The 56,276-nt window shown below is 64.9% G+C and carries 57 protein-coding genes (2 of these 57 cut by a window edge); 21 read left to right on the forward strand and 36 right to left on the reverse strand.

Annotated elements, in window-relative coordinates:
* The 3 genes in view from ACUYV6_RS04760 to ACUYV6_RS04770 are tightly spaced (each overlapping or abutting the next) and all read left to right on the forward strand, a layout consistent with a single transcriptional unit that may run on beyond the window.
* Positions 1-357 carry the end of a branched-chain amino acid ABC transporter permease gene (locus tag ACUYV6_RS04760; protein WP_449277494.1) on the forward strand. Its footprint begins 630 nt before the window's first position, so only the last 357 of its 987 coding nucleotides appear in the window; the start codon falls outside the window, past its left edge; the stop codon is at positions 355-357.
* Positions 350-1,378, forward strand: a complete 1,029-nt coding sequence (locus tag ACUYV6_RS04765) for an ABC transporter ATP-binding protein (protein WP_449277495.1) — start codon at positions 350-352, stop codon at positions 1,376-1,378. Before ACUYV6_RS04760 ends, ACUYV6_RS04765 begins: the two co-directional genes overlap by 8 nt.
* Positions 1,375-2,130, forward strand: coding sequence for an ABC transporter ATP-binding protein (locus tag ACUYV6_RS04770; protein WP_449277496.1), 756 nt, complete (start codon positions 1,375-1,377; stop codon positions 2,128-2,130). The genes ACUYV6_RS04765 and ACUYV6_RS04770 overlap by 4 nt, the downstream gene beginning before the upstream one ends.
* 66 nt (positions 2,131-2,196) lie before the next feature.
* On the opposite strand, the gene ACUYV6_RS04775 is transcribed toward ACUYV6_RS04770, so the two are convergent.
* The 4 genes from ACUYV6_RS04775 to ACUYV6_RS04790 form a co-directional block, all read right to left on the reverse strand.
* Positions 2,197-3,615, reverse strand: a complete 1,419-nt coding sequence (locus tag ACUYV6_RS04775; RefSeq protein WP_449277497.1) for a DUF222 domain-containing protein — start codon at positions 3,613-3,615, stop codon at positions 2,197-2,199.
* 272 nt (positions 3,616-3,887) lie between these two features.
* Positions 3,888-5,105: an aminotransferase-like domain-containing protein gene (locus ACUYV6_RS04780; RefSeq protein ID WP_449277498.1), complete on the reverse strand. Its 1,218-nt coding sequence runs from the start codon at positions 5,103-5,105 to the stop codon at positions 3,888-3,890.
* 91 nt (positions 5,106-5,196) lie between these two features.
* Positions 5,197-6,159, reverse strand: coding sequence for a LysR family transcriptional regulator (locus ACUYV6_RS04785; RefSeq protein WP_449277499.1), 963 nt, complete (start codon positions 6,157-6,159; stop codon positions 5,197-5,199).
* A gap of 46 nt (positions 6,160-6,205) precedes the next feature.
* The gene (locus ACUYV6_RS04790) at positions 6,206-7,924 is read right to left on the reverse strand and encodes a thiamine pyrophosphate-binding protein (protein ID WP_449277500.1); all 1,719 of its coding nucleotides are present in this window, start codon (positions 7,922-7,924) and stop codon (positions 6,206-6,208) included.
* Between the two features lie 255 nt (positions 7,925-8,179).
* On the opposite strand from ACUYV6_RS04790, the gene ACUYV6_RS04795 reads away from it, so the two are divergent.
* The 6 genes from ACUYV6_RS04795 (at position 8,180) to ACUYV6_RS04820 (ending at position 13,957) form a co-directional block, all read left to right on the forward strand.
* Positions 8,180-8,593 carry a (2Fe-2S)-binding protein gene (locus ACUYV6_RS04795; RefSeq protein ID WP_449277501.1) on the forward strand — a complete coding sequence of 138 codons (414 nt, stop codon included), beginning with the start codon at positions 8,180-8,182 and terminating at the stop codon, positions 8,591-8,593.
* Positions 8,590-8,961, forward strand: coding sequence for a (2Fe-2S)-binding protein (locus ACUYV6_RS04800; protein WP_449277502.1), 372 nt, complete (start codon positions 8,590-8,592; stop codon positions 8,959-8,961). Before ACUYV6_RS04795 ends, ACUYV6_RS04800 begins: the two co-directional genes overlap by 4 nt.
* A complete protein-coding gene (locus ACUYV6_RS04805; RefSeq protein WP_449277503.1) occupies positions 8,961-10,172 on the forward strand; it encodes an NAD(P)/FAD-dependent oxidoreductase in 1,212 nt (403 codons plus the stop codon). Before ACUYV6_RS04800 ends, ACUYV6_RS04805 begins: the two co-directional genes overlap by 1 nt.
* A 2-nt stretch (positions 10,173-10,174) precedes the next feature.
* On the forward strand, positions 10,175-11,353 hold the full coding sequence (locus ACUYV6_RS04810) for an NAD(P)/FAD-dependent oxidoreductase (RefSeq protein WP_449277504.1): 1,179 nt from the start codon (positions 10,175-10,177) through the stop codon (positions 11,351-11,353).
* An 89-nt stretch (positions 11,354-11,442) separates the two neighbouring features.
* Positions 11,443-12,588 carry an enolase C-terminal domain-like protein gene (locus ACUYV6_RS04815; RefSeq protein ID WP_449277505.1) on the forward strand — a complete coding sequence of 382 codons (1,146 nt, stop codon included), beginning with the start codon at positions 11,443-11,445 and terminating at the stop codon, positions 12,586-12,588.
* 52 nt (positions 12,589-12,640) lie between these two features.
* A complete protein-coding gene (locus ACUYV6_RS04820) occupies positions 12,641-13,957 on the forward strand; it encodes an MFS transporter (RefSeq protein ID WP_449277506.1) in 1,317 nt (438 codons plus the stop codon).
* Positions 13,958-14,021: 64 nt separating this feature from the next.
* Here the strand turns inward: ACUYV6_RS04820 and ACUYV6_RS04825 are convergent, their stop codons facing one another.
* Positions 14,022-15,284, reverse strand: coding sequence for an ABC transporter substrate-binding protein (locus tag ACUYV6_RS04825; protein ID WP_449277507.1), 1,263 nt, complete (start codon positions 15,282-15,284; stop codon positions 14,022-14,024).
* 108 nt (positions 15,285-15,392) lie between these two features.
* On the reverse strand, positions 15,393-19,052 hold the full coding sequence (smc, locus tag ACUYV6_RS04830; protein ID WP_449277508.1) for a chromosome segregation protein SMC: 3,660 nt from the start codon (positions 19,050-19,052) through the stop codon (positions 15,393-15,395).
* Between the two features lie 172 nt (positions 19,053-19,224).
* On the opposite strand from smc, the gene ACUYV6_RS04835 reads away from it, so the two are divergent.
* Entirely contained in the window at positions 19,225-19,635 is a 411-nt protein-coding gene (locus ACUYV6_RS04835; protein WP_449277509.1) for a DUF6157 family protein, read from the forward strand.
* 78 nt (positions 19,636-19,713) lie between these two features.
* Here the strand turns inward: ACUYV6_RS04835 and ACUYV6_RS04840 are convergent, their stop codons facing one another.
* The 16 genes from ACUYV6_RS04840 to ACUYV6_RS04915 all read right to left on the reverse strand — a co-directional run bounded on the left by ACUYV6_RS04840 (position 19,714) and on the right by ACUYV6_RS04915 (position 33,099).
* Positions 19,714-20,544: a PhzF family phenazine biosynthesis protein gene (locus ACUYV6_RS04840; RefSeq protein WP_449277510.1), complete on the reverse strand. Its 831-nt coding sequence runs from the start codon at positions 20,542-20,544 to the stop codon at positions 19,714-19,716.
* 75 nt (positions 20,545-20,619) lie between these two features.
* A complete protein-coding gene (locus ACUYV6_RS04845) occupies positions 20,620-21,213 on the reverse strand; it encodes a dihydrofolate reductase family protein (RefSeq protein WP_449277511.1) in 594 nt (197 codons plus the stop codon).
* Between the two features lie 56 nt (positions 21,214-21,269).
* Positions 21,270-21,752, reverse strand: a complete 483-nt coding sequence (locus ACUYV6_RS04850) for a hypothetical protein (protein ID WP_449277512.1) — start codon at positions 21,750-21,752, stop codon at positions 21,270-21,272.
* Positions 21,753-21,899: 147 nt separating this feature from the next.
* On the reverse strand, positions 21,900-22,403 hold the full coding sequence (locus tag ACUYV6_RS04855) for a hypothetical protein (protein WP_449277513.1): 504 nt from the start codon (positions 22,401-22,403) through the stop codon (positions 21,900-21,902).
* Positions 22,404-22,520: 117 nt separating this feature from the next.
* A complete protein-coding gene (locus tag ACUYV6_RS04860) occupies positions 22,521-23,090 on the reverse strand; it encodes a hypothetical protein (protein ID WP_449277514.1) in 570 nt (189 codons plus the stop codon).
* A 76-nt stretch (positions 23,091-23,166) separates the two neighbouring features.
* Positions 23,167-23,469 (reverse strand): hypothetical protein, encoded by a 303-nt coding sequence (locus tag ACUYV6_RS04865; protein ID WP_449277515.1) that lies wholly within the window; start codon positions 23,467-23,469, stop codon positions 23,167-23,169.
* Positions 23,470-23,578: 109 nt separating this feature from the next.
* Positions 23,579-24,646 carry a bifunctional DNA-formamidopyrimidine glycosylase/DNA-(apurinic or apyrimidinic site) lyase gene (gene mutM, locus ACUYV6_RS04870; RefSeq protein WP_449277516.1) on the reverse strand — a complete coding sequence of 356 codons (1,068 nt, stop codon included), beginning with the start codon at positions 24,644-24,646 and terminating at the stop codon, positions 23,579-23,581.
* Between the two features lie 9 nt (positions 24,647-24,655).
* Complete coding sequence (gene rnc / locus ACUYV6_RS04875) at positions 24,656-25,294, reverse strand: ribonuclease III (RefSeq protein WP_449277564.1); 639 nt, start codon at positions 25,292-25,294, stop codon at positions 24,656-24,658.
* 128 nt (positions 25,295-25,422) lie between these two features.
* Positions 25,423-25,626 carry a 50S ribosomal protein L32 gene (rpmF, locus tag ACUYV6_RS04880; protein WP_449277517.1) on the reverse strand — a complete coding sequence of 68 codons (204 nt, stop codon included), beginning with the start codon at positions 25,624-25,626 and terminating at the stop codon, positions 25,423-25,425.
* A gap of 16 nt (positions 25,627-25,642) precedes the next feature.
* The gene (locus ACUYV6_RS04885; protein WP_449277518.1) at positions 25,643-26,191 is read right to left on the reverse strand and encodes a YceD family protein; all 549 of its coding nucleotides are present in this window, start codon (positions 26,189-26,191) and stop codon (positions 25,643-25,645) included.
* Positions 26,192-26,236: 45 nt separating this feature from the next.
* Positions 26,237-26,719: a pantetheine-phosphate adenylyltransferase gene (coaD, locus tag ACUYV6_RS04890; protein WP_449277519.1), complete on the reverse strand. Its 483-nt coding sequence runs from the start codon at positions 26,717-26,719 to the stop codon at positions 26,237-26,239.
* Between the two features lie 10 nt (positions 26,720-26,729).
* Positions 26,730-27,440 (reverse strand): response regulator transcription factor, encoded by a 711-nt coding sequence (locus ACUYV6_RS04895; protein ID WP_449277565.1) that lies wholly within the window; start codon positions 27,438-27,440, stop codon positions 26,730-26,732.
* Positions 27,441-27,492: 52 nt separating this feature from the next.
* Entirely contained in the window at positions 27,493-28,869 is a 1,377-nt protein-coding gene (locus ACUYV6_RS04900; protein WP_449277520.1) for a sensor histidine kinase, read from the reverse strand.
* 20 nt (positions 28,870-28,889) lie between these two features.
* Positions 28,890-29,777 carry an ABC transporter permease subunit gene (locus tag ACUYV6_RS04905; RefSeq protein WP_449277521.1) on the reverse strand — a complete coding sequence of 296 codons (888 nt, stop codon included), beginning with the start codon at positions 29,775-29,777 and terminating at the stop codon, positions 28,890-28,892.
* Between the two features lie 65 nt (positions 29,778-29,842).
* A complete protein-coding gene (locus tag ACUYV6_RS04910) occupies positions 29,843-30,784 on the reverse strand; it encodes an ATP-binding cassette domain-containing protein (RefSeq protein ID WP_449277522.1) in 942 nt (313 codons plus the stop codon).
* A gap of 119 nt (positions 30,785-30,903) precedes the next feature.
* Positions 30,904-33,099 (reverse strand): ATP-dependent DNA helicase RecG, encoded by a 2,196-nt coding sequence (locus tag ACUYV6_RS04915; protein ID WP_449277523.1) that lies wholly within the window; start codon positions 33,097-33,099, stop codon positions 30,904-30,906.
* Positions 33,100-33,158: 59 nt separating this feature from the next.
* Between ACUYV6_RS04915 and ACUYV6_RS04920 the strand changes: the two genes are divergently transcribed.
* Positions 33,159-33,857, forward strand: a complete 699-nt coding sequence (locus tag ACUYV6_RS04920; RefSeq protein ID WP_449277524.1) for an RsmD family RNA methyltransferase — start codon at positions 33,159-33,161, stop codon at positions 33,855-33,857.
* A gap of 29 nt (positions 33,858-33,886) precedes the next feature.
* On the opposite strand, the gene ACUYV6_RS04925 is transcribed toward ACUYV6_RS04920, so the two are convergent.
* Both ACUYV6_RS04925 and gabT read right to left on the reverse strand, forming a co-directional pair.
* Positions 33,887-35,356 carry an NAD-dependent succinate-semialdehyde dehydrogenase gene (locus ACUYV6_RS04925; protein WP_449277525.1) on the reverse strand — a complete coding sequence of 490 codons (1,470 nt, stop codon included), beginning with the start codon at positions 35,354-35,356 and terminating at the stop codon, positions 33,887-33,889.
* A 20-nt stretch (positions 35,357-35,376) separates the two neighbouring features.
* On the reverse strand, positions 35,377-36,714 hold the full coding sequence (gabT, locus tag ACUYV6_RS04930; RefSeq protein ID WP_449277526.1) for a 4-aminobutyrate--2-oxoglutarate transaminase: 1,338 nt from the start codon (positions 36,712-36,714) through the stop codon (positions 35,377-35,379).
* Positions 36,715-36,874: 160 nt separating this feature from the next.
* Here gabT and ACUYV6_RS04935 point away from each other — a divergent pair, with 160 nt between their 5' ends.
* Positions 36,875-38,596, forward strand: coding sequence for a PucR family transcriptional regulator (locus ACUYV6_RS04935; protein ID WP_449277527.1), 1,722 nt, complete (start codon positions 36,875-36,877; stop codon positions 38,594-38,596).
* Positions 38,597-38,610: 14 nt separating this feature from the next.
* Here the strand turns inward: ACUYV6_RS04935 and thiL are convergent, their stop codons facing one another.
* Positions 38,611-39,645, reverse strand: coding sequence for a thiamine-phosphate kinase (gene thiL, locus ACUYV6_RS04940; RefSeq protein ID WP_449277566.1), 1,035 nt, complete (start codon positions 39,643-39,645; stop codon positions 38,611-38,613).
* A 119-nt stretch (positions 39,646-39,764) separates the two neighbouring features.
* Between thiL and ACUYV6_RS04945 the strand changes: the two genes are divergently transcribed.
* Positions 39,765-40,280: a DUF3515 family protein gene (locus ACUYV6_RS04945; protein WP_449277528.1), complete on the forward strand. Its 516-nt coding sequence runs from the start codon at positions 39,765-39,767 to the stop codon at positions 40,278-40,280.
* A 13-nt stretch (positions 40,281-40,293) separates the two neighbouring features.
* Here ACUYV6_RS04945 and ACUYV6_RS04950 read toward each other — a convergent pair whose 3' ends face one another.
* The 7 genes from ACUYV6_RS04950 to ACUYV6_RS04980 form a co-directional block, all read right to left on the reverse strand.
* Complete coding sequence (locus ACUYV6_RS04950) at positions 40,294-41,442, reverse strand: D-alanine--D-alanine ligase family protein (RefSeq protein ID WP_449277567.1); 1,149 nt, start codon at positions 41,440-41,442, stop codon at positions 40,294-40,296.
* A 32-nt stretch (positions 41,443-41,474) separates the two neighbouring features.
* The gene (locus ACUYV6_RS04955) at positions 41,475-42,596 is read right to left on the reverse strand and encodes an NAD(P)H-dependent glycerol-3-phosphate dehydrogenase (protein ID WP_449277529.1); all 1,122 of its coding nucleotides are present in this window, start codon (positions 42,594-42,596) and stop codon (positions 41,475-41,477) included.
* Positions 42,596-43,369, reverse strand: coding sequence for a lysophospholipid acyltransferase family protein (locus ACUYV6_RS04960; protein ID WP_449277530.1), 774 nt, complete (start codon positions 43,367-43,369; stop codon positions 42,596-42,598). Before ACUYV6_RS04960 ends, ACUYV6_RS04955 begins: the two co-directional genes overlap by 1 nt.
* An 81-nt stretch (positions 43,370-43,450) precedes the next feature.
* The gene (gene murA / locus ACUYV6_RS04965) at positions 43,451-44,812 is read right to left on the reverse strand and encodes a UDP-N-acetylglucosamine 1-carboxyvinyltransferase (RefSeq protein WP_449277568.1); all 1,362 of its coding nucleotides are present in this window, start codon (positions 44,810-44,812) and stop codon (positions 43,451-43,453) included.
* A 65-nt stretch (positions 44,813-44,877) separates the two neighbouring features.
* On the reverse strand, positions 44,878-45,480 hold the full coding sequence (leuD, locus tag ACUYV6_RS04970; protein ID WP_449277531.1) for a 3-isopropylmalate dehydratase small subunit: 603 nt from the start codon (positions 45,478-45,480) through the stop codon (positions 44,878-44,880).
* 2 nt (positions 45,481-45,482) lie between these two features.
* Positions 45,483-47,078, reverse strand: coding sequence for a 3-isopropylmalate dehydratase large subunit (gene leuC / locus ACUYV6_RS04975; protein WP_449277532.1), 1,596 nt, complete (start codon positions 47,076-47,078; stop codon positions 45,483-45,485).
* Between the two features lie 42 nt (positions 47,079-47,120).
* Entirely contained in the window at positions 47,121-47,900 is a 780-nt protein-coding gene (locus ACUYV6_RS04980; RefSeq protein WP_449277533.1) for an L-threonylcarbamoyladenylate synthase, read from the reverse strand.
* A gap of 227 nt (positions 47,901-48,127) precedes the next feature.
* Between ACUYV6_RS04980 and ACUYV6_RS04985 the strand changes: the two genes are divergently transcribed.
* The 4 genes from ACUYV6_RS04985 (at position 48,128) to ACUYV6_RS05000 (ending at position 49,624) form a co-directional block, all read left to right on the forward strand.
* The gene (locus tag ACUYV6_RS04985) at positions 48,128-48,322 is read left to right on the forward strand and encodes a hypothetical protein (RefSeq protein ID WP_449277534.1); all 195 of its coding nucleotides are present in this window, start codon (positions 48,128-48,130) and stop codon (positions 48,320-48,322) included.
* Between the two features lie 28 nt (positions 48,323-48,350).
* Positions 48,351-48,623: a GlsB/YeaQ/YmgE family stress response membrane protein gene (locus ACUYV6_RS04990; protein WP_449277535.1), complete on the forward strand. Its 273-nt coding sequence runs from the start codon at positions 48,351-48,353 to the stop codon at positions 48,621-48,623.
* 3 nt (positions 48,624-48,626) lie between these two features.
* Positions 48,627-48,995 (forward strand): hypothetical protein, encoded by a 369-nt coding sequence (locus ACUYV6_RS04995; RefSeq protein WP_449277536.1) that lies wholly within the window; start codon positions 48,627-48,629, stop codon positions 48,993-48,995.
* Positions 48,996-49,432: 437 nt separating this feature from the next.
* Positions 49,433-49,624 carry a DUF2795 domain-containing protein gene (locus ACUYV6_RS05000; protein WP_449277537.1) on the forward strand — a complete coding sequence of 64 codons (192 nt, stop codon included), beginning with the start codon at positions 49,433-49,435 and terminating at the stop codon, positions 49,622-49,624.
* Positions 49,625-49,740: 116 nt separating this feature from the next.
* Here the strand turns inward: ACUYV6_RS05000 and ku are convergent, their stop codons facing one another.
* Positions 49,741-50,586, reverse strand: coding sequence for a non-homologous end joining protein Ku (gene ku / locus ACUYV6_RS05005; RefSeq protein ID WP_449277538.1), 846 nt, complete (start codon positions 50,584-50,586; stop codon positions 49,741-49,743).
* Positions 50,587-50,655: 69 nt separating this feature from the next.
* Here ku and ligD (ACUYV6_RS05010) point away from each other — a divergent pair, with 69 nt between their 5' ends.
* The 3 genes from ligD (ACUYV6_RS05010) to ACUYV6_RS05020 all read left to right on the forward strand — a co-directional run bounded on the left by ligD (ACUYV6_RS05010) (position 50,656) and on the right by ACUYV6_RS05020 (position 53,606).
* A complete protein-coding gene (gene ligD / locus ACUYV6_RS05010; protein ID WP_449277539.1) occupies positions 50,656-51,663 on the forward strand; it encodes a non-homologous end-joining DNA ligase in 1,008 nt (335 codons plus the stop codon).
* 10 nt (positions 51,664-51,673) lie between these two features.
* The gene (ligD, locus tag ACUYV6_RS05015; RefSeq protein WP_449277540.1) at positions 51,674-53,137 is read left to right on the forward strand and encodes a non-homologous end-joining DNA ligase; all 1,464 of its coding nucleotides are present in this window, start codon (positions 51,674-51,676) and stop codon (positions 53,135-53,137) included.
* A 310-nt stretch (positions 53,138-53,447) separates the two neighbouring features.
* Positions 53,448-53,606, forward strand: coding sequence for a hypothetical protein (locus ACUYV6_RS05020; protein WP_449277541.1), 159 nt, complete (start codon positions 53,448-53,450; stop codon positions 53,604-53,606).
* Between the two features lie 176 nt (positions 53,607-53,782).
* Here ACUYV6_RS05020 and ACUYV6_RS05025 read toward each other — a convergent pair whose 3' ends face one another.
* The 3 genes from ACUYV6_RS05025 to arsM are packed head-to-tail and all read right to left on the reverse strand — an operon-like array spanning position 53,783 to position 56,159.
* Positions 53,783-54,187, reverse strand: a complete 405-nt coding sequence (locus ACUYV6_RS05025; protein WP_449277542.1) for an arsenate reductase ArsC — start codon at positions 54,185-54,187, stop codon at positions 53,783-53,785.
* A complete protein-coding gene (gene arsB / locus ACUYV6_RS05030; RefSeq protein ID WP_449277543.1) occupies positions 54,184-55,299 on the reverse strand; it encodes an ACR3 family arsenite efflux transporter in 1,116 nt (371 codons plus the stop codon). The genes ACUYV6_RS05025 and arsB overlap by 4 nt, the downstream gene beginning before the upstream one ends.
* A 41-nt stretch (positions 55,300-55,340) precedes the next feature.
* Positions 55,341-56,159, reverse strand: a complete 819-nt coding sequence (gene arsM / locus ACUYV6_RS05035; protein ID WP_449277544.1) for an arsenite methyltransferase — start codon at positions 56,157-56,159, stop codon at positions 55,341-55,343.
* A gap of 94 nt (positions 56,160-56,253) precedes the next feature.
* Between arsM and ACUYV6_RS05040 the strand changes: the two genes are divergently transcribed.
* On the forward strand, positions 56,254-56,276 hold the beginning of the coding sequence (locus tag ACUYV6_RS05040) for an ArsR/SmtB family transcription factor (protein ID WP_449277545.1). The gene runs 361 nt beyond the window's last position; only the first 23 of its 384 coding nucleotides appear in the window; it begins with the start codon at positions 56,254-56,256; the stop codon falls past the right edge of the window.

The raw sequence follows: 56,276 nt of genomic DNA on the forward strand, positions 1-56,276 counted from the left end.
CTGCAGGCGCTCATGATCGGTGGAGTCATGGGAGGCTTCGGAGGCATCATCATGTCTCTGCCTGCCGCGATCAACCCCGACGGCATGGGGCGCGCCACCACCTTCAACCTCTGGATGATCATGCTGCTCGGCGGCGCCGCGACGATTCTCGGCCCGCTGCTCGGCTCGATCCTGTTCTTTGTCGTCCGCCTCATCATCACGAGCTTCATGACCGAGTTCGTTCCCTCCAGCATCCTGTCGGCACAGCAGACCGAGATCATCGCCTGGGTGTTGATCGGTCTGATGCTCATGCTGCTCGTCATATTCAGACCCCAGGGCATCCTCGGTAATAAGAAGGAGCTGTCGTTCAATGTCTGACGCACCCGACTACCCGACTGATCGGGAAGCGCTCCGCACTCAGTTGCGCACGCTCGAGCAGACTCCGGGTTCCGCGAAGCCGGACCCGATCCTCACCGTCGACCGCGTCGTCCGCAACTTCGGAGGCATGACCGCCGTCGATGTGGACCACCTTGAGGTGCAGCGCGGCGCAATTACCGCACTCATCGGCCCGAACGGCGCGGGCAAGACGACGTTCTTCAACCTGCTGACCGGGTTCGATCGTCCTTCGAACGGGTCGCGCAGCCCCGGTGGCGCCCCTTCGTGGACCTTCGAGGGGCGCGCGCTCGGTCGCACGAGCGCCACCAAGGTCGCCCAGGCCGGTATGGTCCGCACGTTCCAGCTGACCAAGGCTCTCAGCCGCATGACCGTACTCGAGAACATGCTCATCGGCGCGAACAACCAGCCCGGTGAGAACTTGTTCGTGGGGCTCGTCAAGCCACTCTGGGCGAAGCGCGAGCGCGAGAACATTGATCGCGCGGAAGCTCTTCTCAAGCGGTTCAAGCTCGATGCGAAGCGCGATGACATGGCGGGCGGGCTCTCCGGCGGCCAGAAGAAACTGCTCGAGATGGCGCGCGCCCTCATGGCCGAGCCGTCCATGATCATGCTCGATGAGCCCATGGCGGGAGTGAATCCGGCACTGACTCAGAGCCTGCTCGAGCACATCCAGCGCCTGCGCGACGAGGGCACGACAGTGCTATTCGTCGAGCACGACATGCACATGGTCAGGCACATTTCCGATTGGGTCGTCGTTATGGCGCAGGGGCAGATCATCGCCGAAGGTCTACCCGAAGAAGTCATGACCAGCGAAGCCGTCGTCGATGCCTATCTTGGAGCGCATCACGACCGTGATCTGGGAGACGATGACGTCATCGAAGACATCGAGGCAAAGGTCGAGGCCGAGGTTGAAGCCGAAGTCGAGGCCGAAACTGATACAGAGGCCGCGAGCGAGGCAGAGCCCGCGAGCGATGCCGCAGAGGCATCTCAGGAGGACGCACGATGAGCAGCACCGAACCGATCCTGCGAGCGGACAACCTCGATGCCGGGTATCTGCCAGGAATCAACATCTTGAACGAGTGCTCCCTCGTCGCGCATGAGGGCGAGCTCGTGGGCATCATCGGCCCGAATGGTGCCGGCAAATCTACGCTGCTGAAGTCCTTGTTCGGCCTCGTGAATATTCGCAAGGGCACCGTCATGTTGAACGGGAAGGACGTGACCTCGCACCGTACGAATCAGCTCGTGCGCGAGGGTGTGGGCTTCGTTCCACAGACCAACAACGTCTTCCCGTCGCTCAGCATCGAGGAGAACCTGCAGATGGGCCTCTTCCTGCGGCCCCAGGAGTTCAGCGAGCGTATCGAGGAGATGTGGGAGCTGTTTCCGATGCTGGCAGAACGGCGCAAACAACTCGCCGGATCGCTTTCCGGCGGCGAACGGCAATCAGTCGCGATGGCGCGCGCGCTCATGATGAACCCATCGGTGCTCTTGCTTGACGAGCCGAGCGCCGGCCTCTCCCCCGTGCGTCAAGATGAGACCTTCATCCGCACTCGCCAGATCAACAAGACTGGCGTCACCATCATCATGGTTGAGCAGAATGCGCGACGTTGCCTACAGATCTGCGACCGCGCCTACGTGCTCGACCAAGGAACGAATGCTTACGAGGGCCCTGGGCGCGAGCTTGCGAATGACCCCCGGGTCATTGAGCTGTACCTCGGAACGCTCGCGGCTGACGTGGAATCAAAGTCGAAAGGGCAGTAAGACAGGCTGCTGCGGCCCCTGATCCCTACGAGGTCTCGTCCCACTACGAGGTCTTGGCCCTGGTCACTACTCAGGTTCGAAGCGCACTCGACCGCGGCGTTTCAACGGAGGTGCGAGCATGCCTGGCGGTCGGTCCACATGCTTTCGGCCTGCCGGGCTCGTCCATCGCAACACTCCGGCGTTCTCCTGACGCACCTTCCACTCAGACTGGTGCTTGAGTACGTGGTGTCCTCGACACAAGCTCGCCAGGTTGTCGGTGGACGTCGAACCTCCCAGTGCTGCATCGATGGTGTGGTCGATGTCGCATCGGTGAACAGGAACTCTGCATCCCGGGAAGCGGCACCTACGGTCTCTTGCGCCGATCAGCCGTCGCATCTCTGCGCTGGGCCGATACCGGTCTACCGAGAGCACCTCGCCGTTGACCTTGTCGGTCGTGACCTTCTCATGGTGTGACGCGACCGCCGCATGCTCGCACAGCTCGGCCATGCTTACGGCCCCATACCCCACGAGTTCGCCCAGTAGGTCTTCGAGAACCTCATCATCTGACGCAAAGCTCTTCGCCTTCCCCTGCTTCTCACTCATCTCAACTGGAGCGATCAGCTGCACGCGCGCATCGATCGCCTCAGCAGGGCATCCTGACGCGAGTTCGTACAGGTCTGCGCCCAGCAGCAAATCGACAACCACATCCGTGCGAGTCTGCTCCTGAGTTCGGTCTCGCAGCTTGTCCTCTGCATCGGCGGCCGCCTTGCCCACCTGGTCTGTCTCGCCTACTTGGCCGGTCTTGTCCACTAGAAGGAAGCGCTCCCCCTGCCTGACGCTTCGAGCAATACGTGTCACACGGTCTCTGATCGCATACGCCTGGATCGCAGACATACGTACGATCAAATCCGCCATTCCGTCTTCGGCATCGACCACGGAAACCCCACGCCCAGACCTCGCCTGCTCATGACGCACTTCTATGCGCGTCTCGGCCCACCGTTCTGCGAGCATCTTCGCAATCGGTCGAAGCCGACCGGGTGTTTCGACGACGGCGACCTCGAGGATCTCCTGCTCATACCCTTTGCGGCGCTCAACTACCGAAAGACCATGAGCACCGACCCCGATGATCACTCCCTCATGTGCGATCACGCGAGCGTGCTCCAGAGAAATATCTCCATGCTCGAGCGACTCCATAACGTTCGAGTACTCATTCGTCATCCTGCACGCGAGATCCATCTGGCGCTCAACGACATATTCGCTCTGCCCCAAGGTCGTTGCAAGTTCCGCACGTAAGGACCGATACGCCAACTCGTTCGGCGCCTCCGTAACGGGCGGACCGGACGAACGTCGGCCGAACGTTCCTGGGACAGGTACGGTTACCTGGTTCACCGCAGTGCCAATGAGACGAAGAGTTCGCGCATCGACTGCCCGTCGAGCCAGCTCAAGTTCTTCAAGCTCGGTAACCAACGCCGCGAAAGACGGTATTGCAGCTGCTGGCGATTCCATGCTTGCAGTAGATCATGGACCTACGACATTTGATCCCCCATACATCCGCATGATTCCGGGCCTGCAGCGGAATTCTCGGAACCATACAAGCGCCGCGCGGTTCGCACTGTCGAAGTGCTTCACAGCGGACTCAAGTGCCCCCTGTGAGGCGTCAACGTGATCACCGGGCTCAGCACATTCACCAGGCCACCGGGCCCGCATTCACCAGGCCCACATTCACCAGGCCCGCATTCACCGAGCTCGGCATTCACCAGGCTCGGCGATCGACAGCTTCAGTGCGCTCCAGAACCGCCGAGAAGCCGATCCACCGCCTTCTTGAGTCGTGCGACGCCTTCGCGGATACGCTCCGGCGTCGAGGTCGCGAACGAGAGTCGCAGTGCATTACCGAAATTGCCCTCGACCGAGAAGGATCGTCCGGGAATGAAGGCCACGCCTTCTTCAAGCGCAATGGGAAAGAGCGCGTCGGTATCGACTGCCGCATATGCACCGCCGAAGGTCACCCAGAGAAAGAATCCTCCTTCGGGATTCGTACTCACGATGTCCTCGCCGAATGTCTCTGCGAGTGTCGCTCGCATCACATCTCTGCGTTCGCGGTACACCGGCCGGAGCCCTGTAACATGCGATGCGAATCCGCCGTTCTCGATGAATCTGGCGACTGCGTGCTGAACGGGCACGCTCGTACAGGTATCCATGGTCTGCCGGGCCTTGATCACCAGCTCACGCACTCGAGGAGCCGCGTCGATCCACCCGACTCGCAAACCAGGTGCCAGCGTCTTCGAGAACGTACGCACGCTGAACACCCGCGAGTTTCCCGGGGAAAGCTCGGCGAATGACGGCACGCGTGCATCCGAGAAGTGGAGCAACGCATACGGATCATCGTCGATGATCGCGCAGTCCCACTTCTCCGCGAGCTCGAGGAGTAGCTCGCGACGCTGACGGTTCAGCGTCGTGCCGGTCGGATTCTGGAAATTCGGGATCACATAGATCGCGGCAGGCGCACGTCCTGCCTGCGCTACCAGCTCCGGGAGCGCCTCGACGACGAGTCCTTCCGCGTCTGTAGGGGCCTCAAGCAGGTCGACTCCGTAACTCAGCGCCAGCCCGGCGATATTCGTGTACGTCGGCCCTTCCACCACGAGCAAGTCGCCCGGTTCTGTGAGCACTTTGAATGCGAGGTCCAGACCTTGGCCCCCACCTGCTGTGACCGCGATGCGGTCGCGCGTAGTTGCTTCCCCCGCAAGTTCGGCGACTTCCAGGATCCGTGAGACCAGGCGAGGCTCGCCCTCCGTGGCGCCGTAGTCGTATCGTCCACGCATCGTGTCTGCGAAGCACGCATCGAACTCGTCCTGCGGGATCAGCTCCTCATTGGGTGCTCCCATAGCGAACCGTACGATGTCATGGGTCTGCCGCGCGAGCAGCGCAGTAGAGGCATCGATGATGGATCCGACGAGACGTTCTTCTTTCCTCGTGAGACGTGCGTCCAGAGCGCCCATATCTTCCCTACCTTCTTCTATACAGTCTTGTCTTGGTCGCTGACGCCTAAGCTCCAGCGGCCTACGTCAGGCCCTGAGCGCTCATGCTTGCTCAGATCCTCGCAGCAAGCGGCACGCGTAACTCATCAGTATCGAATCCCTCGTGTGTCCACGCGATGAAGTGGTCCGCGGAAGCGAGAATCATACGCTCAGCCTCGGGGAGGAGCGGGTTCTTGTCAGTGTCACGGTAGATCAGATGCACTTGCCGTCGCGGGTTGACATCAGTCAGTCGATGCATCGTGATGCCTCGATCAACTCCGAGTGCAAGCGCCGGAGCCAGTGCGAGCGCAACGCCTTCACGCACCAGCCCTCTGATCGCGTCGTTGCTCTCCGTTTCGAACATGACCTTGGGCCGAAAGCCCGCGACACCGCCCCAATACTCAAGATTCACCCTTCCTGCGGCAGCCGCGTGATGAGACACCCACACTTCATTCGCTAAGGATTCGAGCGCAAGAGTAGCTGCGAGTTTCGCACTGCGTCCGGCGCCGGCGAGTACCACCACCTCCTCGTCGAGCACTGGCACCGAGACGAGTCGATCAGGCAAGCTGACTGGCTGATACGGGTGCGTGAATATCAAGCCGAGGTCTGCGCGCATCGAAGAGACTGCTTCGATGATCTCCTCGACCTGCTCGTACTCGCTCATCGGGAAATCAGCGGCGGGGAATCTCCGTATGAGTTCAGCCAGCGCTCGTGGTACCAGTCGAGCCCCGGTACTCGAGAACGATGCAATGCTTAGCCGACCACGCTCACTCCGCGCCGCGGCACGCACAACGTCCTCGAACTCAGCGATTCGCGAAAGCAGCGTCTCCGAGGCCTCGTCTACCTGCCGAGCCGCCGCAGTCGGCCATAGGTTCCTCGGACCCCGTTCAAACAGCTGCACACCGAGGCTTCGTTCGAGAGCGGCAATCTGTTGCGAGACGGCCGAAGTCGTGTAGCCCAGTTTCTTACCGGCACCGCTCAGCGACCCGGTCTCGAGCACGGCTCGGAGCGATTCGAGGTGCATAAAGTTCAACATAGTCGGCGCCTTTCCCTCCTCACGATATAGGGAAATGACGGGTGGCTCAGTACACCGGGCGACCCGCCCCAGGTGACGCAAGCGCCCTCTGCCAAGGGGCGACCGGCGGCAGTGCATCCTGGTGCAGCGGCACGCGTACGTGAATCACTCGTGGCGCATCGGCGGGGGCGTGATCTCGAAGCGCCTCCTCGAGTTCCCGCACGCTCCCTGCATGCACGCCGGTCAGGCCCATTCCCTCCGCCAAGCGCACGGGATCGATGGGCCCCGGATCCACCTGGAAGTACCGCTTCTCCATGAAGAGATGCTGCAGCATCCTGATCCAGGCATAGGAGCTGTTGTCGAGCACCACGAAGGTGATCGGCAGATGCAACCTGACCGCGGTCTCCCAATCGGCGATTCCCATCGCGAGACTGCCCTCGGTCGTGAGGCAGAGCACCTGCTCCCCCGGGTGGGCAATCGAGATGCCGATCGCCGCAGAGATCGCATAGCCCATGGGGCCGTGACCACGCGGGATCACCACGCGCCACCCCTGGCCGTCCGTCTCCCAGTACGAGGACAGGTTCGGCGTCGGCGTGCCCGGGTCAGCGGCCACCCAGGAGTGAGACCCGAAGACTTCATGACAGGCACTGACGATGTCGCGAGGGTGCAACAGGCCCTCGTCGACCGACGTGTCCTCTTCGACACTTCGCTCCGACCAGGCCGTGCGCAGGTCGGCAAGCTCCCGCTCCCGCTCCCGCCGCACCGAGACGGACTCTTCGGGCAGTTTGCGCTGCAGCTCGCGGAGCGTGGTCCGAGCGTCGCCGATCAATCCGATGCTCATCGGAAAATTGCGTCCCGCTCGAGCCTCGTCGATATCGATCTGAACGACGGTAGCGCCGTCGCGCGCGGGTGCGGTGAAGCCGTTGGTGTCGGTCGAATTGCTGCGGCTGCCGACGATCATCACGAAATCGGCGTCCGTGACGGTCGATAGGACATAGTCTCGTGCACCGTTTCCTCCCGTGACGCCGAGTGCAAGCGCATGGTTCTCGGGAAAGGAGGATTTGCCATGGATCGTAGTTGCGACGGGGATGCCACGATGCTCTGCGAAGTGGCGCACCGCTTCCCAAGCACCCGACATGTGCACACCGCCGCCCGCCAATAGCACCGGACGCTGCGCAGCCAGCAAAGCCTCTGCGGCCCGTCCAAGCTGCTCTTCGCTCGGGACGACATGCCCCGCGTCTACCATGTGAGAACCGGTCGTAGGAGGAGTGTCCGCCCGCTCATCGAGTACGTCCTCGGGGCAGATCAGTACAACGGGAGCCGGTCGGCCGCTCAGCGCTGTCGATACTGCCTCCGCAACGAGCCCCGGGATATCTTCCGCTCGTTCGGCAACACGCTGCCACTTCGTCACTGCACTGAACAGCTTGACCTGATCGATTTCAGTGATCGCGCCGCTTCCACGGCTGGAACGGTGAATATCGGTGGTGATCACGAGCATTGGAATACTCGAAGCAAAGGATTCGGCGAGCCCGCTGGACAAGTACACGGCGCCGGCGCCGCTCGAAGCCTCGCAAACTGCCAACCTACGACTCGTACGCGTGTACGCATCGGCCATATATCCTGCGTGGCGTTCATCGCGGCAAAGCACGTGACGCAGGACGTCGCCGTGCTTCGCAAGGACATCGTAGAGGTTGACACCCGTGTCCCCGGGAACGCCGAACATGGTGTCGATCCCGTGTCCGATCAAGGACTCAACAAGCAGATCCGCGCCAGTCGTCTCTTTCACACCGTTGTGACTCAATGGAGAACTCCCTCGGTTTCGTAAGAATGGCATCGAACGTCCACGACGCCCCCGCGAGCCTCAGCCTGAAGCCTCACGTCGTCAGTGGAGTGCGAGCACTTCCACCAAGATCTCGAATCCCCTCATCGAAATCAACGACCCGAGAACGAGGGAATCTTCATCTCATTCGAATGACGCTTAACCTTTTCAGCACAGAATTCGGGTCTCCCCAGCCAGGCGAGAATTGCACGAGGTCACTGCATGAACTGTGCCGCTCGAAAGCTTCAGCAAGAGTCTCATGTGCTCCAATATCCGTTAATCAAATCGTCTTGTGCAGGATCCTGCACTCCGGTTGAGTTGGCTTCCAACGCAAGCAAGGAGGCTGCATCGGTGTTCGACGAATTCATTGTTTGTCGCTGCGAGGATGTGACGCTCGCAGACATCGCAGCGATCGTCGCCGAGTGCGATAGCAGCGCTGATTCCTCGGAGATCAAACGTCGCTGCCGCATCGGGATGGGCTGGTGCCAAGGCCGTGTGTGCGGTCCAGCACTCGCGCAGATCCTCGAATCACCACGACCACTTGCCCGAAACGGGACAGTGCGCCCGGTTCTTATCCGCGATGTCGCAAGTGCAGACGACGATGCCACAGACGACGAAGTCAGGAATGAGTCATGAATCTCAGAATCGAAGAGCACCCGGTGCTCGGTCCGGCCCCAGACGAACGCCTGACGATCATCGTCGATGGTGAAGAGATCGAAGCTCGTGTCGGTGACACAGTCTCCGGGGCGCTCTGGGCGAATGGGCTCAGGGTTCTTCGGAGCAGTCGCACGGGGCAGCCACGAGGCATGTACTGCGGTATCGGGCACTGTTTCGAATGTCGTGCTGAGATCGATTCCGAAACGAATCAACAAACCTGCCTGAGAACAGTCGCTCCCGGGATGTGCGTTACGACCGATGCCGGCGGCGACGAAAGCAGTACGTCGCTTCATGAAGACCCTCCCCTCAGCGAGGGCGACGATCACCTCAGTAAGCATGGCGCCTGATGGATGCCGATGTCATTGTTGTCGGCGGAGGGCCGGCAGGACTGGCTGCAGCAACTGAAGTCGCTGTCGATGCCGGCGCGAAGGTCATAGTCGTGGATGAGGCGGATCGAATCGGAGGTCGACTCCCGGGCCAGCTGTACCGTCACGGGAAGGAGTGGAGGATCGGCGCAGAGATCGCCGCTCGCTTGGCATCGGAGGCCGAATCCGCAGGAGTTGAAGTAAGAACCCGAACACAGGTCTGGTCATGCGAGCCTCACTGGAAGGTGAGACTCGCTCACGCGTCTTCGCTCGCTGCTCCCCGCCTCGTACTCGCGACCGGTGCGACGGAGCTCCCCCTCCCCATGCCGGGCTGGCAGCTGCCAGGATGTCTCGCCATCGGCGCCGTCCAGCAATTGGTGCAGGTGCAGCGCATCCTCCCGGGTCATCGTGTAGCAGTCATCGGAACAGACCCGCTTGCACTGGCCGCAGCTGAGGAGATCTCGTTGGGCGGTGGTGAAGTCATCGGAATATTCTTGCCGAGCGGTCACCCGGGGCAGTATGCGGAGGGCTCGCCAGCGAACGTTCTCCGCGCATTGAGTCGCTTTGCACAGGTAGCCCCGGTCGCCTGGCAACGCATCGGCGCTCGATTGGTCCGTTCGCGCGTGGCCAGGAGTATCGCGACGCGCGTGCTTCCACGTTCTGGGGTACCACTCGGCCCCACAAAGTTGAAGCTGCACTACCGTGCTGAAGCAGTTCTTGGCACTGAGCGAGTCGAAGCACTGCAGGTGCGGAGGCTCAACGCGTCCGGAGAACCCTTAGGAGCTGCAGAGCAACTCCCAGTTGACGCCGTATGTCTGTCTGGCGGGCTTCATCCGCTGCAGGAACTCGCCGTGGGCAACTGTGAGTTGCTCGACGTGCCAGACCTCGGTGGAACGGTGCCTCTCCACTCGTATGAGATGCGCACCCAGCATCGCGGCTTATACGTGGCTGGAAATATCACTGGGATCGAAGGGGCCGGCGTGGCTGAGCAACAAGGTCGATTGGCAGGTAGAGCTATCGCGGCTGATATGGGTGCCTATCGAGATAGCGACACTCGACTCCGGGAAGCCATGGCAAAGGTTCGACAGGCTCGCGCTGAGGCGGCGATCGCCTTTCTGCCCAGAATCGACAGGGGCCGACGAATCGTTGCAGAGGCGTGGAAGCAGCATCGCCAACCCGAAGGTCGGGAATGAACATGGCGAGCAGCGATATCGTGGTCATCGGGGCAGGCGTGATCGGCGCCTCAATCGCATACCGCCTCAGCGAGGCCGGCTACTCGGTAACCGTGCTCGACAAGGATGCACCTGGATCCGGCGCTTCCGGCGCCTGCGACCAGGCCATCTTTCTCCAGTCGAAGCAAGCGGGACTACCGATGCGCTTGGCGCTGGAGAGCCGCCGAATGTTTGGCTTCCTCGAGGACGAGCTCGATTCTCCGCTGGAATTCTCGGCGGACGGTGGAATGGTGGCGATCGAGAATGAACAGCAGTTGCAGTTCATGACCTCTTTCAGTGAACAGCAGCGTCGTTCAGGGTTTCACATCGAACTGCTCGACTACCGGACCACGCACGAAGCTCAGCCTCACCTTGCTGAAGAAGTGCTCGGCGTGACCTATTCCCCGCTTGATGCCGAAGTGAACCCGCTCTTGCTGAACGCGGGTTTCCTCAAGGCTGCTGGTCGTCACGGAGCTCGTGTCGTTCGCCGAGCCGAGGTACGCTCAGTGATCGAGTCCGGTGAGCGCGTGACGGGTGTCAATACCGACCAAGGCGCCTTTCACGCTGATCTCGTCATCAATGCCGCTGGCCCGCACGCCGGCCTCGTATCAGAACTCGCCGGAGTCTCGACGCCGATCACGCCTCGTCGCGGCACTATCCTCATCACTGAACCCGTCCCCCGCCAGATCAACGGGGTATTGCTCTCCGCGCAGTATGTCGCAGCCAAGCATTTCCGCACTGAACCCGGTGACAGTATCCCTTTCGGGGTTGGTCTATCGCTCGGCCAGAGTGCATCTGGCAATCTACTTGTCGGTGGGAGTCGCGAGTTCGTTGGTTTCTCCCGCGACGTATCAGCCGCGGTCATTCGGACCATCGCTCGTCACGCCGTCGGTATCGTGCCTGCGCTCAAGAACTATCGTGTCATCCGTACGATGAAAGGCTTTCGTCCCTACACCGGCGACGGCTTGCCGATCATCGGAGTCAGCAAGCCCGGGTGGATCACGGCTGCCGGACACGAAGGCGACGGCATCGCACTCGCACCGATCACCGGAGTACTGGTACGAGATCTCGTAACGGGTTCCAACGCGACTGAGGACTACCTCCCTCACCTCGCCTCGACGAGATCTTCACTTGATGGAGTGAGAGCGAGCGCCGGCGTGTGAACTGAGGATCCTACGAGCACAACATGCCCTGCCGCAGTGCGGCGTCACCCCACCCCCGTCACTACCCCCCCCTCAGTAAGGAGAAACCCATGTCCGCACAGCGAAGTGACGAGACAATTTCCCAGATCGACAGTTGGACCGTTCCAGTCGAGCTTCGTCGACCGCACGTGATGTCCTTCGGCGCAATTCCTCACGCGTCTCTGATCCTCGTCAGGGTCACGAGTTCCTCGGGTGCAATCGGCTGGGGCGAGACCACGATTCTCGGCGGACCTTACTGGAACGAGGAAAGCGCGGAATCGGTTCAGGCCGTGATCACCCGCTACCTGGGGCCACGACTCATCGGCATGGATCTGCAGGACACTCGTCAGGTCTCAGAGGTCCTCAGTTCAATTCGTCGGAACCATTTTGCACGCTCGGCAATTGATATCGCGTTGCACGATCTGCGTGCGAGGCTCGCAGGCATCCCGGTATCGGTGCTATTGGGAGGCAGCCCGGAACTTTCTCTGCCGGTGAGCTGGAGCCTCGCTGGAAAGGATCTGCACGTCGAACTCGACGAATTGCAGGAGAAGCTCGAGGTCGGGCACTCCATCATCAAGGTCAAGATGGGCTCACTTCCCGTCAAAGATGACGTTCGCCGCGTGGAGACCATCCGCGAGCACCTCGACTCGGGGATTTCTCTCCGTGTCGATGCGAATCAGGGCTGGTCGCGCAGCGAGGCAGGTTACGCGGTCAGCGCGCTCGAACCTCTTCAACTCGACTTCATCGAGCAACCGCTCATCGCCTCAGACCTCGAAGGCATGCGTCAGCTCCAGAGCAGCGTTGCGGTTCCTCTTGCGGCGGACGAATCGCTCGAAGGGCTCGACCAGGCAAATCGAATCATCGCGATGGACGCGGCGCGCGTGTTCATCTTGAAGCTCGCGAAACATGCCGGATATCAAACTTCACTCTCCGTCGCGGATGTAGGCCACAACAATGGCATTGGCACCTATCTCGGGTGCATGATCGAGAGCAGCATCGGAACTGCCGCATCTCTGGCATTCGCCGCTGCAGCGCGGCCTCTCACCCACGGGTGCGAACTCTTCGGGCCGGCCCTGTTGATGGACGATCTCGTTGAGGAGCCTATTGCGCTCACGCACGGAGAGATCTCAGTGCCAAACAAGCCCGGTCTCGGGGTCGACGTTGATGTCGACAAGGTAGAACGACTCGCGACGACCCGAATGTCGGCAATCTGCTGACTTCACCCATCAGATCCATTCCCAAAAACACACCACTGCGGAGGGCAGCGCAATGACGCGAAACGACTCTCAAGTTTCAGAGAGCACTCGAAAGACGGCCACGCCGGCGAGCAAGAGAGCCGCAATTGGCTCATACGTCGGCACGAGTCTCGAATGGTACGACTTCTTCATCTACGGAACGGCAGCCGGGATCATTTTCCCGCACCTGTTCTTCAGTCCACTGGGCGAAACCGGATCCGTTCTCGTCTCACTGGGCAGCTTCGGCATCGCCTGGATCGCGCGCCCGATTGGTGGGGTGCTCTTCGGCCACTTCGGAGACCGAGTGGGGCGGAAAACTATTCTGATCATCACGCTGATCATGATGGGACTAGTCACCGTGCTCATCGGGTTGCTGCCGACATACGACCAGATCGGTATGGCGGCCCCGGTGCTCCTTATCGTCCTCAGACTCGTGCAGGGTCTTGCCCTGGGCGGCGAATGGGGCGGAGCAGCGATCATGGTGGTGGAGCATGCTCCCCGCGGGCGACGAGGTCTCTTCGGTTCATTCGTGCAGATGGGCGTGCCAACAGGGTTGCTCCTTGCTACCGGAGCCTTCTCACTCGTGGGCATGCTCCCGGAGGAGCAGTTCATGTCCTGGGGATGGCGAATTCCTTTCATTAGCACCGTTGCGCTGATCCTGGTTGGTCACTACATCCGCCGAAATGTGACTGAGCCCGAGGCTTTCGCTGCAATCGAGGAATCGGACAACCACGAGAAACTCCCCATAGCGACGGTCCTCGCGACTGCGAAGAAGCGAGTTGCACTGCTCGCAGCGATTCAGTTCGTGACGAACGCAGCATACTTCGTGGCTGCCACCTATTCGCTGGTCTATGTCACCGATCATCTCGGCCTGCCGGAATCCTACGTGTTCAATGGGCTCATGATCGGCGCGGTCGCGGCGCTCATCGCTCAGCCGCTCTTTGCAGCACTCAGTGACAAGATCGGTCGCCGCCCGGTATATATCTTCGGTGCCTGTTTCGTCGGTGTCTGGGCGTTCCCGTTCTTCGCCTTGATCAATACCGGAGAACCGGTTCTCATATCGACTGCTCTCGTCGTGATGCTCGGTGTCGGCTATGCCGCAACTGGCGGAATCAATGCCTCTATTTACACGGAGCAGTTCCCCACGCGCATCCGTTATACCGGATCTTCCCTGGCATACAACCTCTCAGGGATCCTGACAAGCAGCCCTGTTCCGATCATCGCGGCGCTCATCGTCTCGGTTACCGGAGAGGCCAGTCTGGTTTCTCTCTACCTCGTTATCACCGCTGCCCTGACCATCTTCGCGGTTCTCGGGCTTCGGGAAACCTTCAAGGACGACATCGACAGCTGAAACACACTGAGGGCCGGGTTCCAATCGGAACCCGGCCCTCAGCGTGTATCGGAGTATCTTGTGATCAGCCCTCGATCTCGCCCACAGCTTCAGGCGTGTTCTCACCATCGAACTTGTACAGTCCGATGAGTGCCGTGGAGGGCTCGTTGTCGTCGTTCAGCGGTCCACCGCCGGCGCGACCCTCGTAGTGGATCTCCTCACCATCTTCGAGCAGCGCGAGGCAGTCAGCGTAGGTGCTGCAGGTCTCGCCACCGTCAGAGCCGGATACCGCGTGCAGGTTCTCACGGATGGTCTCGGAGTCGGCGGAGCCACCGCGCTGTGCCGCGAGGGCGACCAGCACGACCGCGTCGTACGACTCGGGTGCGAAGTTCAGGCTCTTGCTCGCGTCGGGCGACGCCTCGACGAGCTGCTCCTCGAACTCGTCATCGACGGTGCGACCGGGCGTGGTGCCCTGCGCGCCCTCGAGCAGACCGGCGTCGAACTCGGGGTACGGCACGGTGTTGCCGTCGACCAGGTAGAGGTTCGAGAGGTCGAAGCCCTGCGAAGCGAGCTCAGGGATGGCCTGCTTCGCCTCCACGTAGCTGATGAGTGCGACCGCGTCCGGGTTCGTGTCGAGCGCTGCCGTCACCTCCGAGGTGAAGGTGGTCTGCGCCTCGGGGAACTCCTCGCCCGAGCCGTTCGCACCGAAGGTGACCTCGGCGCCGGCATCCTCGAGCGTCTCCTGCAGGTTGTCGCGCAGCCCGTTGCCGTAGTCGTTGTTCTGTGCCAGCACTGCGACCGAGGTGTGACCGTCTTCGAGGATCAGGTTGCCGAGCGCACGCCCCTGGATGATGTCCGACGCAATGGTGCGGAAGTACAGGTCGTTGACGCCGGCGAGCTCGATTCCGGTGTTCGAAGGCGAGCCCATGAGGATCCCGGCCTCGGTCAGCTTCGGCATCGCCGCATTCGTGTTACCGGTACCCATGGCACCGAGCACGAAGGCGGGCTCTGCCGCGATGATGTCGTCGACGCTCTTCGAGATGATCGTCGGATCGGTCGGGTCGTGCTCGTTGCCCTCAACGACGACATCGACGTCATTGCCCAGCACACCGCCGGCCTCGTTGATGTCGTTGACCGCGAGAGCCAGTGCGGCCTGCGGGCCGTAGATCAGGTGCTCGAGCGAGCCGGTCTGCGGCAGCAGCGACCCGATCTTCAGCGTGTCAACCTGCTCGCCACCGTCGGAAGACCCTTCGGATCCCCCGCCGTCGCTCGAGCAACCGCTGAGCACGAGCGCGGCACTGGCGACGAGAGCGAAAGCACCCGTTGTCCGCTTCGAAAACTTCTTCATTGAATGACCTTTCTGCGCATTCGTCACCGCAGCATTGCGGCACTGTCCACGATCCTAGCCAACTTCGCAACCGTCTCGTGACACCACGAAGCAGGCGTGATCGACTTGTTAGTCTTCGTCGTTCGCAGCGTCTTCCGAGTCACTCCGGCCGATCCTCTGCCCGACGACAGCTGAGATTCCGTCCTGCCGCATCGAGACCCCGTAGAGCGCATCGGCGATCTCCATGGTGCGCTTCTGGTGGGTGATCATGATGAGCTGCGAGTTCTCGCGCAGCCGTTCGAAGACTTGCAGCAATCGTCCCAGGTTCGCGTCGTCGAGCGCCGCCTCGACCTCGTCGACGATGTAGAACGGGCTCGGTCGTGCTTGGAAGATGGCGATCAACCAAGCGACGGCCGCAAGCGAGCGCTCACCACCCGAAAGCAGTGACAGACGTTCCACCTTCTTGCCGGCCGGCTTCACTGCCATATCGATGCCGGTGTTCAGCAGGTCTTCGGGGTCGCTCAGCGACACTTCTCCCGACCCGCCGGGGAACAGGACCGGGAAGATCTCGGCGAACGCGTGCTGCGTATCAGCGAACGCGTCGGCGAAGATGCCCTGCATCTTCCCGTCGAGCTCGTCGATGATGCTCTGCAGGTCGGCACGGGTCTTCGTCAGGTCCCGCAGCTGCTCGGACAAGAAGGTGTGGCGCTGCTCGAGTGCTGAGAACTCCTCGAGTGCGAGCGGGTTGATGCGCCCCAATTCGGCGAGTCGGCGCTCAGCTTTGGCAAGGCGCTTCTCCTGCTGCTCGCGAGTGAAGTTCGCGGGGTCTGTTTCATCGGTACGGCGCTCAGCGCTGGCCTCGGCATCAGATTCTTCGGTGTCAGGCGTGCGGTCATGCGACACCGATGCATGTTGGTCCGGATCCTCGCTCTGTGCACGCGGTCCGTATTCAGAGACGAGCACCTCTTCAACGAGGCCGAGTTCGCTGCCCGCTCGCTCCAGCAACGATGAAAGCTGCAATTTCCGCTCGTAGCTCTTGAGCTCCGAGCCGTGCACTCGTTCCGTGATCGCCTGCAGGCGTTTCCGCAGTTCCGCCTCCTCCGAGCGCAACAGGGTGAGCTCCTGGCTGAACCGGGCCCGCTCCTGCTCAGCCGCCTGTTGTGCGACACGCGCTTCTGAGAGCGACCGGTCGCACGAGTCGATAATCATCGGCAGCGCGCTCGCCACTCGGTCTGCACGTTCCACCTGGCGGGCGCGGAGCACGGCGCGCCGTGCAGCTTCGTCGGCGGCCCGTTGCTCGGTCTCCAGCTGCTCGCGCAGAGCAACGGTTCTGGCGGCCGCGGCTCTGGCACGCTCGCGCGCGGTCTCCAGCGCGAGTCGCCGTTCGATCTCGATGGCGCGCGCCTCTTCGACTTCCGCGTAGAGTCCATCGCGTTCGCTCGCATCGAGGATCGGCCGGGGCTCGGCCTCCGCCTCTTCGAGAGCCCGGGCCGCGCGGTCCGCTTCAAGCGCCGCTTCTTCCTCGCTCTCGGCGACCGCCGCGAGTGCCTGCCGTGCGCGCTCTGCTTCGGCACGACTCGCTTCAGCACGGACCTGAAGTCGGTTGTGCTCCTTTGCCGCTGCGGCCTGCTTGGCATCGGACTCCCGCAGCTCGGCATAGGCCGCGTGAGTCTCTCGCTTACTCTGGTCGACCGCATCCCGCAGCCGCGCGAGCGCTTCCTTTCCCTGCTCGATCTGCTGCTCGATCTCTTCGCAATGCGACCTCGCGTGCTCGAGTTCAGCCGTGAGCTCGATACGGGAGGGCGCCAGGCCTGACCCCCCGGTCATGGTGTACCGGGTCAGCACGTCACCGTCAGTCGTGACGACCGTGAACGCCTCGCCGCCCAGCAGTTCGCGCAGACGTGCCGCCCCCTTCACCGCCTCCGCGCTGTCGGATGCGAGGTAACTCCGGGCGAGCAGTCCACGGACTCCCGCCGGCGCATCGAGGAGCACGTCGACCGCCCGCGTGAGGCCTTCGATCTCCGGCGCCTCTGCAGATGCTGCTGATTGCGCCTCGATGATCACCGCGCGCAACCGTCCGAGATCCTGTTCCCGCGCGCGGCGCACCGCGGCTCGCGCGGCGTCGTGCGTGTCGACCAGCAACGCGTCGGAGAAGACACCGAGAGCGGCGCCGACCGCGGCTTCGTACCCGTCTGCGACCCGCATATGCTCGGCGACTCGGCCTCTGATGTCTGAACGATCACCCGAGAGGAGCTCACCCGTTGCGTCTCGGTCATCGAGCGAACGCGACAGCGCCCCGATTCGCGCAACGAGCCCGGCTCGCTCCTGCTCGAGTCCGTGCAGCTGATCCCTCACCGCATCGCGCTGCAGTTCCGCTTCGGCCTGTCGCTCCTGTGCCTCTCGGTACGAGGCATCAAGGGCCGAGCCGTCGGCAACGTCACCACTCGCGCCCGCACTCCCGCTGGTTTCCAGACCCGCCTCGGCAAGTTCGGCCTCGAAGGCTGCAAGTTGCGCCGACGCTTCAGCGGTCCGGGCCTCGGTCTGCTCGAGGGCCTGCCCGCGTCTCGCCGCCTCCGCCGCGACGGTATCGCGCTTCTGCGCCGCCGCCTCACTGCGTCCACGGAGCTGTGAAAGACGAAGGTCGTGCTTCGAGACGAGCGCGCTCTGCTCTGATAGCTGATCATCCAGCGCGTCAAGTGCTTCCTGAGCACGCCGCGTCGCGGATCCTGCCCGCTGCCAGGCCTGCTCGGCTTCGGGGATCTTCGCCTGCAGCTGAGCCTCCTCCTCGTTCGCCTCGTCGACTGTGGCTCGTGAGACTCGGTGCACCTGCTCGGGCGACTCGGCCTGAGTCGCCAAGAAGGCGAGCCGCTGCTGGGTCTGCGAATAGAGTCCGCGCAACTTCGAGAGAGCCGATTCGAGGGCGATCGTCGTGCGCCGTGCAGCATCGAGCTCTTCGCCTTGCTGCTCCTGCTCGATCCTCTCGATCCTGATCTGCTTCTGTTCGACCTGTTCTTGCAGCACGATGCGCTCGGCCTGCCGTTCAGACTCGTCCTGTGAGAGTTCGATGAGCTCTCGCCTGAGCCTGACCACGTCGTCGGCCAAGAGCCTGGCCTTCGCATCGCGCACCTCGGCGGCGATGGTCTGTGCCTGCTTGGCGACTTCGGCCTGTCGCCCCAACGGTTTGAGCTGGCGGCGCAGCTCCCCTGCCAGATCGTTGAGCCTCGTCAGATTGGTCTCCATAGCCGCGAGCTTGCGAAGCGTGCGCTCCTTGCGTCGGCGATGCTTCAGGATCCCCGCCGCCTCCTCGATGAACCCACGGCGGTCTTCGGGTGTTGCACGCAGCACGGCATCGAGCTGCCCCTGCCCGACGATGACGTGCATCTCGCGCCCGAGCCCGGAGTCGCTGAGCAGCTCCTGCACATCGAGCAGTCGGCAGTTCTCGCCGTTGATCGCGTATTCGCTCGATCCGTTGCGGAAGAGGATTCGACTGATCGTCACCTCGCTGTACTCGATCGGAAGCGCTCCGTCCGAGTTATCGATGGTGAGCCTCACCTCGGCACGGCCGAGCGGCCCCCGTGTGGAGGTGCCGGCGAAGATGACGTCCTCCATCTTGCCGCCGCGCAGAGTCTTGGCTCCTTGCTCCCCCATCACCCACGCGAGTGCGTCGACGACGTTCGACTTGCCCGAACCGTTGGGGCCCACGATCGCGGTGACGCCTGGTTCGAACTGAAACGTGGTCGGCTGCGCGAACGACTTGAAGCCCCTGAGGGTCAGGCTCTTCAAGTGCACGCTGTCGTCCCTTCGACGGTCGGCGGCCTCACTCGACGGGCGCCGATTCCCTTACTGTAGCGGGATGAGGCCGATTCGACGGCGTGCAGCGCGGAGATGCGGGAGACCCGGCTCCCCTCCGCGGGATCGGTGTCACCACCCACAGATCCCCATGCGCGACTACATTGGCCCCATGGGAACCACCGATTACTCGAACACCTTCATCCGGATCGCCGAGGACTGCCCGGTCTCGGCCGCCGAGGTACCGGTGGCCGGCGCAAAGGGGCCGACCATCGCGTCGCTGCAGTACGAGATCGTTGCACCTCACCCCTATGAATTCACGAGCGACGACGTACTGTTCCGAGTGCACGCGATCAGGCAGCGCATCTCCGCGGAGGAACAGGAGCGGGCTCGTGAGGCGTTCTTCGCGAAGCCACAGGCCTGTCTTCGCGCCTCCCCGCTCGGCAAGCGGTACGGATGGGGCATCCATCACGACGAAGCGGGCAGGATCGCCCTCGTCGCCGTCGAATCCGAACGGTACGGAGAGCTCACCGCCGATCCATCGATCTCGCAGACCCGTGCGATGCGCTCGAAGCGGGCATGACCCGGGTCAGCTACAGCTCGAACGGCAAGCCTTTCGGCCCGTTACCCGGTGCGCCCCACCGTCTCGCCGAGCACTCGGTCACACCGAGATGGGCTGCGTCGTTCCGCTGACTCTTACGCCACCCTCGCCGGAAGCGTCCACTTCGAGGAGGCACGGTTGTTCCATGTCCTCTCCCTGAAGCACCGTGAATCGACCGTCCGCGGGTAGCAGCGCATGCGCGCGCAGAAAGCCGCCGAGCGCAGCAGCCGCGGCGCCGGTCGCCGGATCCTCGACCACCCCGCCGATAGGAAACGCATTGCGCGAATGGACGAGCGCGGGCGACTCCCGAAAGAGCAGGCTCACCGTGCCCCACCCCTTGCGCAACATGAGCTCCTTCAGACCGTCGAAATCGTAGTCGAGCACTGAAAGGCGCTCCCGCGAGGCCGCCCAAAGCACTGGGTGCCAGAGGCCGCCGTAGGCGAGGCCAGAAGGCAATGCATGGTCAAGGTCGCTCTCGTCCCATCGCAGCAACGAGAGCAGTTCTGATCGCGCGTCCAGCGATCCGGTATCGGGAACGACCGCCGTGAGCGTCGCCTGCAGCCCACGCTCACCGGTCACGATCTCGACCGGGATCTCACCGACATTCGAATGCAGCAGCAGGCTGCCAGCTCCGTAACGGTCCTCGGCGAGCGCGACGGAGGCCGCTACCGTCGCGTGGCCGCAGAAGTCGACCTCGGCTTGCGGACTGAAGTAGCGGATCGCATATTCCCGCTCACCGATCCGAGAGAGGAACGCGGTCTCGGAGTACCCCAGCTCGGCCGCAAGGGCCAGCATGTGGATTTCCTCCGCCCCGGCCGCATCGAGTACGACCCCGGCCGGGTTGCCCCCGCCGCTTGGAGTCGTGAAGGCGCTGTACCGCAGATAGTCCATCGCGCCAGCTTATCGACAGCCGCGAACCCGCTCGTAGCACGGCGACATCGAGACGCGCGAACGTCATGGCCGACGTCATGGCAACGTCGGCGACGTATCGACAGCGCGATAGTGGAGGAAGACGATGCCGTTCTCAAACAGCCGCTGCTCGACGAGCTCGAGCGCAAAGTCCGCGTCGTCGGGCAGAGCGCGCAGTCCGCCTCCCACGACCCGTGGCACGATGAAGAATCTGAAATCCTGCACCATGCCGGCGCGAAGAGCTTCACTCGCCACGGTCGGTCCGAAGATCTCAACCTCTCCGGTCGCATCCGCGACGATATTCTCGAGCTCCGCGAGGCTCAGATGACGCACCAGACGGGGGTCGCCTGTGCCCAGTTGGTCCGGCTGTAGCGTGGAGGAGGCCACGATGAGATCGAGTTCCCGCCAGCGTCGGGCGAACTCGCGTTCGATGTCGCCCCACTCGTCGTACTCCTGGCTTCCAGGCTCGGCCTCCCAATAGGTCATCAGCTCGTAGGTGTTCCGCCCGAGCACCTCTGTGGAGACCGCGCCCATGCGCTCGACATGGAAATCGAAGACCTCCTCGCCAGGCGCCGTCCACTGGAAGCCCCCATTCCCGTCGGCGGCGTAGCCGTCGAGCGATACGGTCGCGGTGTAGCTCAGAGTTCCCATGCCTCATGGTATGGCGGGTCGCACGGATACAGAAGCCCGGCAGTCATAGCCCGACCTCAGCGGCCGTCGACGATCGACATGATTCCCGCAAAGGCGAAGAGGCCCGGTACGACGTAGAGAAATGCGAGGGTCGCGATCCAGCCGATCGCACCGACCACCCACCACCCGCCGGTGCGACGATCGCTCAGGTGGAGGCGGTTCCCGGAAGGGCCGATAGGCGGCGTCGGTTCAATGTAACTGCCGCCAGACTCTGCCAGTGCGGCACGAACCGATGCGATGGTTCGGGATCCGGTCTGCTCAGGGACCCGCTCGTCGCGATACCGGCTTCCACGAGTGACCAGCCTCGGTACGGCGTGTTCCAGAAGCGCGGCGATCGACGTCCACGCATCCGCTGAAGCGAAGTCCGCGACACCGGGAGCAAAGAACACGACGGTGTCATCGACGACTTCGACGCTGTACGCATCTGCGTGATCCGCCAGCGCAGCCATCACATCCGAAGTGAACACGAAGAGTGCGTCACGTTCGTACCCCGCGGGCACGTACAGACTGAACCACCGATCGAAGTCGCCCTCGAGCGAGAGCCTCTGGTGACATCGCACATGCACCGGAAGCCGCTTCGCGACCGCATCCGCACTTCTCGAATCGAGAATGAAGTGCGGCAAGGGAGCGCGCAGCCGCACCACCGCTTAGTGCCAATTGCCAGAGCTGCGCTTTCCGTGCACCAGGTTGCCGAACTCGACTCCCGGGGCTGAGAACCCGGGATAGAAGTAGCCCCGATCACCAACGGTGATGAGCGATGCGAATCGTGCACGGTGCGTCGGTCTCGGTTCGTAGCCGTTCGCCAGTGCGGTGAGGGTCTGCCGCCACTGCGAGAACTGTGAGCGGCGTGACGGCGGCCGCGCCGCGCACCGGTACAGCCACAGCGTGCCGCACACCCAGGCCACGAATATCACCGTGACCACGATGATGTCTCGGATGTCTACGGCCTCGATCTGATTGTGCTGGACGGTGTCGATGCGCACGCCGAGTGTCATCCATACGATGCAGAGATACCAGAGCATGAGGCAGTGGTTCACATGCACGAGTACTTGCCGCCGCGTCGGCACCCAGCTGGGCCGTGAATCTTTGCGCAGCCGTGCCATCGCTTCGGCCACTTCGCCCTCGGGTGCGCTCAGCCAACGCAGATCCACTCGTGCCGTCCCTTCCGATGCAGCGTCATCTCGACCACGCTCGGCCTGCACGGCTGCCAGCGCAGACAGATACTATCGCCGAAGACTCACCCAGCCCCGACGATTCGGCAGCCGCCTTCACGGGCCTCTGGTCAGGAGACCCACCGTGAACACCACAAGCGTCAGGCCCCACACTGGCCAGAAGATCATCTTCCCGCGTCGCGTCAGGGACCATATCGAAAGCCCGAACCCGATGCTGGCGCAGAGGAAAGCGGGAATCCCGAACAGGATCACGATCCAGAACATGCCATCAAGCGGACCACCGCACAGCGTATCCGCGGAACATGGGGCTCGAGCAGCAAAGTCCCAAACCGAGACGATCGCTGACACTACAGCTACGGCGACCACCGAGATGCTGCCAAATAGGAGCGACTGCGAGAACGGGAAGTAGCGAGTGAGTCGGGGTCCCAGCACAGACGCGAGGATCGAACACAGGGCTGGGAACGCGACAGCGAAAACAATGGGCAAGAACGAGTGCATCACTCGATGTCTGCCGTCCCCCGCATCAATCATGGCGATAAGCAGCAAGGCGATCATCCCCGTGAGAGAAACGCCGATCAGTACCCGCCAAGCCATGTGCCAGCGTGACGCGGTCTTCCACGGATGCCCGTCTGGAAGACCGGGTTGCACCTGATGCACATCGACCATTCTGCAACACTAGCGCTGCGGAACCCGGTCACCGCTTCCGCTGGCAGCGCGCACAGAACATGGCTCAAGCCGCTTTTCAATCTCCGCGTGACGGGCGACCACGCGTGAAGTCGACCGCCACCACGACCAGGCCCGTGATCACACCCGCTCCGAGTGACACGAGGGTCGGCAACAACATGATCCACACGGGCAAGGGCAGTTCCATGGGGCCGTCGAGTCTTTTGAACCACATGAACGTGAGAAGGTAAAAGCCGACCGCCACGGCGAAGAACGCGCCGAAGACTCGCAGGCCGCGCTTGCAAGCGGCATTGAGCCGCGAGGCCGCGCCGTGATCCGGCGGACGCTCGCCACTTTTCGGCACGCCCGCTCGCCTCACCATGCCTTCAGCCTAGCCGGGCCGTAGCGGTGTTGGATCGGTGCCTGCGCTCAGCCCGACCCAGATCTCCCCTCCGTGGCGTAAGCGCGCAAGCACGAGAACATCTACCTGGCTACGAAGACCGCTTCCGCTGGCAGCGTGCGCAGAAGTGGGAGGATCGCCCACCGATCATCATTCGGCGCAGCGGTTCCGCGCAACGATCACAGGGATCCCCGGTGCGCCCGTACGCGTGCAGTGAGTGCGCGAAGTACCCGGCTTCGCCGTTGACGTTCACGTATTGCTCGTCAAAACTCGTGCCGCCCTCTGCCAGCGCTTGCCCGAACACCTCGCGCACGCGCAGCAGCAGTTCCCGCGCCTTGCGCGGCCCGACGCCCAGGCCCGGGAGCTCGGGATGCAGGCGCGCCCGCCACAGCGCCTCATCGGCGTAGATGTTCCCCACCCCGCTGACCTGCCGTTGATCGAGCAGCACCGTCTTCACGGAGACGGTGCGCGAGCGCAGAGCAGCGGCGAATCGGGCATCATCGAATGCCGGATCCAGCGCATCTCGCGCGATGTGCCGGGCTTGCGCCGGGATCAGACTCGCAACGGATTCGCGTGACGAGAATGACGGCATAGCGCCGCGGGCGGTCTCTGCGGTCAGCATCTCGAGTCCGCCCCAGCCGCCGGGAGCGCCGTCGTCAGTCGGAATCAGCTCATCGATCGCGAGCGAGCCGAACAGGCGTTGATCGGCGAAGTCAATACGCAGCTCACGATGGATCGGGTGCTCGATCCACAGGCGAACTCGTACGTGCCGGTCATCCGGCGCCTCGTGGCTGCGCAACAGCATCTGGCCGCTCATGCCCAGGTGCGCGAGCAGCGCCGACGGAGCCCCAAACTGCGTTCCAATCGCGATTCCAGATTCCGGCGCTGCCTGGTCTATCGGCACCCACATGAATTTTCCGCGCCGCACGGGGGTACCGAGTACCGCGCCGGTGAGGCGGCGCTCGAAGTCGCCGGCACGTTCGCGACCGGCCTCCGGGCTCAGCGTGACTCCGTGCCCTCCCGCGAACGCACTGCCGTCGCGCGGCTCATGCCGTTTCAGGGCGCGCGGGTCACGCACCTCGACGGCGACGACACGCGCACCGGTCAGCGCTGGGGCGAGCCCGGCGCGAACCACCTCGACTTCCGGAAGTTCAGGCATATCCGGGGCTCAGGCCCGTAGCTGCTGTACGGCATCGCGCGCGGCGGAGGCCTCGGCAAGCTTCTTGCTCCGTGCGGTGCCGCGCCCCGTCACCCCGGCGAGCGTGACGACTGCGGTGTAGCTGCGGTCGTGGTCTGGCCCGGATCCGGTGACGTCGTACGGCGGATACTCGAGGCCGCGCGCGACGGCTTCTTCCTGAAGCGAGGTCTTCGGGTCGAGCGCGAGCGCGAAGCTCTCGAGATCGCCCCAGAGCGGTTCGATGAGCGCGAGCACGAAATCGTTCGCGATGGCTGGCCCGGATGACAGGTAGACAGCGCCGATCAACGCCTCGACGGCGTCTGCGAGTATCGACTCCTTGTCGCGGCCGCCGGACTTCTCCTCGCCCTTACCGAGACGCACTTCGGGGCCGACCCCGATACGACGTGCGACTGACGCCAGTGCGACTGACGAGACGAGCGATGCCCGACGACGCGAGAGTTCGCCTTCGCTGAGGTCGGGGTACTCGCGGTAGAGCTTGTCCGTGACCGCGAGCCCGAGAATCGAGTCGCCGAGAAACTCGAGTCGCTCGTTATAGGGGGCGTTGCCGTGCTCGAACGCCCACGACCTATGGGTGAGGGCGAGTTCGAGCAGTTCAGGATCGATCTGCACCCCGAATGGTGCGAGAAAGCCGCCGGGCTCGCTCTGCGCGACGCCCGACGGCTGTACATCGTGCTCAGTCAATGATGATGACTTTCAGCTGGTGTGCGACCACGCCTTTCGGCTGTCGCGCGATCAACTCAGATGTCTGCGACCTTGCGGCCCTTGTACTCGAGGAAGAGCGGGGTGCCGGTCGAGTCCTCGACCACGCGAGCGCGGTGCGGAAGGCTGTAGACGGTACGGCCGTTCTCGACGGTCTTCACCAGCTTGGGAGCCTCGGCCTTCCAGGCCGAACGGCGGTGACGGGTGTTCGAGCGCGACATCTTCCGCTTGGGAACAGCCATGGTTCTCTCCTAGTTGCTACTTCGACTCGGGCGAATTGCCTGAGCCACGTTCTGGGTCAGCCTGAAACTCGGCGAGCGCCGCCCACCGGGCATCGATGGGCGCATCGGTCTTCGCCTCAACCTCAGCATCGCGCAGCTCACCGGACTCGGGGTCGAGCCCCGGGCAGTCCGGGCGACACACAGGCTGAAACGGCAGTGCAAGCACTGCCGCGTCTCGGAGCGGGGGTTCAAGATCCACGTGATCACCGTGAACCCCGTACTCGTCGGCCTCCGAAGGAGTATACGCGAAAAGTTCTTGGAACTCGACTTCGAACGGCGTGGCGAACGAAGTGAGGCAGCGACCGCACTCGGCGTGCATCGTGGTGGACGCCTGTACGGAGGCCAGGATGCCCTCGTGCACGGACTCCAGTCGTACGTCGAGGTCGAGCGACTCTCCCTCGGGTACGGATGCCAAGGACTCACCCAGGCGTTCCGGCACAACGATCGTGCGCCGGCGCTCCCGCATCTCCCCGGGGCGGTTGAGAATGTCGCGGATGTTCTCGCGGTAAGGGCTCTGACTCGTCACCCGTTCAGGGTACCGGATGGCGAAGCGGTGCGGCCGTGGGGGGACTCAGCCGCCCATGAACCGCGCCACGGCGACGGGAACATAAGGGGCAATGTCTCCGCCGAGCGATGCGACCTGTCGCACGAGCGTCGATGAGACATGTGCGTGGGCAGGATCGGGCAGCATGAACACCGTCTCGACGCCGGCGAGGTTGCGGTTCACGATTGCCATGGGCGTCTCGTAGGCGACATCGACCTGCGACCGGATCCCCTTCACCAGCGCGGAGGCGCCGACGTTCGTGCAGTAGTCGACGAGCAACCCATCGGCCCACGATGCCACCGTGATGTTGCTGGGCACGTCGGGCAGGGCGTCAATGGCCTCCCGAATCAACGCAGCGCGATCCTCAATTGAAAGCAGCGCCGTCTTGCCTGGGTTGTGGACGACGAGCACGTGCAGCTCATCGAAGATTCCCGCAGCGCGGCGGATCACATCGATGTGTCCGAGTGTGACGGGGTCGAAGGACCCGGGAACGACGGCGATCCTGCTCATGCCCTTCACTTTACAGTCCGTGCTGCTTCGCGAAGATCACCGCATGCACCCGGTCTCGCAGTTGCAGCTTCGCAAGCACCCGCCCGACATGGGTCTTCACGGTCGATTCAGACAGAAACAGCTCCTCGCTGATCTCCGCATTATTCCGCCCTGCGGCAATGAGGCGCAGCACATCGAGCTCGCGCTCGGTCAGTGCGTCAAAAGCCGCGGCATCGGGGGCCGGCGCCGGGGACCTCTGCTCGGTCGCGGCCGCGGCACCCGGTGAAGACGCGGGTGCCGGATCGCCGGAGGTTTCGGCGAGGCGTGCGATGAGGCGCCGGGTCACGCTCGGGGCCATCACCGCGTCACCCGCCGCGACGCTCTCGAGGGCCTCGACGAGCTCGGAAGGACGCGCGTCTTTGAGGAGGAAACCACTCGCCCCGGCACGAATGGCCTCCGTCGCGTATTCGTCGAGATCGAATGTGGTGAGTACGAGCACCCGCACCTCCGGAAACCTGCGCACGATCTCGGCGGTCGCCTCGATCCCGTTCATACCGGGCATGCGCACATCCATCAGCACGATGTCACAGGCGGCACCCTCGCTCCCGAGACGTTCGAGCTCGGAAAGTGCACTCGCGCCGTCGGCGGCCTCGGCCACCACCTCGATGCCCGACTCGGCGAGAAGCACGAGTCGGAACCCCGTGCGGATCAGCTCTTGATCATCGACGAGCATCACCCGCATCACTGTTCCCTGATCCTCTGCAGTATCGCTCACCGCGTACCTCCTCGTCCCATCATGCGCCACTCCCGCTCGCGCTCCCACTCGCATCACCACTCACCGGTAGGGCGGCCCGGAGAATCCACCCCTGGCCTCCCGCATCAGACCCGGCCTGGAGTTCTCCGTCGAACATGCGGACCCGCTCACGAAGGCCGGCGATCCCCTGCCCCGAACCCAAACCGGAACGCGGCGCATCAGAACCTGCTGGTGGCCCGGAATCTCTCACTTCGACCTCAGTGCGATCGGGGTGACGGCCGATCGTGACGACGGCCTGTGATCCCTGCCCTGCATACCGCAGCGCGTTCGTCAGTGCCTCCTGCACGATTCGGTACACGGCAAGATCCTGCCCCCGGTCCCCGGAAGCCTCACCGTGCACCTCGAGTTCGACCGTCAGGCCCGCCTCACGAAAACCTGCGACGAGCTTCGGCAGATCCTCGACTCCCGGCTGCGGAGCCAGCTCCACTGCCTCACCGGACTGATCGTTCAGCGCCCCGAGCATGCGACGCATCTCGGCGAGCGCCGTCCGTCCGGTCTCAGCGCTGCGCGACATGGCGTCGGCGGCCGCCTCCGGAGCGACGGATGCGGTGCGGGCCGCCCCTTCGGAGAGCGCGATCATCACCGAGACGGAGTGCGAAACGATGTCATGCATCTCACGCGCAATGCGGGAGCGTTCTTCAGCGACCGCGAGGCGCGCCAGCTGGTCACGTTCACGCGCCAGCTGATTCGCACGGTCGATCACCGCCTCAAGATATCTGCGCCGATTCCCGAGGTTGATGCCCAGGAGCAGGATCGCGAGATACCAGACCGCCGTCATCGCGGAGAGGAGGATCGTCTCGGCGAGGTCGAAGGTCGGATCAGTACCTGCCGCCAAGACGGCTGCCGGAGGCAGCTCGCCGGCCCTTCCCTCCGTCAGCGCACTCGCCAGAGTCGCCGCGATACTGCCGACGACCGCGATGCCGTACCCGATCCAGCCCGCGGCCACACTGCGGAACACCGGCACGGCGTAGATCATGAAGAACAGCACCACACTCGTGGCGAGGCCCTGGATGCCGTGGTCCACGAACTGTGCGAGCGTCACGACGACCAGACCCGCGAGTGGGTATCGGCGCCGCAAGAAGAGGGCGGTCGCGACCACCGCGACACGCACGACCGCGATCGGCCACCATGGCCAAGCGAGATAGGACGGAACGCCGAACCAGCTCGTCGGATCCATGTTCCCGATCGGCGCTGCGACGCTGATGGCGTCCAGCGAACTTCCGATGACGCAGCCGATCACGTACCAGACGACGATCCACACATCGACTGCGGTGGGGTGGGCGGCCATGGCCCGACGCAGAACGCCAGGCGGGCGGGGCAGTCTGGCTTCGGCCGCACCGCCCCGCTCGTCTGTCATGGCACCCACCCTAGAGGGTGTTACTTCGCGTCGCGGCGTTTGAATATGATGGCCGCTGGAATCACTGCGATCGTGGCCCATGCGGTCATTGCTCCGAGTGCACCCCAGTAGCCGGGAGCGCCGTGCATCGGGGCAACCGCATCATCAGCGGGCAACCCCGAGCCGAGGGTGCTGCCGAGGTCGGCGGGCAGGTACGAGGCGACAACCGGCACCCACTCCCAGTTCGACATCATGAGCATCTGGAAGGCGATCGGCAGCACGAAAGTGATGCCCGCGATCACCGCGATGCCCCCTGCTGTCGAGCGAAGCATCGCGGCGACCCCGAAAGCGAGCATCGTGATGAGCACGAGGTAGGCAACCGCGCCGAGCGCACCGGAGACGACACTCGGGCTTGCGATCTCCTCGAGGGACTCCGGCATGAAGCCCACGGCGATCGCGAGACCGCCCGCCACAATGACAATCGCAGTGATTGCGGCGATGGCTGCCGTGACGAGCGCCTTCGCGACATACACGGGAGTGCGCGCCGGCACCGCAGCGAGCGTCGAGAGGATCATTCCGCTCGAGTACTCACTCGCGACAGCGAAGACACCGAGCACACCGAAGATCAGGGCGAGGAACGGAGCCGCGAAGGCCGAGACCGTGACGAGGTAGGACTGGTAGCCGAGAGCGGCCTCGGCCCCGCCGGTGCCACCGCTCACCTGGTCGACGAGTACGAGGGCCATGAGCGCGCTGAGCCCGAGCCCCGCGAGGATGGTGATGATCAGGGTGATTCGGATGCTCCTCAGCGAGCTGAGCTTGATGCGCTCGGAGCGTAGCACTCCCCCGAAGCTGAGGTGAGCAGGGCTCCGCGGGGCGGAGCGTTTGACGGCTGAAGCGGGTTCGGCTATGGACGGTGCAATGGTGGTCATGAGATTCTCCTGGGTAACAGAAATCGGATGGTGGCCGTGACGCGTGCGACACGCATCACTCGGGATTAGACCGACGCGTACTCGAGCTGGTCGCGAGTAAGCGCAAGGTAGGCGTCTTCCAGCGACCCGGACACCGGGGTGAGCTCATGGAGCTCGATGCCGTGCTGAGCGGCGGCGCGGCCGATGTCCGCAGCTCCGAGTCCGTGCGCGGTGAAGCCGTGCTCCCCCAGCGGTTCGAGCGTCGCGGCGGGACGAGCTGCGCCTCCACTCGCTTCGCCCTGGAGTGCAGTGTCATCCATGAGGATCGCCGCGAGTCTGGCAGCCTCGGGAGCACGCACAGTTACCCTGGCCCCGCCACCTGCGAGCAGCTCGCCGATGGGCGCATCGGCGACGACACGCCCACGGCCGAGCACGATCACGTGGTCAGCAGTCTGCGACATCTCGCTCATGAGGTGACTCGAAAGCAGCACCGTGCGTCCCTCGCCCGCGAGCTGACGCAGAAGGTTCCTCACCCACAGCACACCGTCAGGATCGAGCCCGTTGACCGGCTCATCGAGAATCAGTGTCTGCGGGTCTCCGAGCAACGCGGCCGCGATGCCCAGACGCTGCCCCATGCCGAGGGAGAAACCCCCGACCCGCTTGTGAGCAACAGCCGAGAGCCCTGTGGTCTCCAGGACCTCGTGCACTCGACGATCCGAGATGCCGTGGGTCGCGGCCAATGCCTGCAGGTGACTGCGCGCGCTGCGCCCTGGATGCACCCCCTTCGCGTCGAGGAGCGCGCCGACCTCGGCGAGCGGAGCGGGTGAATCGGCGTACCGGCGCCCGTTCACGGTCACGTCCCCCGCGGTCGGGCGATCCAGCCCCACCATCAGACGCATGCTGGTCGACTTCCCCGCTCCATTCGGGCCGAGAAATCCGGTGACCTGGCCCGGCTTGATGTGGAAGCTGATGTCGTCGACGGCGGTCTTGGCGCCGTACTGCTTGGTCAGGCCCCGTGCCTCGATCATGATGTCTCCTTCGCGTAGTGGTTCGATGCGTCTGGTGCATCGTCGGTACCACGCTACGGAGGCGCTTCGCTCGTGGGATCACCCGCCGGTACCGGGCACGTAGTACCTCGGTACCGTCATTAAGACTTCGCGAGATTGTCGAGCACGCCGATCGCCTGCTCCATCACCAGCAGGGCTGCGAGGCCCGGGGCGCTCACGAGTTCGGGATCGCGATCGAGCAGGTCGCCCGCAACCGTGCGGGCATGCTCGATGAGTTCTCCGTGCTCGGCGACGCGCAGCAATCGCAGTGTCGATCTCCCTCCGGACTGCGCGGTGCCGAGGATGTCTCCCTCACGACGGAGCTCGAGGTCGGTTTCGGCGAGCACAAAGCCATCGCCCGTCGCCGCGACCGCCTCGATGCGCTCCCGGGCGAGGCTGCCGGACTCGGCGGCAGTCATGAGCAGGCACAGGCCCGCGTGCTCGCCGCGACCGACACGACCGCGCAGCTGATGCAACTGGGAGATTCCGAAGCGATCAGCATCGCGGACGATCATGATGGAGGCGTTCGGCACGTTCACGCCGACCTCGATGACGGTGGTCGCGACCAGCATGTCGATGTCTCCGTCCGCGAACGCGGTCATCACCCGGTCCTTCTCCGCGGGCGGCATGGCACCGTGCAGCGCTTCGATCGTTACGCCAGCGAACTCGGGCCGGGCACGCAACTCGGCAACAGTGTCTACGACGTTCGCGAGCGGGCGCTGATCGCCGGCCTCCGCCCGACCCACCGTTTCGGCTTCCTCCGGCTCCGGTTCACCCGCCTCCCGGCGCGTCGCGTCGATCGCGGGACACACCACGTACACCTGGCGACCGGCCGCGATGTCTTCACCCGCCCGCGCCCACACGCGTTCAGCCCGCTTCGGCATCTCGACTTCGGGCACCGAAAACGTCTCGATGCCCTGCCGACCGGCAGGGAGCTCGCGGATCGTGGTGACCTCGAGGTCGCCGAAGGCGGTCAGCGCAACAGTGCGAGGGATCGGTGTGGCCGTCATCGCCAGCACGTGCGGCTCATCGCCCTTCCGCCGGAGTGCTTCGCGCTGATCGACACCGAATCGGTGCTGTTCGTCGATGATCACGAACCCGAGGTCGTAGAACGAGACGTCGTCGCTGAACAGCGCATGCGTGCCCAGCGCGATGCGCGACGACCCCGAGGCGAGTGACAGCAACGCTCGCTTGCGCTCGGAGACCGGCATCTTCCCGGTGAGCAGCACCGGATTCAGGTCGGCCGTGAGCTGCGGGCCGAGTGCCTCCACGACCGAGCGGAAGTGCTGAGCCGCGAGCACCTCGGTAGGGGCGAGCAGCGCGCTCTGCCCCCCGGAGTCTGCCACCTGCAGCATCGCCCGTAGCGCGACCAGGGTCTTGCCGGAACCGACCTCACCCTGCAGCAGACGGTGCATGGGGTGGCCGGCAGAGAGCTCCGCTTCGATGGTGGCCCCCGCGCGGCGCTGATCACCCGTGAGGTCGAACGGCAGCGCCTCGTCGAAGCGGGCAACGAGCGAGCCACCGGCGGGGCGCGGAGTCGTTGCGGCAAGCCCCGCCCGACGGCGGCGGTCGAGCAGCGCGAGCTGCAATTCGAATGCCTCGCGAAAGCGCAGGCTGCGCCGTGCCTCGCGATAGTCGGCCTCACGTTTGGGTCGGTGCACGAGGTCGAAGGCAAGGCCCAATGGCACGATGCCCTCGGCACGCCGGAGCTCTTCGGGGAGCGGATCGTCGACCTGCCCGAGCTGGTCGAGCACGACTCCCATCGTCTTCTGGATCGTCCAGCTCGGCAACTGCGCGGTCGCAGGGTAAATCGGCACGGGCGTTTCCGCCCAAGCCATGGCCGCGGCAGCGTCGAGCCGATCGCCGCCGGGCGGCCCGTCGCTGTCCGAGAACAGCTCGTATTCTGGATGCTGCAGCTGGAAGGCCCCGCGGTACTCGCTCACCTTCCCGGCGAATATCCCTCGACGGCCGGACTGCAGCTCGTTCGCCCGCCAAGGCTGGTTGAAGAACGTGAGCGTCAGCGTGCCGTCGCCGTCGGTGATGCGCACTTCGAGGATGCTGCCCCGGCGGCGCTGCATCTGCCGCTGCCGCACGTCGAGCACCTGCGCTATGACCGTGATCTGCTCGCCGAGCGGCAAGCCCATGAGCGGAGTCAGGTCACCGCGCCGGGAGTAGCGGCGGGGCAGGTGCATGAGCAACTGGCCGACCGTGTGCACCTCGAACGCACGGGCGAACGGCTTCGCAGTGCGCGCGCCGACGACGCCGTCGAGGCGGGCGTCGAGCGTGACTGCGGTCATGCGATCCAGGGTATCGGTGAGCACTGACACCGACCGCGTAGACGCGCTACCCTCGTCGGGTGACGAGAATCATCGCAGGCGCCGCCGGGTCCCTACGCCTCGAGGTACCGAAGTCCGGCACCCGCCCCACGAGCGACCGCGTGCGGGAGGCGATCTTCTCCGCACTCGAGTCCTGGGGCCTGCTCGACGGGTCTCGGGTACTCGACCTCTATGCCGGGTCCGGCGCGCTCGGCCTGGAGGCCGCGAGTCGCGGCGCCGCAGAGGTTGTGCTCATCGAACGGCACGCGCAAGCCGCACAGGTCGCGCAGCGCAACACGCGCACCGTGCTCGGCGCGTTCACACGCGGCTCAAGTGGAAGCAGCGGCCCCGCCCCGCGCATCGAAGTCGTGCGGCAGTCCGTGCAGGGGTATCTGGACGGAAATGCCTCAGTCGATCGCTCTCGCGGACAGGTGCAACGCGACCCCGGCGTCGCACACTGGGATGTCGTATTGCTCGACCCGCCCTACGATCTCGGCGAGGTCGAACTCACTGCAAACCTCGCGGCCATCGTGCCGTTGCTCGGCGAAGGTGCGGTCGTACTCGTCGAACGCAGCAGCCGCTCCCCCGAACCCGCACTGCCAGCGGGCCTCGTTCCGCTCCGCTCGAAACGCTACGGAGAGACGGCGCTCTGGTGGTACGAGCCCAGTCCGAACACGGGCGAGCCCAACCCGAACACGGGCGAGCCCACCCCGAACACGGACGAGGCCGGCCCCGAGTAGGGAACCGGCCTCGCCGAAGATCTGCGGCTCTAGTTGCGCGGCAGCAGAGTGTACTTCTTCGAGAGGAACTCCTGGATGCCTTCGGCTCCGCCCTCACGGCCGAGACCCGACTGCTTCACGCCTCCGAACGGTGCCGCCGCATTCGAGACGAGGCCGGTGTTGAGCCCCATCATGCCGCTTTCGAGCTTCTCGATCATCCGCTGGCCACGGTGGATGTTCTCGGTGAACACGTAGCTGATGAGACCGTACTCGGTGTTGTTCGCGATCTCGACGGCTTCTTCTTCCGTGGAGAATCGGATGATGCCGAGCACCGGCCCGAAGATCTCCTCGCGCATGATCGCCGACTGCGGGCTGAGCTTGTCGACGACGGTGGGCTGGAAGAAATGGCCTGGTCCGTCGATCGCCTGACCACCGGTCACGACCTCCGCGCCGTTCTCGACGGCGTCGGCGACGAGCCGTGCGGAGTTCTCGACGGCGTTCGCATCGACGAGCGCTCCGATGTCGTAGCCTTCCTCAGCGCCGCGGCCAATCGTGAACTCGGCAACCTTCTCACCGACACGTCGTGCGAACTCATCGGCAACCGACTCGTGCACGATGATGCGGTTCGCCGCGGTGCAGGCCTGACCGATGTTCCGGTACTTCGCGAGCAGTGCCCCCTCGACGGCGCGGTCGAGATCCGCATCCTCGAAGACGATGAACGGCGCATTGCCGCCGAGCTCCATCGAGGTGCGCAGCACGTTCTGCGCCGCCGCCTCCAGCAGCTTGACGCCGACCGGGGTCGACCCGGTGAACGAGAGCTTGCGCAGGCGGGTGTCCGAGAGCAGCGCGCTCGACTGAGCGCTCGACTTCGAGGTCGGCACCACATTGACGACGCCCTTCGGCAGCCCGGCCTCCTCGAGCAGCTGCACGAAGAAGATCGTGGTGAGCGGCGTCAGCGCGGCAGGCTTGATGACGACGGTGCAGCCGGCGGCGAGAGCCGGAGCAATCTTACGAGTCGCCATCGCAAGGGGGAAGTTCCACGGCGTGATGAAGTAGCACGGCCCGACAGGCAGGTGCGACACGACGATGTTGCCGGTACCCTCCGGATTCTGACGGTAGTCGCCGTGCACGCGGACGGCCTCTTCCGAGAACCAGCGCAAGAACTCGCCGCCGTAACCGACCTCACCGCGCGCCTCGGCGATGGGCTTGCCCATCTCCATGCTCATGAGCAGCGCGAACTCTTCCTTGCGCTCCATGAGCAGGTCGAACGCACGGCGCAGGATGTTGGAGCGCTCGCGCGACGAGGTCGCCGCCCAGGAGTCCTGTGCCTCGACTGCTGCATCGAGTGCGCGCACCGCGTCCTCGACGGTCGCATCCGCGATCGACTTGATGACCTCACCTGTCGCGGGATCCTGCACATCGAAGGTGGCGCCAGTCGCCGAAGCCTGCCACTCCCCTCCGATGCCGAGGCCGCTCTGCACGCGGTCGAGCAGATCCTGCTCATTCTGCTTCAGTGCCATGATCAATGTTCCTTTCGGGATCAGTTCGACGAGATCGCCTCGACGACGACCCGCAGTCCGTCGCGCAGCAGCTCATCAGAGATGGTGAGCGCGGGCAGGAAGCGGATCACATTGCCGTAGGTGCCGCAGGTGAGCACGAGTACGCCCTGCTCGGCACAGGCCTTTGCCACAGCCGAAGTCAGCGCGGCGTTCGGCTGCTTCGAACCCGACTCGACGAGCTCGATCGCCATCATAGCGCCGCGGCCTCGGATGTCGCCGATGCGATCGTCCGTCTTCTGCAGCTCGGTGAATACCTCTGTGATGGTCGACTGGATGTCACGAGCGCGCTCGAGCAGGTTGTCGGCCTGGTAGGTCTCGATGGTCGCGAGTGCTGCGGCGCATGCAATCGGGCTGCCCGTGTAGGTGCCACCCAGTCCGCCGGAGTGCGCGGAGTCCATGATCTCGGCGCGACCCGTGACCGCCGACAGCGGGAGACCGCCCGCGATGCCCTTGGCAGTCGTCACGAGGTCGGGAACGACGCCCTCGTTCTCGGCAGCGAACATCTGGCCGGTGCGCGCGAAGCCCGTCTGCACCTCATCGAGGATGAAGACGACATCGTTGGCCGCCGCCCACTCCTGCAGCGCGGGGAGGAAACCTTCTGCCGGCGCGATGAATCCGCCCTCGCCCTGGATCGGCTCGATGATGATCGCCGCGAGATTCGCTGCCCCCACCTGCTTCTCAATCTGCGACAGCGCGACCTCGGCGGCTTCTGCACCGCTCAAGCCATCGCGGAACGGGTACGAGGTGGGAACCCGGTAGACCTCGGGTGCGAACGGGCCGAAGCCATCCTTGTACGGCATGTTCTTCGCGGTCATGCCCATCGTAAGGTTGGTGCGGCCGTGGTACGCGTGATCGAACACCGCGATGCCGTTCTTCTTCGTGAAGTGGCGTGCGATCTTGATCGCGTTCTCGACAGCCTCGGCGCCCGAGTTGAACAGCGCAGAACGCTTCTCGAAATCGCCGGGGGTGAGTTCGTTGAGCTTCTCGGCGACCGCGATGTACCCCTCGTACGGGGTCACTGTGAAGCAGGTGTGCGTGAACTGCGCGACCTGCTGCTGCACGGCCTCGACGACGCGCGGAGCCGAGTTACCCACGCCGGTGACTGCGATGCCCGAACCGAGGTCGATGAGCGAGTTGCCATCGGCGTCGATCAGTACGCCATTGCCGCCTGCCACCACCGAGATCGGGAGTGCGGCACCGACGCCCGCTGCGACCGCAGCGTTCTTGCGCGCGATGATCTCCTGGGACTTCGGGCCCGGGATGCTGGTGACGAGCTTGCGCTCCTGAGGCAGCGAAGGGCCGCCGATGATCTCGGTCATGCGTCTCTCCTTGACGTGGGTTGCACCGCGGAATCGCGGTTTCGGATACGTGTTCACCCTAACTCTGTCCACCTCAAGCACACTGTGCCAGACTGGTGAAAGGCAGGATAAACATTCGCCAGACTGGCACAGCGCGTTGGTCGAAGAAGGGTACACATGCATGGCACAGGATCAGATCGTTCCATTCCCAGTCCACGGCGCCAGCACTGAACACGACCCCGCCGCCGAGATCGGCTCCGAACTCGCCACTGCGCCCGGCCCAGGGCCCGCACCGACACGGCCGGAGCCGACAGTGCCGGGACAACATCCCACTATCGAGCTGGGTTCGTTGCTCCGCGAGTACCACCTGGGGCTCGTACTCGTGGCCGGCCTGGCCGACGACGTCGCCGAACGCCCGGTGCGCTGGGTCCACGTCAGCGAGCTCGAAGATCCGACTCCGTTTCTCACGCCACGTACTGTGCTGTTGACGAGCGGCGTACGCCTTGCTTGGGAGGACACGCAGGAGACCTTCGACACCTACGTGCAACGACTCGTCGACGCGGGCACAACAGCGCTGGGCATCGCCATCGGACTGCAGTGGGAGCGCGTGCCGCAGCAGCTGATCTCGGCCTGCGACCGACTCGGTCTCCCCCTCTTCCGCGTCTCGTACGACACGTCGTTCATCTCGATCGTTCAGACGGCGGCGAGACTGATCGATGCCCTGGTCCACGCCCGCGACGCCTGGTCGCTTGCGTCGCAACGCGCAGTGACCAACGCGTCGCTGCAGCACGGCGGTCTGGCGGCCGCCCTCCGTGAAGCAGCGCACCGGCTCGGCCGATGGGTGGCGGTGACCGACCGATCCGGCAGGATCATCGAGATCGAGCCGAACTCAGCCCGTGGCACGGTCGGCGCAGATCGAGTTCGCCGGGAAGCCAGGCGACTGATCGAGCGCGGCGCGCGTTCGGGGCGGATTGGTGCGCGAACGACGGCCAGCAGGACGCCCAGCGACACACCTACGAGCAGCACTGCAGAGGATGCCTCGGGTCTGCAGATGCATGTCCTTGGTCGGCACGGACAGATCCTCGGCGTACTCGTCGTCGAGGATGCCGGCACACCTGACAACGCCGAACGCCTCCTGCTCGGCCTGCTGACCGCACTCGCGACAGTACAGCTCGAGCACCGCACCGGCATCGCTGATTCCGAGGCCGCGCTGCGCTCGGCAGTGCTTCGATTGCTGCTCGCCGGCGAGACCGATCTCGCTCATGACGTGTCGATCGGTGTACTCGAGCGCCTCCCCACGAATCCGCTCGTCGCGGCCCGGTACGATCCGACATCCGATCCGCTCTTCGGAGAGGACCTCCATTCTTTCGAGGCCGGAAGCACGGGGCTCATCGTTGCGACACTCGACGACCGACCCGTCATTGTCGGCGAAGCCAGAAACATACCAACGATCCAACGCATCATGCAGAACCATGGAGTGCCGATGGGCATCTCCGAGCGTGGCGGGATGGGCAGGCTCGCAGAGCTGCTCGAACAGGCGGATCGAGCGCTGGATCACGCCCGGAAGTCAGAGCATGCAACGACCGTGCACTATGCACCTGCATTGCACGACGGAGTCCTTCGTCTCCTTGACGACCTTCCCCAGGCCCGACGCCGCGCAGAGGGGCTGCTGGCCCCCTTGACCCAGCATGATCTACGGCACGACGATCGCATCGAAGAGAGCGTACGTGCGTGGCTCGCGCATCATGGCCAGCTTTCACCGGCAGCAACCGAGATCGGCGTACACCGACACACCCTGAAGTCCCGGATCCGCACCGCCGGCGCACTGCTGCAGCGCGACCTCGACTCCCCCGATGCGCGCGCCGAGTTGTGGGCGGCGCTCCGACTCACGGATCGCGTCTGAGACCGCCGTCCAACTTACGAGTGCAGGCCCGGCAGCCGCACCGTGTACGGATCCCAGCCTCGCGGTACCAGTGGAGCGCCATCGAGGAGCAGTGCCCCGGCGGCAGCCCGAGCATCGGACGCGCGCACGGTACCGATCCGCATGAAGCCCTCCGGCAGGTCGACATCGGGCGGGAACGTGGCGAGCATCCCGTGATCCTCACCGCCGGAGAGCATCGCCGGAAGCGGTACAGTCGCACCTCGCTGTTCGCCGAAGCCCTCCAGCAACCGCGAAGAGTCGCAGTCGAGCACGACACCGCTTGCCCGGGCGAGGCGCGCGGCGTCCACGGAGAGTCCGTCCGAAACGTCGAGCATAGCCGTCGCCCCGGCCTCGGCCGCGGCGACGCCCGCGAGTATCGGCGGTGCCGGCGCGAGTTGCGCAGCGAGCTCCACCGGGTGGTCTCGCCGCAGCTCGTCAAGACAACGGCCATGGGCGGCACCGCCATCCTCGATACCGTGCTCGAAGAGCAACGACAGACCGATTCCCGCGAGACCCAGGTCCCCCGCATAGGCGAGGACGTCGCCAGGCCTCGCACCTGAGCGAGTCACTGCGGGTCTCCCCTCCAGGTCACCGAGCACGGTCACCGCGGCGATCAGCTGCGGAGCTCGTCCGAGATCCCCTCCGACCACTCCGCAGCCGGGCGCCAGCTCGCCGCAGGCGGCATCCAGCCCGCGCGCGATCTCCTCGAACAGCGCGATCGGGGTCTCTGTGGGTGCGGCGAGTGACACCGTCAGAGCAATCGGCCTGGCTCCCATGGCTGCGGCGTCCGACAGATTCGTCGCGGCGAGCTTCCAACCGAGTTCGAAACCGGAATGCCAGGCGAGACGGAAATCAGGACCCTCGATCATCGTGTCGCTGCTCACCACCGTGTCACCCCGCGTACGCAGCACAGCGCAGTCATCGCCGGGACCCAGTGCGGCAGCCTTCGCAGCAGAGAGCCGAGAGAGCACCCTCGCCAGCGTGCCGCCTTCACCGAGGCGCCCGATGGTTTCCCCTGCTCCGTCACTCACCACGCCACCAATCTACCGACAGACCCCAGGCCCGGCATCTCAGATTGCCGAGCCGCCCCGCGCCGCGTTCCCACGCTTGGCTTCGCAGATCCCCAGGCCTGCCGGAGTAGGCTGCTGACGTGGATTCATTGCCCGTCACTCGCTGTTCTCACCGCATTCGATCAGTACGTCGCGTCGTCCCCGCGCTGCTCGGTGCGTTCGGCCTCGCTGCGTCGCTGACCGCCTGTGCGGGGACCGTGCCGATGGAGGCGGCCGAGGACGCCAACGATCCGGCCTGCGCCGATGTCATCGTACGTCTGCCGCAGTCCGTGGCCGGTTTCGACAAGCGCGAAACCAACGCTCAGTCGACCGGCGCCTGGGGCGATCCGGCCGGTGTGCTGCTGCGATGCGGGATCGAGCCCAGCGGGCCGACGACCGATGATTGCGTGAATGTGAACGGCGTGGATTGGATCATCGACCGTTCGAATCCTCCGCTGTACCGTTTCGAAGCGTATGGGCGCTCACCCGGGCTCGAGGTCATCGTCGATTCTGAACTGGCAAGCGGTACCGAGGCGACCGTCGACCTTGGCGAGATCGCGAAGCTGCTTCCTCAGGAACGGCAGTGCACGAGTCTCGCGGAGACGCTCGAACTGTAGTCGCGGTGTGCGCTCAGTACGCTGGGCGCTTCTCAAGCGCGAGCTCGATGAGCTCCGTGATGAGCTCGGTATAGGCGAGGCCAGATTCTTCCCAGAGACGCGGGTACATCGAGATCGGTGTGAAGCCTGGCAGCGTGTTGATCTCGTTCAACACCGGACCGGAGTCGGTGAGGAAGAAGTCGATGCGGGCGAGGCCATCGCACTGCGCAACCTCGAAGGACCGCACGGCCGCCTCGGCGATCGCGGAGTACTCGGCGTCGGTGACGTCGGCCGGCAGCAAGAGTTCGATGCCCGAGGCGCCGAGGTACTTTGCTGCGAAGTCATAGAATTCGCGACCGGTGACGGCGATCTCACCCACCACGCTGCTCGTGCGCGGCCGAGCGCCGCCGCGGCCCTGCAGCACGGCGATCTCGATCTCACGGCCAGACACACCGGACTCGATCAGCACCGTACGGTCCTCGGCAAACGCCGTCTCAAGCGCCGCGGCCAGGTGAGCGGATTCGGTGACCCGACTCACCCCGACGCTGGAACCCGCTCTGGCGGGCTTCACGAATAGCGGATAGTCGAGGCCCTCGTCGAGGGTCGCGACGATGCTGGGGTCGCGCAGAACTTCGTCTTCCGTCACCGTTCTCCACGGCGCGACCGGTACCCCCGCGTCGGCGAGCACCGTCTTCACCGCGTGCTTGTCCATGCACAGCGCTGAGCCCAGGACGCCGCTGCCGACGTACGGCAGGTCCACCAGGTCGAGCATGCCTTGCACGGTGCCGTCTTCGCCGTACGGACCGTGCAGCATCGGCAGCACCGCATGCACGTGTCCGAGCCCGCGCAGCGATCCGCTCTGGTCCACGACCGTCAGCGCACGGGTATCGATCGACGCGGGCCACAGTACCCGAGTACCGTTGTCGACGACTTCGGGCAGGGCTGCCGCGTCGAGTGCGAAGCCGGCGAGATCGTCTTCTGCCAACAGCACGTGAGCGCCACGCTTCGTGATGCCGACCAGCAAGACGTCGAACTTCGTCCGGTCGATTGCGCGCAGAACGCCGGCCGCCGTAACGCAGCTGATGCTGTGTTCGCTGGAGCGGCCACCGAACAGAATCGCAACCGTGCGCCGACCGTCGGGCTGCGGAACCCCAGTCGTGTGAACCCCAGTCGTGTGCTCGATGCCTCGGTGATCGGTCTGTCCGCTCTGATCGCTCACTCGACGCTTCCCTTCATACGGTTCATGAATCGACGCCACGCACCGATCTTCTCGCCGCCGAGCTGCATCTCGGGCTGCGGCACGTCGTCTTCGGTCGCGAGATGCGGGCCGAGGTTCTTCGGAGCCATGCGCCCCTGCAGTACCATCTGCACCTGCTCGACGATCGGCATGGAGATGCCGCGTTCGCGAGCGAGTTCGAGCACGGGCGGCACGGAGGTGATGCCTTCGGCCGTCTGCTGCATCTGCTCTTTGGTCTCCTCCTGCGTGTACCCCTGGCCGATGAGTCGACCCGCGGTGTTGTTGCGCGAGAGCGGAGACTGACAGGTCGCGATGAGGTCGCCGAGGCCCGCGAGGCCGGTCATCGTGGTCGGGTCGGCTCCTGAGACGATGCAGAACTCTGTCATCTCTGCGAGTCCGCGTGTGATGATCGCAGCCTTCGTGTTCTGCCCGTAGCCGACCCCGTCGACGATGCCAATGGCCAAGGCGATGAGGTTCTTCAATACTCCGCCCAGTTCGGTGCCAATGACATCGGTGCTCACGTAACTCCGGAAGTACGATGTCGAGCAGGCGGTCGCGATCTCCTGCGCAACCTCGAAGTCAGCGCAGGAAGCGACGCCGCCCGTCGGTTGCTCCTTCGCGATCTCGAGGGCGATGTTCGGGCCCGAGATCACGCCGATTCGTTCGGGGCCGAGATCGAGGGTGTCGGCAATGACCTCGGACATGCGCATTGTCGTGGTGCGCTCGACGCCCTTCACCAGGCTGACGAGCACGCTGCGCGACTCGAGGTATGGTTCGATGTCCAGCAGGTTCTGACGCAGCGTCTGGCTGGGCACGGCGAGGAATACGAGTGAGCGACCACGCAGCGCCTCGGCGAGGTCAGCCGTTGCTTTCAGGGGTTTCGGCAGATTGATGCCAGGCAGATACTGACTATTGCGCTTGGCGACCTGGATCTCCTGCGCGACCTCATGCCGTCGCGCCCAGAGGGTGACGTCGCATCCGGCATCTGCAAGCACTTTCGCGAAGGTGGTGCCCCAACTGCCAGCACCGATCACCGCGACCTTGCGCCCGCGGTTGCGCTGCATGCTCTCGGTCACGATGGCGACGGGTTTCGTGACCATCAGAACCTGCCCGTTTCACTCTGCTGATGCTTGGCCGGGTCCCAGCGCTCTTCAGGAGGAGTTTCGCCGCGCAGTTCGGCGAGCAATTCGGTGATCTTCACCATGAGCAGGTCGGTGGCCCCAGAGACCGTGCGTTGGTCAAGCGGTTTGCCTTCGAATGCGGAGAGGTCGATCGGCTCACCGACTGAGATGTGGATGGTCTTCCGTGGGAACGGCCGGATGCGCTTTCCATATCGCGGCATGAGTCGCTGCGTGCCCCAATGCGCGACGGGAATCAGAGGGATCCCGGATTCGAGTGCGAGTCGAATCGCGCCGCTCTTGCCGCGCATGGGCCAGAGATCAGGATCGCGGGTGAGAGTGCCTTCGGGGTACACGATGACTCCGGCATCACGCTCGATGAGTTCACCCGCGGCACCCATCGGGTTCGCACTCGCTCCTCCGCGCCCCGCACCAACGCGTTCGACCGGAATCTGACCCGATGAGCGCAACAGGGCGCCGAGCACAGGCACCCTGAACAGGCTGGCCTTCGCCATGAACCGAGGCAGTCGCCCCAGGTGCCAGACTCCGGCTCCCATCACGATCGGATCGATCTCGCTGTAGTGGTTCGGCGCCAGGATGAACGGGCCGGACTGCGGCAGCGCAGACTTCGAGGTGAATCGGTATCGCACCATGAGGGACCACAGCGGCAGGATCAGTGCCGCCAGGAGCCAGAACATGGAGGGACGGCGTTTCTCCGCCGAGGACCGACTCCGAAGCTTCACCGTCTGCTGCATGGGATCAATTATTCCGGAGACGGCATGCCGACGGGGAAATTCCTCCGCGCGGCGGCGCGTCTCACTGCTATCTCTCGGTTCTCAACCCTCGAAGACGAAGTCGGCGCCGAGGAGACGCAGCTTCTCGATGAAGTTCTCGTAGCCACGGGAAATGATGCCGAGGTTCGTGACCCTCGTCTGTCCTTCGGCGGTGAGACCCGCGATGAGGTAACTGAAGCCCCCCCGCAGATCGGGCACTTCGATCTCGGCTCCGGTGAGCGGCGTGGGGCCGGTGATCACAGCGGCCTGCTCGAACTCCCGGCGGTTCACGCGACGATACTCGTCGTGCAGCCCGTCTTTGAAGACCTCGATGTTCGCGCCCATCTTGTTGAGGGCGCTCGTGAAGCCGAAGCGGTTCTCGTAGACGGTCTCGTGAATGGTGGAGACGCCCTGCGCCTGGGTGAGCGCGACGACGAGCGGCTGTTGCCAATCGGTCATGAACCCGGGGTGCACGTCCGTCTCGATCGTGACCGGTTTGAGGTCTCCGCCCGGGTGGTAGAAGCGGATGCCGTCATCGTGCACGTCGAAGTCGCCGCCGACCTTGCGGAAGACGTTGAGGAACGTCATCATCTCTTCCTGCTGCGCCCCGCCGACGAAGACATCGCCCCTGGTCGCAAGCGCGGCGGACGCCCAGCTGGCGGCCTCATTGCGGTCGAAGATCGCGCGGTGATCGTAGCCGCGGAGTTCGTCGACGCCTTCGATGAAGATGACCCGATTGGGCTCAACCGTGATGATCGCGCCCATCTTCTGCAGAATGCAGATGAGGTCGATGATCTCGGGTTCGATCGCCGCGTTGCGCAGCTCCGTCTGCCCCTTGGCCAGCACACTCGTGAGCAGCACCTGCTCAGTCGCGCCGACCGACGGATAGGGCAGTTCGATATTTGCACCGGTGAGACCGTTCGGTGCGGTGAGACTGATGCCGCTCGGCAACTTCTCGACTACGGCCCCGAATTTGCGCAGCGCCTCGAGGTGGAAGTCGATCGGACGATCGCCGATACGGCACCCGCCGAGATCGGGGATGAAGGCTTCGCCGAGGCGATGCAGCAACGGGCCGCAGAAGAGAATCGGAATCCGTGAGGATCCGGCATGCGCGTCGATGTCGGCGTGATGGGCGATCTCGACGTTCGACGGGTCGAGGTGCCATTCGCCCGGATCTTCGCCGCGCGTGATGAGGACGCCGTGCAGCGCGAGCAGGCCCGCGACGACTCGGATGTCTGAGACGTTCGGCACATTGCGCAGCACGCTCGCAGACTTGCCGAGGAGCGCTGCGACCATCGCCTTGGGTGCCAAATTCTTGGCGCCGCGCACTTCGATGCGGCCACGCAGCGGACGACCACCGTTGATGATGATCTCATCGCTGGTCAGGCCGACCCGTGCGCCCGCCTTCTGCGCGTCCTTCTTCAGGCCGTCCTCGCCCTGCGAACCAGTGTTCTCGGGTCCGTCTCCGCCGTGCTCGTGATCGGGAGTGTTCACGCAGTCTCCAAAGGTGTGGTGGTGGGCATCCAGCTCGGGCGTCGCGCCTCGAAATCGGCGATCGCCTGCTCGTTGCGCAGAGTCAGGGAGATGTCGTCGAGTCCTTCCAGGAGACGCCAGCGGGTGTAGTCATCAACTTCGAAGGGTACCGTCGTATTCCCGACGGAGACTGTACGGTCTTCAAGGCTGACCGTAGCTTCGATGCCGGGAGTGCGCTCGATCTCGTCCCAGAGCCGCTCGACGTCCGCTTCTTCGACGACTGCCGCGAGCAGCCCCTGCTTCCCCGCATTCCCCCGGAAGATGTCGCCGAATCGCGGAGAGACGACGACGCGAAACCCAAAGTCTCGGAGCGCCCATACGGCGTGCTCGCGCGATGAGCCGGTACCGAAATCAGCACCGGTGATGAGCACGCCGGCACCCGAGAACTCGGGGCGGTTGATGACGAATTCGGGATCCTGCCGCCAGTGGAAGAACAGCGCGTCTTCGAACCCGGTCTTGGTGATGCGCTTCAAGAACTGGGCGGGAAGAATCTGGTCGGTATCGACATTCGATCGACGCAGGGGCGCCGCGACCGCGGTCAGAGTGGTGAACTTTTCCATGCTCAGGACTGGCTCCTCTCCGACTCGCGAGTAAACGGGGCGATCGGCAGCCGAGTACGGTATCGGCGCTCGCCCTCTGGGATCGGGTCGGCATCGTGCGTAATACCGCGCGCCGCATCGGCTGCCAGGTCGGACGGACTCGACAGCGTTCCCCGGATCGCTGTCGCAGCGGCCACGAGCGGCGACACGAGGTGAGTGCGCCCACCCTTGCCCTGGCGCCCCTCGAAGTTGCGGTTCGAAGTCGATGCGCAGCGTTCGCCGGGCGTCAGCTGATCCGGATTCATTCCCAGGCACATCGAGCAGCCCGCGAACCGCCATTCACCGCCGAACTCTTCGACGATACGATCGAGGCCCTCCTTTTCGGCGTCGAGGCGCACCCGGGCTGAACCCGGCACGACCATCAGCCGAACGCCTTCGGCCTTCTGCTTTCCTTTGATGATCTCCGTGAACGCACGCAGGTCTTCGATACGGCTGTTCGTGCACGAACCCATGAACACGGTATCGACCGGAATCCCCTTCATCGGTGTGCCAGGCTCGAGCTCCATGTACTCGAGCGCCCGCTCAGCGGCGGCGCGATCGGTGGCGTCCTCGAATGATGATGGATCGGGCACGCTCTCACCGAGTGGGACTCCCTGGCCCGGGTTCGTCCCCCAGGTGACGAACGGCTCGAGCTCATTCGCGTCGATGAACACCTCGCGGTCGAAGACCGCATCGTCATCGGTCGGCAGCGTGCGCCAGTAGGCGACCGCTTCCTCCCAGTCGCTACCCTTCGGCGCGTGCGGGCGACCCTTCACATAGGCGAAGGTGGTCTCGTCGGGCGCAACCATGCCGACACGCGCGCCTGCTTCGATCGACATATTGCAGATCGTCATGCGCCCCTCCATCGAGAGACTGCGGATCGTCGAACCACGGTATTCGATGGCATAGCCCTGCCCGCCGCCTGTGCCGATCTTCGCGATGACCGCAAGAATGACGTCCTTAGCCGTGACCCCCGGCCGCAGCTCACCCTCGACGTTGACTGCCATCGTCTTGAACGGCTTCAGCGGCAAGGTCTGGGTCGCCATGACATGCTCGACCTCGCTCGTGCCGATGCCGAATCCCAGCGCACCGAAGGCACCATGAGTCGAAGTGTGGCTGTCGCCGCATACGACCGTGATGCCGGGCATGGTAAGACCGAGCTGCGGGCCGACCACATGAACGATCCCCTGCTCGTCATCGCCGAGCGGGTGCGCGCGCACGCCGAACTCCTCGACGTTCCGACGCAGCGTTTCGATCTGCAGCCGACTGGTCGGCTCTTCGATCTCGCGCATGATCTCGACGGTCGGGGTGTTGTGATCTTCGGTCGCGAGCATGAGGTCGACTCGACGCAGCGGCCGGTTCGCCATCCGCAGGCCGTCGAACGGCTGCGGGCTCGTCACCTCGTGGATCAGGTGAAGGTCGATGTAGATCAGGTCGGGCTGACCGCCCTCACCCTTCACGACCGTGTGGGCGTCCCAAAGCTTCTGAGCCAGCGTGCGGGGCTGCGAGGCGCGCGCGTCCGAAGCCTGCGCGTCCGATGCCTGCACGCCCGATACCGCCTCAGAGGGGTTCTCGTTCATATCTGCTCGCTCCCGATCGCCGGCGCCGCCGGCGACTGCCGATCAGTAGTACTCGCCGTGACGGTAGTCCCAGCTGTTGAAGCTGTCGGAGAGGTTGACGAGGATCTGCGGCAGGTCGAGGCCCTTGCGAATGAGCACGGGCGCCGGTGAGACCGAGCGCTCCCCCTTCTGCTCAGGCACGAGATTGCCCTCCCGGTCGACGAACGAGACCATGACGCCCTGCTCGTAGCGGGTTTCAACGGTCTTGTCGGGCTGGATCGAGGCGACGTACTCGTCGCCCTCAATGATCAGGTCGGCGTTCGACTCGATCGACTCACCGATACCCGTGACGAGGCCACGGTTGCCCTTGCCCGACGGGTTCGCCGAGCTGGCGAATGTGAAGCCGCGACCGTTCTCCCAGCGCTCGCGCGCGATGTTCTCACCGGGAGTACCGAAGCGGATCACGAAGCAGCTGGTGCCGCGCTCATCCATCATCAGCTCCTGCGAGCCGTCATCGGGGATCAGTGCCTTCCCTTCCTCGCTCCATGGAACGATGCAGCCCATCAGTACGTCCTGGTCCCAGTGCTTCTGGTAGAACTCTTCGATCTCGGGCGTCAACTGAGCAATGGTGCGCAGCTGTTCCATCGAGCCGCAGAGTACGACGCCGGGCTTGTTGCGCGCACGGTTCTTGACCTCGAACTTGCGCTCCAGGCTGGCACGGTCGGTCGTGAGGATGATGTATCCGACCTTCGTGGGGCAGACCACGATCTTGCCGCCCTCGGCGAGCAGATCGATCGCCTCCTGCTGCACTCCACCGTTCCATGTCACACGCGCGCCGGCCATTGTTCCCTCTCGTCGTACTGATCGAAGATCTCGCTTCGGAGACGCTCCAAACGCTCACACAGATGCGAACGTTGACAGAGTCTCCCAACTCAATGACAATACCTCATCCAGATGATCACCGTTCACCGCGAGAGGCGGTCTCGGGCCGTGCCAGAGGCCTACACGGAGATCGCGTGGGTCGCGTGGAATCCTGTGCGTCGGAACGCCGGGATCTCACGAGGATCGCGATGAAAAGAACGATCACTCCGCATGCGCCGACCACAACAATCCACCGCGAACCCGGGCCACGCGTGCGCGGTCAACAGCTTACGTACGACGACCGCGCCTGGGTGGCCGCTATCGCGCAGTACTCCATTCGTTTCCGCGAAGCAAGCCCCTGGATCGCAGCCGTCGCGCGCGGATACCGTCGGACCACCGGGTGATCCTCGCTCGGCCGAAAGGAGCACAAACATGAGTTTCTTAGCATTTCTCGTACTCGGCCTGATCGCGGGCGCGATTGCGAAAGCAATCCTGCCGGGTCGGCAGGGCGGGGGCTGGTTCGTGACGCTCTTGCTCGGGGTCGTCGGTGCGATGCTCGGCGGATGGCTGGGCGGCGTGCTCTTCGGAGTGGACCTACAAGAGTTCTGGTCACTGCAGACCTGGCTGCTCGCGATCGGCGGCTCAATCGTGGTGTTGCTCGTCTACGGTCTTGTCGTAGGCGGCAGCCGCCGCAGGACGGAGTGAGCGATGGCAGCGCAGCACGCTAGGGACGATCGGGAGGAGCGACCTTCCGGCAAGTCGGAGCAGCCTGGCGAGGGGGAGGGAACGGCTTCCACGGAGGGCAGCCGCGGCAAGAAGGCCGAAGACGACGTGACGAGCGATCCAGCGCTCGACGATCGGGTGGGTTCGGACTGGGCTGACGAGGGCGGCGCGACTCCCGCAGGGCCGGCCACCTCGACGCCCGGCGGTCCCGACACCGAGGAGTCGAAACGACAGGTGCGGATTGACCGCGAACGCGAAGAGGCGGATGGAGGGGGATCGGATGAGCATCACGGAGACCGACGCGACGACGAGACCGGATCCTCGGAGGTCTCCCCCGACTCCCCGGCTGACTAAGCTCTCCTTCTCCGTCATCCTCGCCCCCGCGCTCTCGCAGCGCAGCAGCCGCTGCGAGACGCGGCTGGGCGGGGCCGGCGCTGCAGAGGAGGCGGCGGACCGGAGTATCTGCTCCGAGCTTGGAGAACACGGACTGGCGGAGGCGGACTTCGCCTTCTGGTCCCGGTTGCCGCCGCAGCACGCGGGCAAGGACCGCGTGGCGCAGTAGCGGGTGATGGAACGCACGGGCGGGGCCGGGATACTCCCGAGCGGCGCCGTGCACCTGGAGGCCCCCACGACCGTCACCGACCGGCGCGTCGAGGCGAGCGAGGTGCTGTATCCCGATCCCACGCGCTCTGATCCACCCGAATCGGATCCCGCCGGATCCGCGCCCCGCCTCACAGTCCGTCCGATCCACTGGATCCACCAGATCCACCCCGAGACGAGAGGAGATGCTCATGAGCGAGCAGCCCGATCCCATCCAGCTTCAGAAGTACCTCGGAGGGGTCGACTACCCCGCCGGGAAGTCGGACCTCGTGAGCGCCGCGCGGAAGGCTGGCGCCGACGACGACGTGCTCGACGCCCTGGACGGCCTGCCGGACCGCGACTTCGACAGCCCGACCGACGTGAGCGGCGAGTTCGGAGACTAGTCGCGGGTCGCACCGATGCTGCTCCCGCTTCCGCGACGAGATGGGAAGCGGAAGACGGGAAACAGCAATCCGCGCTTCGCCTCAGGGTGGAGTGCGGATAGCCGTGCGCCCGGTCCCTACGCTCGTTTGCGGTGCGACGCCTGCGGCTTGTCAGACTTCTTCCGCGCTCCCGGCTTCTTCTTCGCACGGGAGCGCTGCACGCTCTGCTTGAGCGCCTCCATGAGGTCGATGACCTCGCCGCCCGACGCTTCCGTCTCCCCGAAGGTCTCCTCGGTGTCGATCGCGTCGCCCGCACGCCGCTTCGCCTCAATGAGATTGCGCAGCTGCTCCTGGTATTCGTCGTGAAAGCGCCCGGGCTCGAAATCGTCCGAGAAACTCTTCACGAGCGCCGCCGAGAGCTGCATCTCCTTCGCAGAGATCCGCACCCGCTGGTCGAGCGACGGGAAGGCGGGCTCGCGGATCTCGTCGGGCCACATCAGTGTCTGCAGCAGCAGCACCTCGCCCCGCACGCGCAGGGCGGCGAGGCGCGTCCTCTGGCGCAGAGCGAACTGCACGACCGCCGTGCGCTCGGTCTTCTCGAGGGTGCGACGCAACAGTACGTACGCCTTCGTCGTCTTCCCCGAGGGCTCCAGGTAATAGCTGCGCTCGAACAGCAGCGGATCGATCTGCGCGCTCGGCACGAACTCCACGACCGAGATCTCCCGATCCTTCTCCTGCGGGATTGACGCGAGATCCTGCTTCGTGAGGACGACGGTCTCCTCCTCGTCGACGTAGGCGCGGTTGATGTGCTCGTACGGCACGACCTCACCGCAGATCTCGCAGTGCCGCTCGTAGCGGATCCGCCCGCCGTCCCGATCGTGCACCTGGTGCAGCTCCACGTCGTGGTCCTCGGTCGCACTGTACAGCTTGACGGGCACGTTGACGAGCCCGAAGGTGATCGCTCCGCTCCAGATCGCTCTCATGCCTACAGTAGAGCTCACGCGACTGTCAAAGGTCTACTGCTTGCGCCCGACAGCCGCCATCGTGTAGAGATGACCAGGAAGCAGGATCAGACGGTCGAGATCGGCGGGCGGCGGATCCGCATCTCGAACCCGTACAAGGTGCTCTACCCCTTGACGGGTGCCACCAAGCAGGACGTGATCGCGTACTACGGCGCGATCGCCCCCACGATGCTGCCCCACTGTCGCGACCGCCCCGCAACCCGGAAGCGGTGGCCCGACGGCGTCGGCGAGGACGGCAAGGGCGACTCCTTCTTCCAGAAAGACCTCGGGGACGGAACGCCCGACTGGGTGCGGACCGGCCGGATCCAGCACAAGGATCACATCAACACCTACCCGCTCGTCGACGACCGCGCGACGCTCGTATGGCTCGCCCAACTCGCCGCGCTCGAGATCCACGTGCCCCAGTGGCGCTTCGACGCCGACGGCGAGCCCGACCGTCCCGACCGGCTCGTATTCGACCTCGACCCCGGTGAGGGTGTGATGCTGCGCGAGTGCGCGCAGGTCGCGTTCCTCGTCCGCGACATCCTCCGCGACATGGACCTTCCCGCGATACCGGTGACGAGCGGCAGCAAGGGGATCCACCTCTACGCGGCCCTCGACGGCTCGCTGACCTCCGATCAGGCTTCCGCGCTGGCCAAGGAGCTGGCGCGCTCCCTCGAGGCTGACCATCCCGACGACATCACGAGCGCTATGAAGCGCGCGCTGCGGCCCGGCAAAGTCTTCCTCGACTGGAGCCAGAACAACGCGTCGAAGACCACCGTTGCGCCGTACTCGCTGCGCGGGCGAATCGCACCGACCGTGGCAGCGCCGCGGAGCTGGCGCGAGCTCGCCTCCCCGCACCTGAAGCAACTCGAGTTCCACGAGGTGCTGGCCCGGGTGGAGAAGCGGGGCGATCCGCTCGCGGCGCTGCTCGGCGCGGATCAGCCGCCCGACCGCCTGCGGACCTACCGATCCAAGCGCGACGCCCGTAGAACCCCCGAGCCCGTGCCCGAGCCGGGCGACGGCGACGCGGAGGGCGATCGACGCGCCCCGCTCTAAACCTGTCTACGTGATCCAGCGCCACGACGCACGCCGACTGCACTACGACTTCCGACTGGAGCACGACGGCGTGCTCGTGAGCTGGGCGTTGCCGAAAGGGGTTCCGACGGACCCCGCAGTCAACCATCTCGCGGTGCCAACGGAGGACCACCCCATGTCGTACCGGCACTTCGAAGGCGACATCCCGCGCGGCGAGTACGGCGCCGGGAACGTGCGTATCTGGGACGAGGGAGAGTACGAGCTGGAGAAGTGGCGCGACGACGAGGTGATCGCGACGCTGACCGGTGGTCCCGGAGGAGGCCTCGGCGGCACGCGGCGCTTCGCGCTATTCCGGGCGGGCGAGGTCGGCGGGAAGCCGCGCTGGATGATCCACCTCATGGAGGATCGGGACGGAACCGGGCGCGGATCGGGGCGAGGCAGCACACGATCCGTCGTCCCCGACACTCGGCCCCGAGGAGGCGCGCCGGGTCGCCAGACCGAGTTCGCACCCATGCTCTCCGAGCGCGGGGTCCTTGCCGCGCTGCCGCGGCTCGACCCCGAGGAGTGGGCGTTCGAGATGAAGTGGGACGGGATCCGGGCGATCGCCATCGTCGACGGGGAGCGCTGCAACCTGCGCAGCCGATCCGACTCCGATCTCACACCCGCGTACCCGGAGTTCGCGACGCTGCCAGCGGCGGTGAACGGCGAGCAGGCCGTGCTCGACGGCGAAATCGTCGCACTGGGCACCGACGGAGCGCCCAGCTTCAGTCGGCTGCAACGCCGCTTCGGGCTGAGCGACCACGCGGACATCGCGCGGGCACGGCGGGAGGCTCCCGCCTCATTCCTGGTGTTCGACGTGCTGAGCGTCAACGGCCAGGACTGCCGGGCGCTGCCCTACCGGCAGCGCCGCGAGTTGCTCGAATCCGTCGTCGAGGAGGCGCCCGGCGTGCCCGTCGCCCTGCCCGAGGTCTTCGCGGGCGAGCCGTCCGATGCGATGGAGACGAGCCGCGGCCTCGGGCTCGAGGGCGTCATGGCGAAGCGGTGGGAGGCCCCGTACCGCTCCGGGATCCGCTCGGACGACTGGCGGAAGTTCCCGCTGATCGACACGCAGGAGGTCGCGGTCATGGGCTGGCGGGACAGCCCGTCGGACGCGCGGGGCTTCGCCTCGCTCCTCCTCGCCGACCGCAGGGCGGACGGAGGGGCCTGGCGCTACGCCGGTCGCGTCGGCACCGGCTTCTCGACGGCGGAGCGCCGCACGATCCGAGAGCTCCTCACGCCGCTCGAGTGCGACGAGCCCGCCGCCGAAGCGCCTGCCGAAGTACGGCGCGACGCCCACTGGGTGCGCCCGGAGCTCGTGGCGGAAGTCATCTCCAAGGGTCGCACGGCGGGCGGCAACCTCCGTCAGCCGGTGTGGCGCGGCTGGCGGCCCGACAAGGCGCCCGGAAACCTCTCAGAGCGGCGGTCCATCTCCGCGAGCAACCGCGGATCGGAGTAGGAGGAGCGCGTGACCGCGGCGGTGTTGCCGAGACGCTCGGCGGCGACCCCTGCCACCTCGCGCACCCGCCCTCGCGGAATCGAGCTCCGCAGGGTCGCGATCGCTCGTTCGAGGACGCCGGCGGCGGTGGCACCCTTCTCGTTGTCGTGGATCTCTGCATAAGCGACCCGGGGGTGGGTGGTGGTACACCTACGACCGGCTTCGCCGGGCCAACCTTCTCACAGTGCTCCAACGCCGCGAACACCACGTCAACTGCGTAACCGCCGGCGGCCCTGAAACGACCAGCCGGCTCGAGGAAAGCGTGAATGCGATGACCAAGCACACCCTCCACCTGCACCGCAGCATGTCGATCGAGCATCGGAAGCGGGCCGCGGAATGGGTGATCATCGAACGAGCGAGTCTCCTGCATCAACGTCCGCGTCCTCGTGAAGAACCCCAGCCCCACGACCGCGAACGTCACCAAGGATGACGCCGATCGCTGGCGCCACTTTGGCGCCCTCCTGCACGACGATTCGATCCTGCTCTACGCCCGTATCATCGGCCTCTTCATGCTGCTGTTCGCCCAGCCGCTCACCCGAGCCTGCAGTGTCCGCACCGATGGTTCAACAACTCGGCACCCGGCAACTGCGCCGCGCGACCCGAAGTTCAGGTCAGTTTATCGACGAGGCTACGGACCCGGCCCTCGATGTCGTCGCGGATGGTGCGCACGGCGTCGAGGCCTTGCCCTGCGGGGTCGTCGAGCTGCCAATCCTCGTAGCGCTTGCCGGGGAAGATCGGGCACGTATCCCCGCACCCCATCGTGATGACCACGTCCGCGGCTCGCACGGCATCGATGGTGAGCAGCTTCGGACGTTCCGCGGTGATGTCAATACCCACTTCTCCCATCGCTTCGACTACGGCGGGGTTGAGCTGGTCGGCAGGTTCGGAGCCGGCGGAACGGACCTCGACTCGGCCCTCGGCGATGCGGGTGAGGCAGGCGGCGGCCATTTGGGAGCGTCCGGCGTTGTGGACGCAGACGAACAAGACCATCGGGATCGGCTGGGCGGTCATGATGCTCCGGTTTCTGCTTGGTAGGGGTTGGTGTGGAACCAGCGGCGGGCGGTCCAGAGGGAGACGTAGACGAGGCCGACGAGGACGGGCACCTCGATCAGCGGCCCGACCACCCCGGCCAGCGCCTGCCCGCTGGTGGCTCCGAACGTGCCGATGGCGACGGCGATGGCAAGTTCGAAGTTGTTGCCCGCCGCCGTGAACGCAAGCGTCGTAGAGCGGGCGTAGCCGAGGCCAAGGCTCTTGCCGAGCAAGAGGCCTGCGAACCACATAAGCGCGAAGTAGACCAGCAGCGGCAGAGCGATCCGGGCGACATCGAGCGGATTCTGTGTGATCGCTTCGCCCTGGAGGGCGAACAGCAACACGATCGTGAACAGCAGCCCATACAGCGCCCACGGCCCGATCCGAGGAACGAAGGTCGCCTCATACCAGGCCCGACCCTTACGCTTCTCGCCGATCCACCGGGTCGCGAACCCGGCGATGAGCGGCACGCCGAGGAAGACGAGGACATTGAGGGCGATCTGCCCGACCGACACGTCCAGCCCCTGAGTGTCGAGACCGAGCCAGCCGGGGAGAATCGTGAGGTAGAACCAGCCGAGCACCGAGAACATCACGACTTGGAAGACGGAGTTGATCGCGACCAGCACCGCGGTCGCTTCCCGGTCGCCGCAGGCCAGGTCGTTCCAGATCACGACCATCGCGATACACCGTGCGAGACCGACGATGATGAGGCCGGTGCGGTACTCGGGCAGGTCCGGGAGGAAGATCCAGGCGAGGGCGAACATCACCGCGGGGCCGAGAAGCCAGTTCAGCAGCAGGGAGGAGACGAGAAGGTGCTTGTCGCCGGTCACGGCGGCGATCTTGTCGTAGCGGACTTTCGCCAGCACCGGGTACATCATCACCAGCAGACCCAGGCCGATCGGCACCGAGATCCCGCCGATCTCCATCCGGGGCAGCACGTCGGAGAGAGCGGGCACGAACCGGCCGAGGAGGAGGCCGGTGATCATGGCCAGGCCGATCCAGGCCGGCAGCCACTTGTCCAACGTCGACAGGCGCTTCGCGGCCGGGGCCTGCGTCGGGGTCGCGGTGCTGGTGGTGTTCTGGGGTGAGGGCATCGGACTGCTTGATCTCCTCGGTCTCTCGATTGCGGGCGGGGTTAGTGGGTGGGCTTGGTGGCGCGGATGATCGCGGCGTGCATTCCGTCGGCGGCTTCGTGGGTGAACTCCACGCTCGCATCCGTGAACCCGGCCTCGGCAAGCCCGTCGAGGTACTCCGACCGTGAGAGGGCTCCGGCGATGCAGCCGACGTAGGAGCCGCGCTCGGCCCGCTGTGCCGGGGTGAGACGGTCTTCGGCGACGACATCAGAGACCCCGATCCGCCCACCCGGGGTAAGGACGCGGAACATCTCAGCGAGCACGGCCGGCTTATCGGTGGAGAGGTTGATGACGCAGTTCGAGATCACCACATCCACCGACCCGTCCGGCAGCGGCACGTCCTCGATCGTGCCCTTGAGGAACTCGACATTCTCCGCTCCGGCTTCTGTCTTGTTCTTCTCGGCCAACGCGAGCATCTCGTCGGTCATGTCCACCCCGTAGGCGAACCCGGTCGGCCCGACACGGCGGGCGGAGAGAAGCACGTCGATGCCGCCGCCGGAGCCGAGGTCGAGCACCCGCTCACCCTCATGCAGCTCGGCGACCGCAGTCGGATTGCCGCAGCCGAGGCTCGCTTCGACCGCTTCGAGGGGCAGGCCGGCGACGGTCGCATCGTCATAGAGGCCCGCGCCGAAGCTGCGCTCGGTCGGAGCACAGCACGAACCCGAATCGGTCCCCTCGGCAGCAGGCGTGCTGGCGCAGCACGAGCCCACGGGCGTCTCCTCGGCCAGCAGGTCGGCGTTGCGGGTGCCGCTGGTCACGGCGGTCGCGGCCTGCCCGTAGCGGGCGCGGACCTGCTCGCGCAGCTCAGTGTTCTCACTCATGACGTGCTCCATTCGGTCGGGTGGACGCTCGATCAACGTATTGATGCTCGTCGATGCATCGACAGTTGTCAATACGTGGCGTAGGATTAGGGGCGTGACTACTTCACTGCCGATGAT

Source organism: Leucobacter sp. GX24907, assembly GCF_053567335.1.

Bases quoted from the DNA above. Each gene is read 5' to 3' on its own strand.
- ACUYV6_RS04765 (WP_449277495.1), top strand. From the start codon at position 350: ATGTCTGACGCACCCGACTACCCGACTGATCGGGAAGCGCTCCGCACT.
- ACUYV6_RS04770 (WP_449277496.1), top strand. From the start codon at position 1,375: ATGAGCAGCACCGAACCGATCCTGCGAGCGGACAACCTCGATGCCGGG.
- ACUYV6_RS04775 (WP_449277497.1), bottom strand. From the start codon at position 3,615: ATGGAATCGCCAGCAGCTGCAATACCGTCTTTCGCGGCGTTGGTTACC.
- ACUYV6_RS04780 (WP_449277498.1), bottom strand. From the start codon at position 5,105: ATGGGCGCTCTGGACGCACGTCTCACGAGGAAAGAAGAACGTCTCGTC.
- ACUYV6_RS04785 (WP_449277499.1), bottom strand. From the start codon at position 6,159: ATGTTGAACTTTATGCACCTCGAATCGCTCCGAGCCGTGCTCGAGACC.
- ACUYV6_RS04795 (WP_449277501.1), top strand. From the start codon at position 8,180: ATGAACTGTGCCGCTCGAAAGCTTCAGCAAGAGTCTCATGTGCTCCAA.
- ACUYV6_RS04800 (WP_449277502.1), top strand. From the start codon at position 8,590: ATGAATCTCAGAATCGAAGAGCACCCGGTGCTCGGTCCGGCCCCAGAC.
- ACUYV6_RS04805 (WP_449277503.1), top strand. From the start codon at position 8,961: ATGGATGCCGATGTCATTGTTGTCGGCGGAGGGCCGGCAGGACTGGCT.
- ACUYV6_RS04810 (WP_449277504.1), top strand. From the start codon at position 10,175: ATGGCGAGCAGCGATATCGTGGTCATCGGGGCAGGCGTGATCGGCGCC.
- ACUYV6_RS04815 (WP_449277505.1), top strand. From the start codon at position 11,443: ATGTCCGCACAGCGAAGTGACGAGACAATTTCCCAGATCGACAGTTGG.
- ACUYV6_RS04820 (WP_449277506.1), top strand. From the start codon at position 12,641: ATGACGCGAAACGACTCTCAAGTTTCAGAGAGCACTCGAAAGACGGCC.
- ACUYV6_RS04825 (WP_449277507.1), bottom strand. From the start codon at position 15,284: ATGAAGAAGTTTTCGAAGCGGACAACGGGTGCTTTCGCTCTCGTCGCC.
- ACUYV6_RS04835 (WP_449277509.1), top strand. From the start codon at position 19,225: ATGGGAACCACCGATTACTCGAACACCTTCATCCGGATCGCCGAGGAC.
- ACUYV6_RS04840 (WP_449277510.1), bottom strand. From the start codon at position 20,544: ATGGACTATCTGCGGTACAGCGCCTTCACGACTCCAAGCGGCGGGGGC.
- ACUYV6_RS04845 (WP_449277511.1), bottom strand. From the start codon at position 21,213: ATGGGAACTCTGAGCTACACCGCGACCGTATCGCTCGACGGCTACGCC.
- ACUYV6_RS04860 (WP_449277514.1), bottom strand. From the start codon at position 23,090: ATGGTCGATGTGCATCAGGTGCAACCCGGTCTTCCAGACGGGCATCCG.
- ACUYV6_RS04865 (WP_449277515.1), bottom strand. From the start codon at position 23,469: ATGGTGAGGCGAGCGGGCGTGCCGAAAAGTGGCGAGCGTCCGCCGGAT.
- mutM (WP_449277516.1), bottom strand. From the start codon at position 24,646: ATGCCTGAACTTCCGGAAGTCGAGGTGGTTCGCGCCGGGCTCGCCCCA.
- rpmF (WP_449277517.1), bottom strand. From the start codon at position 25,626: ATGGCTGTTCCCAAGCGGAAGATGTCGCGCTCGAACACCCGTCACCGC.
- coaD (WP_449277519.1), bottom strand. From the start codon at position 26,719: ATGAGCAGGATCGCCGTCGTTCCCGGGTCCTTCGACCCCGTCACACTC.
- ACUYV6_RS04895 (WP_449277565.1), bottom strand. From the start codon at position 27,440: ATGCGGGTGATGCTCGTCGATGATCAAGAGCTGATCCGCACGGGGTTC.
- ACUYV6_RS04900 (WP_449277520.1), bottom strand. From the start codon at position 28,869: ATGACAGACGAGCGGGGCGGTGCGGCCGAAGCCAGACTGCCCCGCCCG.
- ACUYV6_RS04905 (WP_449277521.1), bottom strand. From the start codon at position 29,777: ATGACCACCATTGCACCGTCCATAGCCGAACCCGCTTCAGCCGTCAAA.
- ACUYV6_RS04910 (WP_449277522.1), bottom strand. From the start codon at position 30,784: ATGATCGAGGCACGGGGCCTGACCAAGCAGTACGGCGCCAAGACCGCC.
- ACUYV6_RS04915 (WP_449277523.1), bottom strand. From the start codon at position 33,099: ATGACCGCAGTCACGCTCGACGCCCGCCTCGACGGCGTCGTCGGCGCG.
- ACUYV6_RS04925 (WP_449277525.1), bottom strand. From the start codon at position 35,356: ATGGCACTGAAGCAGAATGAGCAGGATCTGCTCGACCGCGTGCAGAGC.
- gabT (WP_449277526.1), bottom strand. From the start codon at position 36,714: ATGACCGAGATCATCGGCGGCCCTTCGCTGCCTCAGGAGCGCAAGCTC.
- ACUYV6_RS04935 (WP_449277527.1), top strand. From the start codon at position 36,875: ATGGCACAGGATCAGATCGTTCCATTCCCAGTCCACGGCGCCAGCACT.
- ACUYV6_RS04955 (WP_449277529.1), bottom strand. From the start codon at position 42,596: ATGGTCACGAAACCCGTCGCCATCGTGACCGAGAGCATGCAGCGCAAC.
- ACUYV6_RS04960 (WP_449277530.1), bottom strand. From the start codon at position 43,369: ATGCAGCAGACGGTGAAGCTTCGGAGTCGGTCCTCGGCGGAGAAACGC.
- leuD (WP_449277531.1), bottom strand. From the start codon at position 45,480: ATGGAAAAGTTCACCACTCTGACCGCGGTCGCGGCGCCCCTGCGTCGA.
- leuC (WP_449277532.1), bottom strand. From the start codon at position 47,078: ATGAACGAGAACCCCTCTGAGGCGGTATCGGGCGTGCAGGCATCGGAC.
- ACUYV6_RS04980 (WP_449277533.1), bottom strand. From the start codon at position 47,900: ATGGCCGGCGCGCGTGTGACATGGAACGGTGGAGTGCAGCAGGAGGCG.
- ACUYV6_RS04985 (WP_449277534.1), top strand. From the start codon at position 48,128: ATGAAAAGAACGATCACTCCGCATGCGCCGACCACAACAATCCACCGC.
- ACUYV6_RS04990 (WP_449277535.1), top strand. From the start codon at position 48,351: ATGAGTTTCTTAGCATTTCTCGTACTCGGCCTGATCGCGGGCGCGATT.
- ACUYV6_RS04995 (WP_449277536.1), top strand. From the start codon at position 48,627: ATGGCAGCGCAGCACGCTAGGGACGATCGGGAGGAGCGACCTTCCGGC.
- ACUYV6_RS05000 (WP_449277537.1), top strand. From the start codon at position 49,433: ATGAGCGAGCAGCCCGATCCCATCCAGCTTCAGAAGTACCTCGGAGGG.
- ku (WP_449277538.1), bottom strand. From the start codon at position 50,586: ATGAGAGCGATCTGGAGCGGAGCGATCACCTTCGGGCTCGTCAACGTG.
- ligD (WP_449277539.1), top strand. From the start codon at position 50,656: ATGACCAGGAAGCAGGATCAGACGGTCGAGATCGGCGGGCGGCGGATC.
- ACUYV6_RS05020 (WP_449277541.1), top strand. From the start codon at position 53,448: ATGACCAAGCACACCCTCCACCTGCACCGCAGCATGTCGATCGAGCAT.
- ACUYV6_RS05025 (WP_449277542.1), bottom strand. From the start codon at position 54,187: ATGACCGCCCAGCCGATCCCGATGGTCTTGTTCGTCTGCGTCCACAAC.
- arsB (WP_449277543.1), bottom strand. From the start codon at position 55,299: ATGCCCTCACCCCAGAACACCACCAGCACCGCGACCCCGACGCAGGCC.
- arsM (WP_449277544.1), bottom strand. From the start codon at position 56,159: ATGAGTGAGAACACTGAGCTGCGCGAGCAGGTCCGCGCCCGCTACGGG.